We start from the raw sequence: 43,836 nt of genomic DNA on the forward strand, positions 1-43,836 counted from the left end.
GCACCCGTCTGAGCCGTCACCTCGAGGGGCAAGCGATATGCCTGCGAGCCACCCTGATTGGCGGGTTGAGTCCGATCGACCTCATCGTTCCAGTGCCGCAAGCCCGCGGAGCCCACTTCGCCGGTGGACAGGTTGCGCCAGTTGACCGTCAGGTGCCGGTAGTTGAATTGGTAGTAGTACGGCCGGATGTCTGCTGCCGAGAAACGCACCTCACCCGGATTCTCACCGACCACAGCTCGAATCGGAATGGTCTGGATGAGTCCACCAGGAACGCCTACCGGGCCGAATTCCGGCCCGGTGACGACGGGCACCTGAAGTACCGACTCCTGCGGAGCAGCGGTTGCAGTTCCAGCACCCATGCCGAAGACCAGGGGGGCGGTCAGCGCCAGGGCGGCGACACCGCCGCGGATCGATTTCCGCATCGAGTTTCCTTTCGGTTGGACGATCAGGGCACGTAGATCAAGCCTTTGCCCGGGACCAGCGTGTCGGCGTAGGGCTCGCCGTAGTGGTAGTCGCGGTAGTGGGTCACGGTGATCTCGACCCAGCCACTTCCGGTGGGCAGAGCTACTTCGCGCGGGTACTGCTCACTGTGCAGCGGCGGCAGGTCGTTGGGCGGGCCCGGGTTCGGGTTGTCCCGCCAATGCCGCAGTCCCGCGCTTCCACGGAAGCCGATGTCCCAGTTTCGCCAGCTCACACCGAGACTTCGGTACGGGTATTGGTCTGCGTACGGTGCGATATTCGCTGCGGACAGCAATAGAACACCCGGCTCGGTACCCACCGTGGCCTTCATCGGAATGGTCTGGAACAACCCTCCGGGCACGGCGCCAGGTGCGATCTGGAAACCGGTGACCACCGGAATCTGGAGCAGCGTGGTCTGCGGCGCTGCCACGGCCGTTCCCGCGCCGATGCCCAGAACCAGGGGAATCGTCAGTGCGATCGATACGACCACTCGCCGCAATGTTTTTCGCATACAGCACGCCTTTCGCTCATGTCGCACAACGAGATACCGGATCGCACGTGACACGGACCAAGAACCCCAGGTTGAACCTGAAACATCAAGTGGTTCTTGAGTCTTTACCCGAACCACCCTCGCAGCTAATCCGACAAAAGGACCGCTCGGATGCCGATTCGTGACTGGGTCGTGACACGAAAGACGTTAACAGACCACTTGGCCCGTTCGATTAATTGATCAAAGGTGATGCACTCCGCAGCCACCGGTGAGGACCATCGAATGAGGCAAGTCCGCACAATCGTGGCCACATGGGCACTGATCGCCGCTACCGCTCTCGCAGCCTCGGCCTGCGGCTCCGACGAGCCGGTGAGCAACCCAAACACCCCGGCCACCAGCGCAGCGGCTGCTCCATCGGCGAACGGGTACTCCGACTCCGACGGTGGTAGCGGTTCAGGCGGAATCGGACAGGCTCCCGACGTAGTCACCCCAGTACAAGCAATACCCACCGCCGCGGGCACATCGGCCGTACCGCCCGCCCCGAACCGCGACGATGTCAACGTCGATGCACGAGACTTCGAGCAAACCGGAGGACAGTACTTCTTCCAGTCCCCCAGCGGGAACGTGTTCTGCGGATTCAACTCCTCCAATGCGCCCGGCACCATCGTGGGCTGCCAGGTCCGCTACTCGGTGCCGGGCAACACCGGCCGCGAGTGCCTCAACACCGAGAACAACACCTACGGGGTGAAGATCAACCAAGACGGCACCGTCGAACAGATCTGCACCAACCAGGGCATCTTCGTCGGCGGACCTGAACGCCCTCGAGTCTTGGAATACGGCCAGGTCATCGGAGTGACGGGCACTTTCTGCCGCTCCACCGAGGCCGGCATCACCTGCTACGACGACGACCGTGGCTTCATGATCTCCCGCGACGTCAACCTCGCATTCTGATGAAGGAGTTCACGATGATCCGCAGATTCGCGCTCGCCGCAGTACTTGCGACGGCTGTACTGACGGCATGCGGAAATCAGGATGCCCCGGCCGCCACTCCCGCTCCCCCGACCAGCGTTGCCGCGCAGATACCCGCGCCTCCGCAGGTGACCATTGCCGCGCCGACCGACTCCAACCGTGACGACGCGGGTGGTGCGACACAAGCGCCACAGGCGACCGAATCGAACCCGACCGCTGCCGATCCCGCGAACAACACCGCACCCATCACCCCCGTCGACCCTGCCCGATACAGCGCGTACGGCAATCAAGTGGGCTGGAAGTCGCCCTCGGGCAACATCTATTGCAAGATCGGCGACAGTGAATTCTCGTCCGGTTGCCAGGCAGCAGACGCCCCGATCCCGGATGGCGCGAACTGCGTCACCCCGTCGTTCACCATCGACCAACTCGGCAAGGGCTTCTACATGACCCCGGGAAAGGTGACTCCGACGTGCTTCAACCAAGGCGAATTCGGCGTCGAGAACGCACAACCGTTGGAATACAACACATCCATCACGTTCAACGGCTTCACGTGCTTCTCCCGCGTCGAAGCGATGATCTGCGACGCGGGCGGCGGACACGGATTCGTGTTGTCGATGCAACAGGCGACGTCCAACTGATCAGCGAGCCTCATTTAGTCGAGCCTCCATGACGAGGTCTCGGCCCGCCTCGCCATAGCCCGGTAGTCGATCTACCCGACCGCGGTGCCCTCGAGTTCGACCAGCAAACTGGGAATCGCGAGCCGGGTGACCCCGAGCAGGGTGCTGGTCGGCTTGACGCCCGCCGCGCCCAGTCGCGCTGCCAAGTCTCCGTAGTGCGGCAGCAACGCGTCGACATCGGTGGTGTACACGTTGAGCCGAACGAGGTTCGCCAATGACATATTCGCCTCGGCGAGAACGGCTTCCATGTTGTCGAGGCACAGGGACAACTGCGCGCCCATGTCGTCGGGGTGTTGAGGTGATCCGTCATCGCCCGTCGCTGTCTGGCCGGAGAGGTAAAGCGTCCGAGCCTGCCCCGAGACGATCTCCCCCTGGTTGAATCCCATGTCCACCGACCACCGCACCGGGTTGACTGCCGTTCGTTCCATCGCCGCGCGCTCCATTCGATCGTTCGGGTGTGTGTGCACCGTCGAGCCTTGCATGGAATCCGGACATCTTCGGCGGTATGGGTCCACACGGTCTCGGGTACCAACGGCTTTCAGGGGGGCGTCGCGCTGATCAGCGGGCGCCCTCCCGCCTGCCCTCGGTCACGAAGTCGTTCAGATCGGCCCGCCTGGTCATCTCCCAGTAGTCGACAATGCGCCATGGCAGTGTCGAGACCACGCGTCCGGCGTCGTTGCGGTACCAGTTGTCCATGCCGCCGTGCGACCAGATCATCTTCGCGTGGGCCTCGTCGTGCTTGCGGACGTACTCCGCCTCCACGTCGGCCTTGCACTCGATGGCCCCGATTCGCTTGTCCACCATGTCGATCAACACATCGATGATGTAGCGCACCTGACATTCGGCGATGGTGATGTAGCTGCCGCCGTGACCCAATACCGTTCCGGGGCCGCAGGTGATGAAGAAGTTAGGGAAGTCCGGAACGGTGATGCCGAGGTACGCGTGCGCATCCTCCGGGCCCCAGATATCGCGGATGGACTCCCCCGATCGTCCACGCACATCGATCGGCGTCAGCAGCTTGTGGGTCTCGAACCCCGTTGCGAGGATCACCACGTCGACCTCGGTCTCCGAACCACTATGCGCAACAACCGAGTTGGCGGTGATGGACGAGACGGCGTCCGCGACGAGAGTGACGTTGTCGCGCTTGAGCGCGGCGTACCAGCCATTGTCGAGCAGCATCCGCTTGCCGAAGGGCGGGTAATCGGGCAGCGACTTCTCGATCAGGTCGGGTCGGCCGTCGAGTTCGGCTTCGATGTAGCGGGTAAACACCCGTCGATGGGCGTCGTTCATCGGGTTGATCGAACGCTGCGGATGCTCCCACTCGGGATCGACCTGCAGCGAGCTGTGCACGCGGTCGTTGAAGTTCCAGGCCAGCCTCGTCCGGTACCAGAGCCGATACAGCGGAACGACATCCATGAGGTAATTGGCGTCGTCGCCCATCTCGGCGAAGTACACGTCGCTCGACGACACCCACTGCGGCGAACGCTGGAAGACCGTCGCGTGCCCCACCGTCGACGCGATGGCCGGCAGCACCTGCATGGCACTGGCCCCGGTTCCGACGATGGCGACGCGCTTGCCGGTCAGATCCAGATCTGCCGGCCAGTTCGCCGTGTGGAAGATCGGCCCCTCGAACGCGTCGAGCCCGGGAATCTTCGGCACCTTCGGCCGATTGAGCTGACCGGTCGCGGTGATCACCACGTCGGAGGTCAGTGTCTCGCCGTCTACCGTCGTGACGGTCCAGCCCTGTCGCTGCGCGTCGTACTCGGCCGTCACCACCTCGGTGTCGAAGCGAATGCGTTGCCGCAGATCGTGTTCGGAGGCGACATCGCTGAGGTACTGCCACACCTCGTCGCGCTTGCCGAAGTGCGTCCTCCAGGACCGCGGCGCGAAGGAGTAGGAGTAGAGGTGGCTCGGGGTGTCGACGCCCGCACCGGGGTAGGTGTTCTCGAACCAGCCTCCGCCCACGTCGGAGTTCTTCTCGAGCACCGTGTGGCTGATACCCGCCTCGTGCAGCTTGATCGCGGCGAGCATTCCGGAGACGCCGGCACCGATCACGATGACCGACAGATCGTTCGGTGCGGCCACCGGAGTATCCGAGGCGGTGAAGCCCATGTCCTCGGCGACCATGACGCCGAACTCTGGAGGAACCTGCTCACCGACGGCCACACTGATCATCTCGACGAGGTGCTCCGGGTCGGGTGACGGCACCGCCATGGGCTCACGCGCATCGAACGCACAGATCGCGTCGAGCGCCGCGGACCGGATGCGGGCGGCAACCGCGTCGTCGAATCCGCCCGTGTCGTTGTTGTCCATCCCCCGGCTCCGAGTGGGGCGGTAAGGATCGGCGAGCCACATGGGATCGCCGGTCAACTGATAGAGCACCGCCACCAGCGTGGGCAGGTTGGCTGCGGTCAGAGCCCGCGAGAGCCGGCCCCGATCGACCCCACCCACGGTCTCCGCTGCCGTTGCTGCGTCTGTGGACACCGGTACCTCCTGTTGCGCGCTGCTCCATCCGACTCCGACAGCTCAACTAACCACGGTTAGGTAAATCTGCGCAAGGGATTCGCGATCTCGAGATTCACAGCATTTTGACTCTTGACAATGTGGCTCATGCCACACAATGCTTCATGACAATACCTAACAGCGGACAGGCGAAGGGACACACCCATGGAACTCACCGAGGCGATGCGCACCACCGGCACCTGCAGGCGGTACCTCAGCGATCCCGTTCCCGACGAGGTGTTCAAGGCCGCGTTCGACGTCGCCCGCTTCGGACCGCAGGGCGGCAACCGTCAGCCCGTGCGGTGGATCGTCGTGCGCGACGCCGCCCGCAAACAGGCCCTCGCCGATCTCTACCTGCCGATGTGGGACGCCTACTTCGCCGGCATCACCGGCGGAACCGTCGCCGTCGGGGCACTGCCCAAAACCGTGCAGGACGCCGACTACTTCGCCCGCCACCTCCACGAGGTGCCCGCCATCGTCGTGGTCTGTGCCGCTCTGGACGGACTGCACCCCACCGACCACGAACTCGGCCGACTCTCCGTCGTCGGCGGCGCATCCATCTACCCGACCGTGCAGAACCTGTGCCTGAGCCTGCGCGATCAGGGCGTCGCGACCGCGGTGACGACGCTGCTGTGCCACGAGGAACCCGCCATTCGCGAACTGCTCGGCATCCCGGACGACTACATCACCGCGGCGCACATCGCCGTCGGCTATCCGGAGAAGTCGTTCCCCCGCAAGCTCACTCGTGATCCGGTGGAGCAGATCGTTGCGGCAGAGACGTTCTCGCAGCCGATGTTCGACTCCGCTGCTCTCTCGCCTGCTCTGTAAAACCACTGCATCTGAAGGAGTCCGCCGTGCCCGGTACAGCCATCCACCACCGCTCCCCCATCGGCCGCGCCACCATCGGCGATCAGCTGCGTCGCCATGCGCGGACTCAGCCGAACAAGGTCGCGTTCATCAGCTACGCGGCGGACGGCACCCGCGAGGTCACCACCTACGGCGAACTCGATTCTCGGGCAAACCAGTTCGCCAACCTGCTGGTTGATCTCGGGGTGACCTCGGGTGACCGCGTCGCATCGATGGCTCGTAACAGCGTCGACGTGGTGGTGGCGTACTACGGCACCCTCAAAGCGGGTGCGGCATTCACCGGCATCAACGTGATGTACCGCGCGCCCGAGGTGAAGCACCAACTCGAACACGCGGAACCGACTGTGGTGGTGGCCGATCCGGCCTACGCCGAGATCATCTCCTCGGTGAAGCCGGAGACCACCACCCTGGTGACCTTCGGTACCGAGTACGCCGCACTGACCGCGAACACCCCGTCCACCGAGCCGCACGTCGAGATGGACGAGAACGACGTCGCGATGGTCATTTACACCTCCGGTACCGAAGCGGCTCCCAAGGGCGTGATGATTCCGCACCGCAACTTCCTCATCTCCACCGCGCCCGCGTGGAGCTGGGGCCTGCGCACCGGACCGGAGGACACCTGGCTGTTCGTCATGCCGTTCCACACCATCGCCGGACTCGGCTCCATGACGACCCTCACGCTGATGGGTGCCACCCTCGTGCTGCCTGCGACGGTCGACCCAGCACAGTCGCTGCGCATCATCGCCGCCGAGAAGATCTCCGTCATCGCGCAGACGCCGACGTTCTACCTGGCCCTGGCCCGTGACCCGCAGTTCGGACCTGAGACGGTGAGCCAGGTTCGACGCTGCCTCACCTACGGTGGCCAGGTGTCACCGCACACGATCAGCGCCTGGGCGGCCGCGGCACCCGAGGCCATCTGGGGCACCTACTGGGGGCAGTCGGAACTGTCGCAGCTCGGCTCGGTCGGCTGGTTCTCGAGCCTCGACGACATTCCCGACGGCGACGCATCGTGGATCGGCAAGCCCGTCACCCACCTCGAGATCAAGGTGGTCGACCCCGCGGGCAACGAGAGCGAGATCGGTGAATTGCTCTGCCGCACTCCGTCGGTGATGCTTGGCTACTTCAAGGACCCCGAGCGCACCGCCGAGGTATTCAGGGACGGCTGGGTACATACCGGCGACATGGTACGAATCGACGCCGACGGCAACCTGTTCTTCTACGATCGGATGAAGGACATGATCAAGTCGGGAGGGATGAACGTGTCGTCGCAGGAAGTGGAACGCACCATCCACACGCACCCGGACGTGCTGCGTGCCGCCGTCGTCGGAGTACCCGACCCGTACTGGTCCGAGGCCGTGACCGCCTTCGTCATCGCGCGCGACGGGGTGACTGCCGATCCGGCCGCGATCATCGAATACTGCCGCACCGAGTTGGCGTCGTACAAGGCACCGAAATCGGTACACATCGTGGCCGAGCTGCCCGTCGACCCGCAGGGCAAGATCCTCAAGCGTGAACTGCGGATGCTGGCGGCGGTGGAGGAGACCGTATGACGCAGCCATCCCAGGTCACCGCTCTCCCCCGACAGCAACGCACCCGCCAACGGAGAGACGACATCGTCGCCCACGCCGCGAATATCTTTGCGCGTGAGGGCTACTCGAACGTGGGGATGCGCGATATCGCCGACGCCGTCGGAATCAAGGGTGCCAGTCTCTACCACCACTTCCCGTCCAAGGAAGACATCCTCTTCGCGATCTGTCTGACGGTGACGCAGGAACCGGCCGAGGAGAACCTGCCACTGCTCGACGCGGCCGGAACCCCCACCGAGCGCCTCTCGTCTCTGGTGCGGGCCCACCTGGTGCATCTGAACAGGCGACGGGTGGAATACATAGTCGGCCTGCACGAGCTCGCCTCGCTGACACCCGAACACCGCACTGTCATCGAGGATTACCGCCGTCAGTACCAGCGACGCGTGCGCGACGTGATCACCGCCGGAATGCGGAGCGGTGAATTCACCGTCCCGGATGCGCGGCTGGCGTCGTTCGCGCTGACCGACATGCTCAACGGCATCAGCAACTGGTTCCACGACGGCGGCGAGCTGAGCATCGACGACGTCGCCGACGCGTACGTGGAACTGGCCGTCCACCGCATTCTGGGGGCCTCACATGGCAATTGACGGTCACTGCGACCCCCGTTTCGTGGGCGTGCGCGACGCGTTGGCGGCCAACCTCGACAGCGGAGAAGAGCTCGGCGCGTCCATCGTGGTCGACATCGACGGCCATTCCGCGGTCGACCTCTGGGGCGGCTATCGCGACACAGAGCGCCGCCTGCCGTGGGAGTCGGACACGATCACCAACGTGTGGTCGACGACGAAGATGGTGACGTGCCTGGCGGCGTTGATGCTCATCGACCGTAGAGTGCTCGATCCCGATGCACCGGTGGCGACCTACTGGCCCGAGTTCGCCGCCGCAGGCAAGGAGGACATCGCCGTCCGGCATCTGTTGTCGCACACCTCCGGGGTATCGGGGTGGGATCGACCGTTCAGCGAGGAGGACCTGTACGACTGGGAACTCTCGACCTCGCGTCTAGCTGCACAAGCTCCGTGGTGGGATTCGCGCACCACGTCGGGGTATCACGCAGCCAGTCAAGGGCACCTGATCGGAGAAGTCGTCCGCCGCGTCACAGGAAAATCGTTGCGGCAGTTTGTCGCCGAGGAGATTGCCGGTCCGCTCGGAGCCGACTTCCAGGTCGGTGCCGCCGAGACCGACCGGTCCCGGATCGCGGATGTGGTTCCGCCGCCCCCGCCGACCGCTGACGCTGTGCCCGATCCGACGATGGTCCGTCGCAGGACGTTTCTCGGACCGGCGGTGAACGCCGCGTCGGCGAACACCGCAGCCTGGCGTGCCGCGGACATGGGCGCGTTGAACGGTCACGGCAATGCGCGATCGGTCGCGAGAATCCTGTCGGCCATTTCCCGCGGCGGCACCGTCGACGGAGTGCGACTGCTGAGCCCCGGCACGATCGACTCGATCTTCGAGGAGCAATCCAACGGAGTCGATCTGGCACTGGGCATTCCGTTGCGCTTCGGCCTGGGTTTCGCTCTGCCACAGCAAGAATCGATGCCCTACATCCCTGACGGGAAGATCTGCTTCTGGGGCGGCTGGGGCGGATCACTGACAATTCTGCACCCGGAATCGCAGCTGACCATCTCCTACGTGATGAACCGAATGGGGCCGGGAATCATCGGTTCGGAGCGAGCCGAGCACTACGTGCGGGCGGTATACGACGCCCTCGCATGACGGCGGTCTGGTTGATCGTGGACGACTATCATCCATTTTTTACACGATCTACTGGACAGATTTCCCATCTCCGGCACACCCGGCGGGTTGGATCCCACCTGCCCTAGCGTGCGGGAACCGTGATTCCTCTCGCGTCGAGGATGGGTCGAACACCTTCAGCGAAGTGATACGCCTCCTCGAGGTGCGGGTAGCCCGAGAGGATGAATTCGTCGAACCCGGCGTCGTGGTATTCGCCGATCAGGTTCGCAACCTCCTCGTGCGAGCCGACCAGTGCGGTCCCCGCACCGCCGCGAACCAGGCCGACCCCGGCCCACAGGTTCGGGTAGCTCTCGAGCGAATCCTTGCTGCCACCGTGCAATGCGGCCATTCGACGCTGTCCCTCGGACTGCGACGACGAGTGCAGCGCGTGTGCCGCAGATACCTGATCCTCGGGAAGTTCGTCGAGGAGCTTCTGCGCGACGCCCCAGGCCTCTTCGGACGTGTCGCGACTGATGGTGTGCAGGCGGATGCCGTAGGTCAGCTTGCGGCCCTCGGCATCTGCCAACGCCTGTACTTTCTCGATCTTCGCACGGGCGTCGGCCGGCGGCTCACCCCACGTCAGGTACGTCTGCACCCGCTTGGCTGCGACGGCCAGAGCAGGCTCGGAGGAGCCACCGAACCAGAACTCCGGCAATGGGTCCGGAGCCTCGGACACCCGCGCATCGGCAACCTTGAAGAACTCACCCTCGTAGTCCACCGAGGTCTCGGTCCAAATGCGTTGTACGAGTTCGAGAAACTCCTCGGTGCGAGCGTATCGCCGGTCATGGTCGATCCAATCCCCGAAACGGCGCTGCTCGACGTCGTCGCCGCCTGTGACGATATTGAACAACACTCGCCCCTCCGAGAACCGCTGCAACGTCGCGGCCTGCTGCGCCGCCAACGTGGGCGGCGTGAGGCCGGGACGGAAGGCAACGAGGAACTTCAGCCGTCGGGTGCTCTGCAACAACGCGGCTGTGGTCAACCAGGCGTCCTCGCACCACGTTCCCGTCGGAGTCAGCACGCCCTCGAAATCGAGTCGGTCCGCGGCCTGGGCAACCTCGGTGAGATAGCGAAGCGACGGGCGACGAAAGCCGGCGGGTTCGCGGAGATTGCCGGATGCGTGGGACGCGCCGACGATGGAGCGGCCGTCGCCTGCAGTGGGAAGAAACCAGAAGATGCGTGCGGTCACGAGTGAAACTCCTAGAACGTGGTGGGTGATCAGTTGGTGGCGGCGGATGCGTCTGCGATGGCGTCGTTGTAACGCGTGTCGACGAAGTCCGCGAACGTGTTGCCGCCGGGGATACTTCCGCTCTCGACGAACGCATCGAAGAGAGCCTGCTCGGACTCGATCACAGTGTCGTCCAGAGCAATTGCGGGTCGCTGGCTTCGTCCCTGCGCCAATTCGCCTGCAGCCGGGTCGATCCCGACGGCCGTGGAGTACGCGGACGCCCACTCGGCCGGATTCTTCTCAGCCCAGGCCGAGGCTTTGGCCAGACGAACCACGAAGTCCTGCAACGCCGTGTTCTTCGCCGGATCGTCCAGAGCCTGCTGTGAGGCGATGCCGAACCCGTAACCGTTGGCAACGCCCTCGGCGGTGGTCAGTGTCTTCGAGCCGTTCTGGACCTGCGCGATCGCGGTGAAGGGATCCCAGATCGCCCAGGCGTCGACCTCACCCGAGGTGAATGCCGTCAGCGCATCCGCCGGCTGGAGGAAGATGATCTGGACGTCGTCCTCGGTCAACCCGGCCTTCTGCAACTCCAGCAGCACGTGGCCGTGCGCTGAACTTCCCTTGCCCACCGCGATCTTCTTGCCGCGCAGATCGGAGAACGACGTGAGCGTCGAATCGGACGGCACGAGGATCTGATCGCCGCTGGCGTCGTTGCTGTAGGCGGAGACGACCTTGATGCGCGCATTGGCTGCAACCCCGAACACCGGAGGTGTATTGCCCGTGACCGCGAAGTCGATCTGGCCGGCTGTTGCGGCCTCCACCTGAGGCGGGCCGGAAGTGAAGGTGGAGAACGCAACATCGTATGGGGCCGAATCGAGCTCACCCGACGCACGAAGCAGCGCCTCGGTGCCGCCCTTCTGGTCGCCGACGTCGAGCGTGACCGTGGTGAGCTGGTCGTCGGAGACGAGTTCGGGCGCTTCGGTGGTAGTGGTGTCGCTGCCGCGGGAGACGCAGCCGGTGAGTCCGACGACCGTCAGAGACAGCGCAGCGAGCACACCGATGGCGCGCAGGGACCTGGAACGAGCGTGTGACGACATGCGTGAAAGATCCTTCTGATGAGAGGAATTGATCGGTCAGTGGACGCCGAGGGCCCCGAGCAAATGGGTACGAATGCGAGAGAATCCGGCTGTTCCCCGGTCGCGGGGACGAGGCAGATCGACGGTGACGGTCTCGGCCACAGCACCCCCGTCGACCACCACCACCCTGTCCCCCAACGCGATTGCCTCGTCGACGTCGTGGGTGACCAGAAGGATGCCGAAGTGGTGCCGCCCCCACAGGTCGAGCAGGAGTGACTGCATGGTCAGTCGAGTGAGTGCATCGAGCGCCCCGAACGGTTCGTCCAGGAGCAGCAGTTCCGGCTCCCCCACCAACGCCCGCGCCAGGGCTGCGCGCTGAGCTTGCCCACCGGACAACGTGAGAGGCCACGCGTCTCGCTTGTCTGCAAGCCCGACTTCGTCGAGCGTTGCATCCGCCGCGGTCAGCGCGTCGTTGCCGTTGACGCCTGCGGTGTTCAGGCCGTAGGACACGTTCTGGCGGACCGATCGCCACGGAAACAGCCGTGGTTCCTGGAACGCCACCGCGGGATTCCCGGCGACGTGCCGCTCACCCGTGTGGTCGGTCGACAGCCCGGCCAGAACGCGCAGGATCGTCGACTTGCCGGACCCGGATCGTCCGACGAGAGAGACGATCTCGCCGCGTTCGATGGACAGATCGACGCCCTTCAGCACGTGACTGGATCCGTAGAACTTCTCGATCCCGTGCAGGGTGGCAACGGACGTTGTCGTCGCAGTCATGAGTCAGACATCCAATCGGTAACGAAGAGCGCGTTTTTCGAGGATGCGCACGATGCCGTCGGTGGCGATTCCCATCAGCGCGTAGACGACGAGCCCGAAGATGATGGTGTCCACACGCAGGAAATCTCGCGCATTGTTGATGATGTAGCCGAGCCCGGATTCGGCATTGATCTGCTCGGCCACGATCAGCGACAACCACGCAATAGCCAGCGATTGCCTCAATCCCACCAATAGTTGTGGGGCGATGCTGGGCAGGATGATGGTGGTGAGCCGCTGACGCCACGAGAAGCCGAGTACAACGGCCGTGTCGAGGAAGTCGCGATCGATCTGGCGGATCGCCGAGAACGTGTTGAGGTACAGCGGAAATGCGACTCCGAGAGCCACGAGCAGAATCTTGGGAGTCTCGCCGATCCCGAACCACAGGATGAAGAGCGGGATCAGCCCGAGGTGCGGAAGTGCCCGCAGCATCTGCAGCGGCGGATCGACGGTTGCCTCGGCGAGCTTGGACAGTCCGACGAGCGCACCGAGCGCCACCCCGATCACACCTCCGAGCACGAGTCCCTGCACCACACGGGTTCCGGAGACGGTGAGGGCATCGGCCAACTCTCCGTTGCGTAGCAACTCTAGGCCCGCGTCGAAGATCAGCGATGGTGCCGGCAGTACTCGTTCGGAGAGAACTCCGGCAGCACTGGCAATCTGCCACAGGACTAGGAGTGCGACGGGTGAGAGAACGCGCACGACGGTCCATCGGTACCGCTGCCACACCGACTGTTTCGGCGAAACATGCGCGGGGCCGCCGTTGGGAACGTCGCTGACACGCGTGTCCACGGGTGCCGCGGGAACGGCGTACGACGTCACGACCATGGGTATAGGCCTTCCGGTTGAGTGCGAGCAGGTTCGACTACTCACCTTCGGTCAGACCGGGGCCTACGACCAGGGTTCGAATCAGCGTGAATTTAGGTCGGGCAGAATTGCTCTCATGAACGTCGAGCCCATCCATACCGAGCGCCTGACGCTGCGCCTGTACGAGCCCACCGACGTGGACGGGATTCTCGCGTACTACAGCGATCCCGAAGTCTGCCGCTACCTACTGCACGAAGCGTGGTCGCACGCCGATGCCGTTGCTGCGGTGGGCAAGCGGATGAAGCGAACCGGATTGAACACTCAGGCACTCGCGATGGTCGTCGAACACGAGGGGACGGTGGTGGGCAACGTCGAGGCATGGTTGATCGACGGGTCACCGGCTCTCGTCGAACTCGGGTGGACGTTCTCCCCTGCGGTGTCCGGTCGTGGTTACGCCACCGAGGCGGTACGAGCCTTGATCGAGCACGTGTTCTCGCTAGCCCAGATTCACCGTGTCAGCGCGCAGCTGGACGGACGCAACGACGCGTCGGCCCGCCTGGCCGCGAGGGTCGGGATGCGTCAGGAAGCGCACTTCCGCCAGAACTGGTGGTGCAAGGGTGAATGGACCGACACCCTTGTCTACGCGATGTTGCGCGAGGATCGCTGACGTCCATCATGCGACGTTCACCTCTGCGTTGGTTCCGCGACATCGGCCGGTGACCGGACTGGGGCACTCTCGGAAACTTCACTTCTCAAACTCATGGGAGTTTCACCGATGGCCTCGCTTCGTAGAGCTGCACTGTTGGGCACGCTCGCACTGATCTCTATCGCATCCACGTCGCTGGCCGGTGTTGCCACTGCTGCGCCGGCACGGACGGCATCGCCGCTGTGCCAGGTCGCAGACCTCATCCCCACCGGATCGTCTTCGGGCCTCGGTTACCAATGTGCCGAAGCGGGTGAGCTTCTCGATCTCCCGATCGGTGAGGTGCGCGCGACACAACCGTCGCTCGGTTACGACGAGGTGTACTACAAGCTCGGTCGGTACACGCTCGGCAAGGACGAGATCAACAAGAAGTTCGACGACTGGTGCGAGGCCAACGGTCAGGAAAAGGTCGCGTCGGCGATGCCCGATGCGCGACTGGACAATCCGTCGTCGTTCACCTGCACTGTGCCCGTCGGCCAGGAAACGCCCGACACCATCGCGCCGATGAAGACTGTTGTCATCGGCCCGGGCGGCGTCCCGTACCTGACCGACGGACACCACACGCTCACCTCGTTCTACGAAACGGCCGACGGTGGACCGAATCTGCATCTCCGACTGCGGGTGGTCGCGAACCTCAGTGATCTGAGCACCACCGATTTCTGGGCGCGGATGAAAGCCGAGAAGTGGGTGTGGAACTACGACGTCGACGGCAACGAGGTTCCGGTGGAACAGCTGCCCTCGGGAGTGGGACTCGCCAAGTTCCAGGACGACAAGTACCGCAGCCTGACCTATTTCGCCCGCGACATCGGCTTCACCCCCGGAACCATCCCGTTCCAGGAATTCTATTGGGGTGCATGGGTTCGCGACTCCGGCGCAGCCGACATCAGCGGCTGGGACAGCAACAACCTCACGAGCTACCTGAGCACCGTCGAATCGGTCTCGCGCGCCCAGGTCGCGGCCCCGAAGGACGCGGTGATCGACAGTGGCCGCACCGCAGCGGAACTCGGTGCACTGGACGCATGGAATGACGGCAAGGCAGCCACGAAAGGCGAATTCGGAAAGCTCTCGGCACCGTACTCGAACGACAAGCCCGGCAAACTGGCCTACGCCCTGCAGTACAAGATGGGACTGCCCAGGTAGTGCTTTTTCGACCCGAACATGAATCGGACGGGCTGCGCGCGAATCACCAGCGGTCGACGTGCAGCACCGTCTCGATCGGATCCCGCGGAGCGACCTTGAAGGTCTCCCCTGTGTAGTACGCCGTGGGAATAAGCGCACCCTGATGGAAGTCCTCGGGAATGCCGAGCAGTTCGGAGATTTCGGCTTCCTTCGCGAGATGAATTGTGGTCCATGCCGTTCCGAGACCACGCGCCCTTGCGGCCAGGGCGTAGTTCCACACTGCGGGCAGCAGCGAGCCCCACAGACCGGCTTGATTGCCGGCCGGGAGCGTCTTGCCGGCCTGGATGCACGGAATCAGCAACACCGGAACCTCACCCATGTGCTCGCCGAGCCAGCTCGCACTGTCTCCGACGCGTTTCTGGACCGAGGCACGTTCCGGGTCGTCGGTGAACAGGGCAGCTGCAGAATGCTTGGACGCCTGATACGCGGTGAACAGTTCGCCGTAGATCGCACCGATACGAGCGCGAAGATCAGGATCGGTGACGACGATCCACTGCCACCCCTGCTTGTTCGAGCCGGACGGTGCCTGCAGAGCGATCTCGAGACATTCCTTGATCAGCTCCATTGGAACCGGTCGCGTCAGATCGAGCCGCTTGCGGACCGTGCGCGTGGTGGTCAGCAGCTCGTCGGGAGTGAGGTCGATGATCGGGAAAGAAGTCACTCCTCGATCATGCACCATTCGGTCGCCTCTGGGCCCGATCGACCAGTTCCTCGTTCGCTGCGTCCCAACGCGCGGCCATGGACTTGCCACCGTGCCCGTCACCCTCGTCGACGAGAAGTGTCGATCCGGGCCACTCCCGGTGCAGACGCCACGCGGTGACGGCGGGTCCGGACACGTCGCGTCTGCCATGGATCAGGACGCCCGGGATATCGCGCAGACCTGCGGCGCGATCGAGCAGAGGCGGATCGCAGAACCCGTCGTGCGACCAGTAATGCGTGGCCAGCCGTACGAAGGCCAGTCGGAACCGGTCATCCTCCCACCTGGGATCGCGTCTGAGACCGCCGGTGCCGATCGAGATGTGGACGTCCTCCCACAATGCCCATTCTCGGGATGCACTGTCACGCAACGCGAGATCAGGCGAATCCAACAGACGGTCGTACGCGTCGACCAGTCGACCGTGCCCGCGCCGATAGCCAACGCCGGCCTGCTCGGCGAAGGTAGCGAAACGATCCCACGCTTCGGGGAAGACCGCGCCGACGCCCTCGGTGATCCAATCGACTTCCTCACGACAGGTCGTGGTGACGGCGAACAATACGACGCCGAGGACACGGGTGGGGTGTGCGAGGGCATAGGCCACGGCGAGGGTGGATCCCCAAGACACGCCGTTGACGATCCACGCCTCCACGCCGAGGTGCTCGCGCAACGCTTCGATGTCGGCAATCAGATGGGCAGTGGTGTTGGTGGACAACGACGTCGAGGGATCGGACGCGTGCGGGGTGGACCGTCCGCACCCGCGCTGCTCGAATCCGATTGCGCGAACTCGCGATAGGTCGAAGTGACGACGAAACTGGCTCGCGTTCAGAGTCCCACCCGGACCGCCGTGCAGACAGACCGCCGGAACGCCGTCGGACGGACCCCATTGCTCCCAGTAAATGCGCTGCCCGTCCCCCACGTCCAACATTCCGTGCAGTGTCGGCTCGTCCTCCAGTGTCATACCGCCATCACATCATTCGGGAGGCAGCATCTGCCTGATCACTGCCCACGCGGACACGTCGATCCAGGACGGATTCGATTGCTGCGGTGATCGAAACACCTCGAGCATCGACAATTCCGCGATGCACTGAATGTCCGACGCAAGAATCGGCTCGTCGAACAGCGTGATGTCCGTCGAGATTTTCCACTGGGGACCCGGTACTGAGGTGCCGGTCAGGGTGCCGGCACCCCAGATTCCGCGTCGGGCATGGGTACTGACCCAGAACAACACCGGCTGTCCGGGTGCCATCAGACGAGTTCGATAGTTGTCGGCGACGCACCAGTGGTCGTGCGCACGTCCGGCGTCGACCATCGGCGCGAGATCGGTCTTGTGCGGATCGCACTTGATCACCCACGCACCGAATGTCTCGTCGGTAATTGCCCGTGCCGTCACCGCATCCAGCGTACCGAGCGTCAGGCCACCGCGTCGTTGCCCTGAGCTGCCGAGACCACCAGATTGTTTGCGGTCAGATCGTTTCCGTTCTTGACGGCGTCGACCCACTGGTCGGTGGAAGCCACTGCCGCGAAGTTCGACTGCAGCAGCACCATCAACGCCTTGTGCAGTTGCTCCGCCGAGACGGTGCCTGCCTCATTCGAGAGATTGATCGCGCCGGTGGCGTCGGACAGAATTTCGACGGTCAGATCCAGCACCTCGGCGTCGGCGCTGGATGCGAGGTCGCAGTTGTTGGTCATGTATCCGACGATCGTGACGGTATCGATATTGTTGCCCTGCAACCACTTCGCGACACCGGTACCGGCGAACACGCTGCTGTACTTCTTCTCGACTCGCTCGAACGAGGGTTGTACGAGCGCCTGAATGTCGGGGTGCAGCTCGTACGTCGGGGTGCCCTTCACGAACGCCGGAGCGCCGTCGGGCATCTCGTGCTGCACGATCGCCACGGGAAGATCCTGCGCCACTGCGGCTTCGATCGCCCGGACGATGTTGGCCAACGACTGGTCACGAGGCGGGTACTGAATCTGCAGCACACCTTCGAAGTACTCCTGCTGGACGTCGACGACGATCAATGCTCTGCGTGGTGCGGTCATGGTGTTCTCCTTCGACTGGCGATCTCGGTCGCTTCTCATCCTGCGGTGGCGGCCTTGCTTCCACGAGTGGCACGGATGCATACTTTCGATTGATTCGGGCCAACGGTGGAGATCGGAGACAGCCATGCGAATCGCGCTCTATGCGTTCGACGGCATCACGATGTTTCACCTCGCCGCGCCGTTGATGGTGTTCGGCGAGGTGACTCGACTCGGACTCGCACCGGACTGGGAGACTCGGGTGTGGTCCGACCGAGCCGGGTCGATCCGCACCGAGGAGGGCTTCCCGGTCGGCGACATCGCCGGCCCCGATACCGTCGACTGGGCCGACATCGTCATCGTCACGTCGTGGCCGGAGTCGTTGCCGCACATCGGCAAAGACCTGTCGGCGGCGCTCAGCGACGCCCATTCGCGTGGAGCGGAAATCGCAGGATTGTGCCTCGGCTCGTTCGCCGTCGCAGATACCGGGCTGCTAGCCGGCCGCCCGGCCGTCACTCATTGGACCAAGATGACCGAACTGCGGGAGCGAAATTCACACGCCGGCGTCGACGAGTCGGTGCTCTACATCGATCACGGCGACGTGATGACGTCTGCGGGCACCGCGTCGTCGATCGATTCCTGCCTGCACATCGTGCGCAAACACCTCGGTTCGGCGGCGGCGACCCGGGTGGCGCGCAGTCTGGTGGTCGCACCTCATCGCGACGGTGGCCAGGCCCAGTACATCGAGCGTCCGGTCACGGAGGCATCCGGAGGTACCGCGATTGCCGACGTGCTGAGCTGGGCACTCGAAAGACTGGACGAGCCCTTGCCCATCGAGCGACTGGCCGAACATGCGTGCATGAGCCGACGCAGCTTCATTCGGCAATTTCAGCTCGAGACCGGCGCCACCCCGGCTCGATGGGTCCTCGACAAGAGGCTGAACGAGGCCCGAAGCCTCCTCGAAACAACCGATCACAGCATCGACAAGATCGCCGATGCGTGCGGCTTCGGCAGCGCCGTCACCTTGCGCCAGAACTTTCGCTCGGCCTTCGCCGTGACCCCGACGGCCTACCGAAGGCAGTTCACCGTCGGTTGTGCAACCACGAGCATCGTCGACAGGCAAAGATGAGCGACGTGATCCTGTGGATAGTTGCCGGAGTAGAGCTCGCTGCCATCATCGCGCTCGGTGTGGTCTTGATCGTCTCGCGTCGAAAGCTGAAGCACACGCGTCGTGCACTGGACCGCGCTCTCGAATCGCAGCAACGCCGTAAGCGACGCGGCATCGTGCCCTTCGCGATCAGAACCGCCTTCCACACCACGGACTTACTCATCAACAAGGGCTTCGGCGCAACGGTCCGCAACTCCGTCGAGGACCTCGCCGGCTGGGCGAAGGTGGAACGCCCCGACCTGGCGCGTATGACGGCAGACGGGGACATCGTGGTGATGTTTTCCGACATCGAAGGATCCACCGCCCGCAACGAGGAACTCGGCGACCGCGGCTGGGTGAAGCTGCTCGAGAAGCACAACAAGTTGATCCGCAAACACGTCGACGATCACGGCGGTCACGTGGTGAAAAGCCAGGGCGACGGCTACATGATCGCCTTCTCCGACCCGGCCCAGGCCGTGCGCTGCGGGGTGAAAGTCCAGGAAGCACTGCTGAAGAACCCCGATCGCTGGGACCGCATTCGCGTCCGTATGGGCGTGCATGTCGGCAGCTCGGTGCGTCGAGGTGACGACCTGTTCGGACTCAACGTCGCCATGGCGGCACGAGTGGCGAACCAAGCCGACGGCGGCGAAATCCTGGTCAGCGAACCGGTACGCAATGCCATCGGCGCGGCTCATGATCTAGCTCTCGGTACGCCCCGAGACGTCGAACTCAAGGGAATGAGCGGAACATTTCAGTTGTACCCCGTGACATTGCCGGTGCTGCCGGATGCTGAGGTCAAGCAACTCGACTAGATCTGCTCGGGCACTTTCATACTCAGCAGGTGGTAGCTCAGACATTTGCCGTGACCGTCGAGCACCGGGCTACCCGTCACTCCCCCACCGAGTACGCCGGGTAGCTCGAACACCAGTCCGGAGACCAGGGGCATGTCGGTTCGGCGTACCTCTCCCGTCACCAGCGGCGCAAAATGCGCAGCGACGGCCTCGACAGTCATTGTGCGAGTCAGCACTTCGTAGCTTTCGTCGGTCCGCGGGAAGACAGCAAGAATGAGAGTGTCGCCCTTGTCCCCGGTTCGCACGTCGGCGAAATCGTCGACAGTCCTCATATCGTCACCTCCGTGATGTGCACGGAGGTCGTCACCTGTGCACGTGGAATCAGACAGGATCTGATAGCCAAGACCTCCGTGTTGCTGCTGCGCGCACCGCCACCGCCGGCGGGCCCGTTGGTGTAAAGACTCTCGACTTCCCAGCCGACGAGAGCCGCAGTTTCGGCGTCGGGCACCTTCGCCGTCACGCGCAGTCTCACTTCAGGGACATCGGTGGGGGCGACGAGTCCACGGAATGCAGCGCCCGCACCGATGTATTCGACGGCCACGTTCTCGGCGGATATACCGTGCACCTCCCACAGTCGTTGCTGCACAATCTCTCCGGCGAGCTCGGCGCGTTGCAGCGAGCGCGGACCCGCGTAGCTGATCTGCCCCTCACCGAGCCAACCGCCCCGGAACCCGAGGGTCACTTTCAGCTCCTCCGGCCGCGTGCTGCCCGTTGCCCCGGACACCGCCACCCGATCGGGTCCGACGGTCTCGAACGAGACTCCGGTGAAATCGGCGGTCACGTCCGGCGTCAGATATCTGGCGGGATCGCCGACCTCGTACAGCAATTGCTCGGCGCACGTTCGACGCGTCAGCTCCCCGCCGGTACCGTCGACCTTGCCGAATTCTGCTGTGCCGTCTGCGCGTACGTCGCCGAACGGAAAGCCCAGATTCGCCAGACCCTGCACCGGCTTGGTGACCGGATCGGCGAAGTAACCACCGGTCAGTTGGCCCGCACATTCGAGAAGATGTCCGACGGCAGTTCCTGCACCAAGTGTCTCCCAATCCTGCCCGGCCCAACCGAACTCGTGCATCAGAGGTGCGAGATACAGCGCCGGATCGGCGAGACGGCCGGTGACGACCACGTCGGCACCGACGTCGAGGGCAGGCAGTACCGCATCGGCACCGATGTAGGCGTTGGCCGATACGAGTTCCTCGGAATGCTCCGACAGCGGTCGACCGGTCTCCCACACCACCGGGTCGATCCGGCGCACCGCGTCGAGCACGTCGTCGCCGGTGACGGCAGCAATGCGCACCGAACGCGAGCACACCTGCTCGGCCACGCGCGCAACGACGGCCGCTGCCGCAACAGGATTCGCGGCTCCGGAGTTCGTGACGACGGTGATGCCCTGCTCCGTCGTCGCCCCGAGAACTGCACGCATCCGCGCTGCCAACAGCGGGTCGTAGCCCGCCGTGGGATCGAGCAATTTTCGGGCCTGCCCTGTCGCCACCGTCCGCTCTCCGAGGCACTCGAAGATCAGATAGTCGAGCTCGCCCCGCTCGGCCAAGATCTGCGCCGGGTCGATGCGATCGCCCGCAAAACCTGCGCCGGCACCCAACCGGACGGTTCCGCGGGCGCTCATGACGACCACAGCGGGATCGCGCCGGTGGCCATGGCAACGCCGAGCATGCCGAGGCTGATCAGCCACGCCCACCCCAACGTGTGGCGAATGTGCTTACCGATGTCGACTTTCGCGAGACCCACCAGAAGGTAGAACGCGCCGGTCATCGGGCTGATCGGGAATCCGACCGTTTCCTCACCGATGATCGAGGCCTGCGCCAGATCGATTGCGCTGACTCCGAATTGGTCACCTACCTCGATGAGGACCGGCAGCACACCGAAGTAGTAGGCGTCCGGCCCGAAGATCAGGCTCATCGGGACGGCGAACACGCCGACGATGAGCGGCAAGGCGGGGGCCATCGCGTCCGGAATGGCATTCGCTGCGCTGACCGCCATGGACTCGATCATGCCGCTGCCGTCGAGCACACCGAGAAGTACCCCTGCAGCCAACAACGTGCCGACCATCAGCATCGCGCCGACAGCGTGGGCCTCGATGCGGGCGGACTGGGCCTTCATTCCGCGGTAGTTGACGAGTAGCGCCACGATAGTGGCGATGATGAAGCACGTTTCCGGAGGGGCGATGGCGGCGATCAACGCAGCCAACGTCGCGATTACCAGGAAGGCGTTGACCCAGAACAACTTCGGCCGCAGCAGTGCTCGGTCACTCGACGCGGTTGCCGGACCGTCCGCATCGTCGCCACCGGTCGACGGGCTGCCGGGCTCCTCGTTCGCGTCACCGACTGCGGATCCGGTATCCCCGGATCCCACGGACATTCGTTCGGCGATTCGCGCCGTCGACTCCTCCACGACGGCCGACGCATCGCCCGCGGCGACCTTGGCCAGACGGGTCCGCTCACGCCGACCCAGGTAGTAGGCGACGCCCAGTGCGAACACGACTCCGGCGATCTGAGCAGGAATCAACGGAACCCACAGTTCGTTGGCGTCGACGCCCAGAGTTGCTGCAGCGCGAGCCGTCGGACCACCCCAGGGGACCATGTTCATCACTCCGGCACCGAGTCCGACGCAGGTGGCCAGGACGAGCCGGCTCATACCGAGGCGTTCGTAGATCGGGAGCATGGCGGGGACGGCGATCAGGAACGTGGTTGCGCCGGCGCCGTCGAGGTGAGCCACCACGGCAAGGGCAGTGGTCGCGACTGCCACGGTCGGCGGGGCACTACCTGCCCAGCGCACGATGCGGGCGATGATGGGATCGAACAGTCCCGCGTCGCGCATGATCCCGAAGAACACGATCGCGAAGAGGAACATCGCCGCGACGCCCACCACGCCGCCGAGTCCGTCCTTGACGAACCCGGCCACCTCGGATGGCGAGTTGCCGGCCAGGAACGCCGCAGCCAGCGGGACACCTGCAAGCGCGACGATCGCCGCAACGCGTTGGGTGAACAACAGCAGCAGGATGATGGCAATCGTCCCGAAGCCAAGCAGTGAGAGCATGTGATCTCCTTCATCGAATACGACGAGTGTTGTGCAGATCACTTACTCCGTCCAACATCAGTTGGGTATAGATTCATGCACCGTGGGCATAAACCTGGGCATCGCCCATCTACGCGCTGTCGTCGCACTCGCCGATCATGCGAGCTTCACTGCAGCGGCGAACTGGCTTCAGGTCTCCCAACCCAATCTGAGCCGTACCGTCGCCGAGGCCGAGCGACGCCTGGGCGTCCGACTGTTCGTGCGCACCACCCGCAGCGTCGACCTCACCGGAGACGGACACGAAGTCACGGCCTACGCCCGTCGGGTATTGCTCGAGTTCGACGACGGCCTGGAGCAGATCGGGCGCTTCGTATCCGGCGACCGCGGAACCGTCACCATCGCGTGCCTGCCCTCGATCGCGGCGACGTTTCTCCCGCCGTACATCGTGGACTTCCGCAGCAGTCACCCCGACGTCTCGGTGCACATCAGAGACGGGTTGCGCGACGATGTTGTGGCCTCGGTTCGCGACGGTTCCGTGGACTTCGCAGTCGTCGCCGCGTCGGGACGAGCGAACGATCTAATGCGCACGACGGTCAGCACCGACGCATTCGTCTGCGCGCTACCGCCGAATCATGCTCTTGCACAACGGACAAGCCTGCTGTGGACCGACCTCGCCGACCAGCCGTTCGTCGCGTTCGGTCCCGAATCGAGCATCGCCTCACACGTGCAACTGGGGCTCGAAAGCGCGGGAGTCGACGTCGGGCCATCGGTTCAGGCGCACAACGTGGCCGCCGTGGCGGGCATGACCGCTGCCGGACTCGGCATCACCGTGATCCCGGAACTGGTGGTGCCGATGATGTCGTTCGCGAACCTGGTCTACCTGCCTATCGAGCCGACCATCCATCGCACCATCTCTGTTGTCCAGTTGCCGGGGCGACGCCAAAGTGCGAGCTGTACGGCGTTTCTGGATATTTTGGTGCCCGCCTTGAACGAATGAATGGTCCATTCACGACGTCTGAGCGCGTGCAAGTCACATTGATCCGAACGGGGTGGGCGGTAAACCCCAATGCTGTTGCACCCCAATACGAATGAATGGTCCATTCAACACGTCGGAGCGCATGAATGGACCATTCATTCCATGGGGTGGAGCAGAGAAAACTACTTCTTCGCCGACTCCAGAGCCTCGTTGAAGGTCTTGGACGGGCGCATCACTGCAGCGGTGGCTTCGGGGTCCGGGTAGTAGTAGCCGCCGATGTCGACTGCGGTGCCCTGAACCTCGTTGAGCTCGGAGACGATTTTCTCCTCGTTCTCCGCCAGCGTCTTCGCCAGTGCAGCGAAGTGCTTGGCCAGTTCGGCGTCCTCGGTTTGCTCGGCAAGTTCCTGTGCCCAGTACAGAGCGAGGTAGAACTGGCTGCCACGGTTGTCGAGTTCACCGGTCGAGCGCGACGGGCCCTTGCTGTTCTCGAGCAGCTTGCCGGTGGCGGAGTCGAGTGCCTTGGCGAGGATGGTCGCCTTGACGTCGCCGGTTTTGGTGCCCAGATCTTCGAGGCTCACGGCCAGAGCCAGGAACTCGCCGAGCGAATCCCAGCGCAGGTGGTTCTCCTCGATGAGCTGCTTGACGTGCTTGGGAGCCGAGCCACCTGCACCCGTCTCGTACAGTCCGCCGCCTGCCATCAGGGGAACGATGGAGAGCATCTTGGCGCTGGTGCCGAGTTCGAGGATCGGGAACAGGTCGGTGAGGTAGTCACGCAGGATGTTGCCCGTCGCGGAGATGGTGTCGAGCCCGCGGACCAGACGCTCCATCGTGTACCGAATGGCACGCACCTGGGACATGATCTGGATGTCGAGGCCCTCGGTGTCGTGATCCTTCAGGTACTTGCGCACCTTGCCGATGAGCTCGTTCTCGTGCGGGCGGTACGGGTCGAGCCAGAAGACGACCGGCATTCCGGATTCACGCGCACGCGTGACGGCGAGCTTGACCCAGTCCTGGATCGGGGCATCCTTCACGATGCACAGACGCCAGATGTCGCCCTCTTCGACGGTCTGCGTCAGCAGCACCTCGCCGGTGGCCTTGTCGGTGATGTTCGCGACGCCTGCCTTCGGTACCTCGAAGGTCTTGTCGTGCGAGCCGTACTCCTCGGCCTTCTGCGCCATCAAACCGACGTTGGGAACGGTGCCCATCGTCGTCGGATCGAACTGGCCGTTGGTCTTGCAGAAGTTCACCATCTCCTGGTAAATCCGGGAGAACGTCGACTCGGGGTTGACGGCCTTGGTGTCCTTGGGACGTCCGTCCGCTCCCCACATCTTGCCGCCGGCGCGAATCATCGCGGGCATGGATGCGTCGACGATGACGTCGCTGGGCGAGTGGAAGTTCGAGATGCCGCGGGCGGAGTCGACCATCGCGAGCTCCGGACGGGTCTCGTGACACTTGTGCAGGTCTTCGATGATCTCGTCGCGCTTGGACGCCGGGAGGGTCTCGATCTTGGTGTACAGGTCCGAGAGGCCGTTGTTGACGTTGACGCCCAGCTCCTCGAAGAGCTCGTTGTGCTTGGCGAACGCGTCCTTGTAGAACACACGCACAGCGTGGCCGAACACGATGGGGTGCGAGACCCGCATCATGGTCGCCTTGACGTGCAGGGAGAACATGACGCCGGTGTCGTAGGCGTCCTGCATCTCGTGCTCGTAGAAATCGAGGAGTGCCTTCTTGCTCATGAACATCGAGTCGATGACGTCACCGTCGGTGAGCGAGACCGTCTCCTTGAGCACGATCGGCTCGCCGTCGGCGGGCAGCAGCTCCATCTTGATCTCACGGTCACCGTCGACGACCGTCGACTTCTCGCCGTGGTAGAAATCGCCCTCGCGCATGTGCGCGACATGGGTGCGCGACGCCATCGACCACTCGGTCATGCTGTGCGGGTGCTTCCGGGCGAATTCCTTGACGGCCTTCGGCGCGCGACGGTCCGAGTTGCCTTCACGCAGAACGGGATTGACCGCGCTACCGAGGCACTTGGTGTAACGCTCGCGGATCTCGCGCTCTTCGTCGGTCTTCGGATTGCCGGGGAAGTCGGGGATCGCGTAGCCCTTGTCCTGCAGTTCCTTGACGGCAGCGAGCAGCTGCGGAACCGAGGCGCTGATGTTGGGCAGCTTGATGATGTTGGTCTCGGGCAGCTGCGTCAGCTTGCCGAGCTCGGCGAGGTTGTCGGTCACTCGCTGGTCTTCGTTGAGGTAGTCGGGGAACTCGGCGAGGATGCGGTTGGCAACGGAGATGTCACTCGACTCGACGTTGATCTCGGCCGCGCTGGCGAAAGAACGTATGACCGGCAGAAACGCGTGAGTCGCCAGCATGGGCGCCTCGTCGGTCAGGGTGTAGATGATGGTCGGCTTCTTCGCAGTCATGTTTCGCCTTTGCCTCAGTTTCAACGTCGTCTTTTGGATGCGTCCACCGTCGACTTTAATCTTTGAACCCGCCGCTGTGCGTGCCAGTGGGGTATCACTCCATCGGCGGTTCCAAGTTACCGACCGGTAGGGCGCTCAAAGGTTTTCGCCACCTACCCCTGCCCCGCCTCTGACCACCGTCGGAGCATCCGATTTGCCCGGATCGGAACAACGGACCCCTCCCCGACCGTTGAACCGAATATGACGACCTACAAAACTGTCAATCCTGCCGACGGCACAACTGTCAAGGAATTCGAAACTCTCGATGCGGCCGGCGTCGAGCGCGCATTGGCCGACGCACACGCCGGCTTCCAGACGTGGCGCAAGACCTCACCGAAGCACCGCGCCGAAATTCTGCACAAGGTCGCCGATCTCTACACCGAACGTTCGGACGAACTGGCGCGGGCCATCTCGCTCGAAATGGGTAAGCCGCTCACCGAATCCCAGGGTGAGGTGGAGCTGTCGTCGAACATCTACCACTACTACGCCGACAACGGTCCCGCGCTGCTCGAGGACGAGAAGCTCGACGTCCCCGGCGCGGAAGACACTGTGCTGCAGCGCAAGCCGGTGGGCGCGCTCGTCGGCGTCATGCCGTGGAACTTCCCGTACTACCAGGTGGCCCGGTTCGCAGGCCCGAACCTGATGGTGGGCAACACGATTCTGCTCAAGCACGCACCGAACTGCCCGCAGTCGGCTCTGCTGATGGAGGAGATCTTCCAACAGGCCGGACTCCCCCAGGACGCGTACATCAACATCTTCGCGACCAACGATCAGATCGCCGAGATGATCGCCGACCCACGCGTGCAGGGTGTCTCGCTCACCGGTAGCGAGCGGGCCGGAACCTCGGTCGCCGAAACCGCCGGACGCAACCTCAAGAAGGTCGTTCTCGAACTCGGGGGCTCGGACGTGTTCATCATGCTCGACTCCGACGACATGGACGCCACCGTCGAGTCCGCAACCCGGGCGCGACTGTCCAACGCAGGCCAGGCCTGCAACGCAGCCAAGCGCATCCTCGTCGCCGAGGAGTTCTACGACGACTTCGTCACCAAGCTGACCGCATCGTTCGAGGCAGTGCAGACGGGCGATCCGTTGGACGCGAACACCACCCTCGGCCCGCTGTCGTCGCAGACCGCAGCCGACACGTTGATCGAGCAGATCGACGACGCCGTCGCCAAGGGCGCAACGCTGCTGACCGGCGGCAAGAAGATCGACGGGCCGGGTGCATTCGTGCAGCCGACGTTGCTGACCGACGTCACCCCGGACATGCGTGCGTACAGCGAGGAGCTGTTCGGACCGGCAGCGGTGATCTACAAGGTCGAAAGCCCGCAGCAGGCAATCGAATTGGCGAACTCCTCGGCATACGGACTGAGCGGCTCGGTGTGGAGCGCCGACCTGGACAAGGCTCGCGACGTGGCCGAGCAGCTCGAGGTCGGCATGGCTTTCGTCAACGAGCACGGCACCACCCTGCCCGGCCTGCCGTTCGGCGGAGTCAAGCGCTCCGGCGTCGGCCGCGAACTGGGACCGTGGGGCATGGACGAGTTCGTGAACAAGAAACTCGTGCGCGTCTCCGCGAAGTAAGACCACCTCGACCGACGCTGCTCCCCGGCCCTGCGGCCGGGGAGCAGCTTGTCCGTGTGGGTTCGTCCGCCCGATCAGGTCTGCCGAATTCGGCTGTAGTTGACAACCTGATCGGCCACGACCAGTGCCGATGCGAGGAACACCGTGCCGAGCAGAATCCAGAACGCCAGGGTGACGTCGGGAGCCCACAGCGCCATGACCGACAGTGACGCACCGACGATAGACGGCACCCCGATGTAGGCACCGATCAGCACCGACCCGCCCAACACCGTGGTGATCGCGATCCGAAGCACTGCACCGCCGAGCGAACGCTGTCGAACCTGCCCGGTGAACAGTCGAACGGTGACCCAGACGACGATGGCGAGCAGGACCGCCACGGCCGCGAAGATGGCACCCAACACCATCGGAGCCGACGACGACGGTAGGCCGGTGGTCGACCCGTCGATGACCAGCGTGGTGAGACTTCTTCCCACCGCGGCAATGTGTTCAACTTCGATCTCGACGTATCGATTGGTGGCCAACACCATTGACCTGTCCAGGGCGGGCACGAATGCCACGTAGGTGTAGTAGCCGGGGACGGCTCCGGAATGCCACCACACGTCCTGGCCGGCGATCTTCTCGTGAAACAATCCGTCGCCGTACTCGGTGCCCTCGCCGGTGTCGACCTCGGGAGCTGTGTCCTCCCCGCCCTGCAGTTGGCTCAGTCGCCAGGATGCGTAGCGTCCGAGATCGCCCGTGGAGCCCGCGAGGTAGCCGTAGCCCAGACCAGCCGAATCTACACCGACGTCGATGGGTCGGGCCGAGCCGAAGAACGGCACATGACCCGGTGGAACATCTTCGGTGAACTGCTCCGGATCGGTGATGGCGGACGTGTCGGCAGGCGCGAGGACCTCGGCGTCGAGCGCATCGGCGAACGACTCCCCCGTCACCGACTCTACGACTGCCTGCAGGAGCAGATAGTTCAGGCTCGAATACCGGAACGATCCACGTTCGGTCGTCCCCGCCGGTTGCGAGATGGTCGCGACTGCGTCGACGGCCGAGCCGCGGCGGGACCAGTCGTCGGTGACCGTGATGTCGTGCGGCAAGCCGCTGGTGTGGTGCACCAGGTCGTCGACTGTCGCTGCAGGATCGCCCAGCATGTCCCGCGCTCGCGGAACGATGTCCACGACGGGCGTGGACTCGTCGAGTGCACCCTGCCGTTCCAACCCGACGACGGTGGCCGCCGTGAACTGCTTGGACACCGAGCCCCACACGAACGGTGTCGAGGCATCGACGGGCTCGCCGTTACCGTCGACACCGATCGATGCTTCCGCCACCACCGCGTCCGAGTCGAGAACCTGGACCGACATTCCCGGGGCTCCGATCTCGGCCGCCCATCCGTCCACTGCATTCTGCAGCTCCGTGTTCGACAACGACAATGCCGCAGCAGGACCGGGCGCGAGCCCGAGAAGGAAGGTTAGAGTCACCACCACTCCCACGACGAGTCGTCGGGTACCTGCCGCTATGGTCGCCATCCTTCTCGAGCTCCTGTCCGTAATGTGATCGGCCGGCGTCGTGGTCAGTGATGCCCCGCGCCGTCGAGCGAGCGCTTCCACACGCCGGCCCCCAGCAGTCGCAATGCGGCAGGGACCAGAATGCCGCGAACGACAGTCGCGTCCAAAGCAATTGCCGCGGCGAGCCCGACACCGAGCTGCTTCATCTCCGGCGTCGGCAACAGCGTGAACATCGCGAAGATCACCACCATCACGGCCGCAGCCGCAGTGACGGGCGGTGCGGACCGGACCACACCCTGCCGGACTGCATCCTCGAGACCGAGGCCACGACCGAATGCTTCGCGCACCCGAGTGAGGATGAAGACGTGGTAGTCCATCGACAGGCCGATGAGGATGACCAGCATCATCACCGGCAGCAAAGTCACCACCGGGCCGACGTACTCCGATCCGAACACCGTTGCACCCCAGCCGTACTGGAACAACAGCACCAGGATTCCGTAGGACGCGAGCACCGACAGCAGATTCAGGCCCACACTCAGAGCGGCCAGCCCGACACTACGGAAGGCGAGGTAGATCAGCGCGAAAGCGACCAGCAGGACGATCGGGATGACGATCAACAGATCACGCGACGTCGATTCCGAGACATCGACGCTGACCGCGGTCTCACCACCGACGAGAATCTCACGATCACCCGCGAACTCCGGAACGAGCTTGCCTCGCAACTCGTTCAGGGAATCCCTCGCCGATTGCGCGTCGATACCGTCTGCGTCGGTGCCGATCTCGATGCGCGCCACCGACTCGTCCGTGGAGATCTGAACCTCTCGTACCTGCCCGTCGAATCCGGGCAGCCCGGCCGCGTCCTCGGCGATGTCGGTGAGGACCGCCGAGGTACCGGCTACGTCACCGCCGGTCTCGGTGACCACGGTATGGCTGACGCCGTACAGCGGGAACTGCTCGGAGACGTCGTCCAGCGTGCGCAGCGTCTCGAATGTGCGCGGCATGCTGTCGGTTCCCGGAAACTGCAACTTCATGGTCGCGACCGGTGCTGCCAACAAGACCATCACGGCCAGTCCGGCGAGCAGCGCAGGCATCGGGCGCCGAACGACCGTGCCCGACAGGCGACCCCAAAAACCTGTCTCCTCCGTCGCGTCGTTCGGGGTCTTGCCGAACAACTGCTTGACGACTCGTCGACGCCCCAACGCCAACAGCGCCGGGAGCAAGGTGATCGAGGCAAGCATCGCGGCGACGACGACGAGAATGATGCCGAGTGTGAGCGAGTGGAAAATTGGCGATTCGGTCAGGAAGGCTGCGATCACCGAGACACCGGTCACCAGACCTGCCACCAGAACCGAGCGCACCGTCATCGACACCGCAATCGTGGCGGCCGCGTCGGCGTCACCGGACCGGGCGAACTCCTCGCGGGCGCGTCTGACGAAGAACAACGAGTAGTCCACGCCCAGAGCGAGACCCATCAGCAAGATGACACTCATCTGGTTGCTCTCCATGGGCACCAACAACGACGTCGGCCCGCTCCAGAGGATGGCCAGTGCCACCACGGCGAGACCGGTGACAAGCGGGATCAACGTGGCAATCAGACCGGCGAACACGAGGAACAACACGACGGCCGTGACGGGGAGGCTGAGCATCTCCAGCAAGACCAGTCGCTCACCGTAACTGGTGGTGACGTCGGCCTGCACCGAGATGGGCCCGGTAGCCGATATGGCAGCACCCGGGTTGGCCTCGCGGGCGCTCTCGATCGCAGACTCGATCCCCTGCGCGCGCTCGGACGGCGATGCCTGCTCATCGGGTAGCAGCACCTGCAGAACCCGTTGGTCCCCGGCAGCGGCCGTCAACTTCTCCGGAGGCTCCTGCGCCGTCCCCGCAAGCGCCGCGGCCAACTCGTCCGCGATTCGATCGGAGTCTTCCGCCGAGTTGCCCTGGACCAGAATGGTTTCGGTGCGCGAGGACAGGAAGTCCGAGCCCGTTTCCAATTGCTCCGCCGCGCCGGACTCGCCGACGAACCCTTCCGCAGGAGACAACTCGGACATACCGAGTCCGACGTATGCGCCGGCCGACAACACCAGCGCTACAAGCCATCCCGCAAGCACTGCGAGACGATGACGGTAGCTCCACCTGGCCACTCCCGCGAATCGCTCCAGGATGGAGCCATCCCTCTTCGCGCCCTCGATCGGGGGCCTCTCCCTCGTGGTCACCATGACATCTCCTCCTGTCCACGGCTCGACGCCGATGCGCCGACCGACAGACGATTCGTTTCTCTGTCCACGACCGACGCGATCTCGCGCACGGTCAGTCCCTCCACTACATCCGCCAACTGCAACCGCACCCCGAACTCACGGGCGATGCCGTTGACCAAGCGCGCGACCAACAGGGAGTGGCCGCCCAGCGCGAAGAAATGGTGATCGGTACCGATCTCCTCGATTCCCAGCAGACGTCGCCACAGCGTCAGCAACCGCTCCTCGGTTTCGGTCTCCGCCGCCCGGCCCGCGGTGGTACCGGCAACGAAATCGGTGATCACCGGTGCGGGCAACTTCGCGACATCCAACTTCTGGCCGACGGTCACTGGGACCTCGACCACGTTCACCAGAGCGGCAGGCACTGCGTGGCGCGGCAGCGTGCGATAGAGCTGCGACCACAACTCCGCACGATCGACATCGACATCGTCGAAGGTGGCGAAATATGCGACGAGAACATCGAGGTCCGTGCCGCCGACCGTGGCATGGGACCACCGGATCCCCGGGTGCGACGCGATCGCTCGTTCCACCTCGCCGAGCTCGAGCCGGTACCCCCGCAACTGCACCTGGTCGTCGGCGCGGCCGTGATAGACGAAGCGGTCGCCCGCGTCGGTACCGACGATGTCCCCGGTGAGATACAACCGATCACCGTGACCTTCCGGGTCCGGGACGAACGCTGCTGCGGTCGCGCGCGAGTTTCCGAGGTATCCGTGCGCGAGCTGGTCGCCGCCCACCGCAAGCTGTCCGAGGCCGTCGACCGAACCGGCACCGTCCGCGACCGGCATTACCGCCGTTCGCACACCCGACAGAGCGGGCCCGATGGACGTTCTCGGCTGGGCGAGATCCTGTTCGACGAGTTCGCCGCCGGTGCAGGACACCGTGGCCTCGGTCGGGCCGTACCAATTGACGAGTCGGCACCGGCCGAAAGACGGTGCTGCCATGACGTCGGCGAGCCTGCCGCCGTCGGAGGCCTCACCGCCCACCAGCAACGATCGCAGCGCCAGCCCGCCCCCGATTGCCTGGTCGTGAGCACCGAGTTGATAAGCCGCGGACGGCGTGGTCGCGAGCACGGACGCACCTGTCTGCGCGAGCAGTTCGTGCAGCCGAGCAGTATCGGCCGCAACACCCTCCACGACGAGGACTGCGGTGGTGCCTGCCTCCACCGATGCGAACAGTTCCCACACCGACAGATCGAAGGCAGCGGACGAACGCGCAGCCACGACATCGGATGTCGAGAGGGCGACGACTCCGCGGGCCGCGTCGAGAAAGGCCAGCACGGCTCGGTGCGGCACCAGAACGGCTTTCGGCGTACCCGATGTCCCGGATGTGGTGATGATGTACGCGGGGTCGTCGATGCTGCGCGGCGAGGGCGACACCGGCTCGAACGAACCGAACAGGAAGACGACGGCGTCGCCGAGTGCCATGGACGGGCGTCCGCGCCAGGACGCCGGATGCAGGTCCTCCCACACCACCATGGCGGCCGGCTGGACGGTCTCGAGCAGCTGCGCCTCGACCGCCTGCGGACTGTTGTACGGGATGACCGCATAGGCGGCACCGGCACCGAGAATGCCGAGCAACGTCGGTAGCAACCAGGAGTCGCGGCGGCCTTTCACGGCCACGACGTGCCCGCGGCCGACGCCGGCACGCAACAGGGCCTCGCGGACCTGTGTGCTCCGATGTACGAGTGCGGTGACGCTCAATTCACCGTCCACGCAGAGCTGCACGGGCCGGACACCGAAACGCTCCGAGAGCCCGGTGAGCACAAGTTCGTCGACGGAGGCTGTCACGAGCGACCCACCGCCGTCAGTGACCGAGTCACTGCATCGAACGAGAGCGCCAGCTCCTGCTCGGTGACCAACAGGGACGGACGCCAACGAATCGACCTCGTCCCGCACGGCAGGAGCACAGTGTCGTATTCGTCCAGTGCCGTGCCGAGCACTGCGTCGCGCAGCTCGCGCGAGGACAGTGAGACGGCTCCCCACAAGCCCCGTGAGCGGGCCGCAGTGACACGACCGCCCGAGGAACTCACCATCGCGTCGAGTCCGGCGCGCACGAAGGGGCCCATCGCCGCCGCTCGCGCGATCACGTTCTCTCGCGCGATGTATTCGTAGAGCAGTGCGAAGCGAACCAGATCCACCAAAGAACCGCCCCAGGTCGAGCTGATCCGACCTGGTACAGCGAACGCATTGGTGTCGAGATCGTCGACGCGACGGCCACCGATGACCCCGCACACCTGCAACCGCTTACCGAATGCCACCAAGTCCGGATGCAGTCCCAATGCCTCGTGCGCCCACCGCGCCCCGACTGTGCCGCCACCGGTCTGGACCTCGTCCGCGACGGTGAGGACGTCGTGCTCGACGCACAACGACTGCACGGCCCTGAGGAATGCAGCACCCAGGTGTCGGTCCCCGCCTTCCCCTTGAATCGGCTCGTAGACGAAGCACGCGATTCTGTCACCGTCGGCGACGAGGGTCGCTTCGATCTCGGCGAGTGTCCGACGTTCGGCCTCACTGAGCTCGGCTCGGTCGGCTTCGTCACCGCCGTCCTCACCGCGAGCCGGGGCTTCGATTCTGGGCCAGTCGAATTTGGGGAACCGCGCCGTCTTGGCCGGATCGGTATTGGTCAGAGACATGGTGTAACCGCTGCGACCGTGGAAAGCCCAACGAAGATGCAGCGCTTGCAGTTTCGTTTCGTCGGTGCCTGCACGCTGGGATTTCCAGTCGAAGGCGACTTTCAGTGCGTTCTCGACGGCAGCCGCACCACCGTCTATGAGGAACAGATGCGGCATGTCCTCCGGCATGAGCAGGCGACGAAAGGTCGAGACCGAATCGGCCAGAACCCGGGAGGCGAAATCCGGGTTCGAGGGCTTCATCTTGGCTGCTGCCAACAGCTTTCGCTCGGCCTCGATATGCGCGAGCGGTGTGGGATTGTGGCCGAGCGGGGACGACGAGAAGAACATCCCCATGTCCAGGACCGGTCGCCCGGCTGCTTCGTCCCAGAGGTAGGAACCGGACGAACGCTCGATGTCGATGGTCATCGGCAGGAAATCGCCCACGAGAGTCCTGGCCAGCGACGCGGGGACTCCCGACGCAGTATCGAGGACGGTCATCACGCCACCCCCAGCGCGCGGCGTAGCGACAAAGGGCGGATGTCGGTCCACACCAGTTCGATGTGGTCCAGGCACGCCTCACGGTCGCCGGTGAATCCAACCTCGTACCACCCCAGCGGCAGTGGTCGCTTCGCCGGCCAGATCGAATGCTGTTCCTCGTCGTTCCGTACGACGGTCCATTCGGAAATGTTGTCCTGCACTGTGATCCCCTGTTCCTTCGACTGGTTGCGTGATGGCTTGCGTCAGTTGTGTACGGGCTGGTCGACGAACACCTGCGCGCCCCGCTCGAGTTTGACGAGGTGATCGCACAGGTCGAAGTAGCGATCGTCGTGGGTCACGACGATCACGATGCGGCCTTCGTCGCGAATGCGCGGAAGGATGTCGGTGTAGAAGCGGTGGCGGTTCTCCGGATCCTGTTCTGCGGCCCACTCGTCGAGCACCACGACATCGCGCGGGTCGGCCAGCGTTTCCACCAGGGCCAGCCGCTTGCGCTGTCCGCTCGAGAGCCCCTCGAAAATCAGCCGTTCCCCGTCGAGTTCGACGACCGCGTCGAGACCGAGCTCGTGCAGCCAGTAGCGGGCACGCGCGGCGACCTCGGGATCGGCCGACCGCAACCGTCCGAACACGTACGAGTCGGCGAAGCAAGCCGAGACGTTCTCCCGATAGGCGACGATCTCATTCTGTGAGAGTGCACTGCCGTCGACCTCGAGCGCTCCACCGTCCGGGGTGTACAACCCGGCCAGGACGCGGCCCAATGTGCTTTTGCCGCTCCCGTTTCCGCCCACGAGGAAGGTGATGGTGCCGCGGGCGAAGCGCTGTGTCACCGGTCCGATCGCGAAGGCCTCACCTGGCGAGGCAGCGTCGTACGCGAATGTCATACCCTCGACGCCGATCTCGTCGACCACGGCGGGCCGCTCGACGGCGACGACAGTTTCGCTGTCCTCGCGCAGTGTCGCGACCTCGCCGATTCGGCGCAGTGCCACGACGGCACGCGACAGAACCGGTCCGATGTTGAGCACGGTGACTAGCGGGGTGTTGAGGTACAGAACCGCCAGTGCGACACCGACCCGATCCTGCGCCGGAATACCGAGGGCGTCCCCGCCGAAGGCGACGGCACCGACGCACGCCAGGAAGAGCATCTGCCCCCAGTACCCCGTGACGAGGCTGACGGTGGAACCTCTGACGACACTGCGCGCGTAGTCGGCCGATTGCCGACGCAGGTCCTGCTCCACCAGGGATGCCCTCAGCCGGGAGCTGAGCTTCACGTCCTTGAAGCCGTGCGTGATGGCCTGGTAGGTCTCGTGCAGTCCGTCCTGAGCTTCTCGAGCTCGGTACATGTGAGCTCCGGCTTTGCCGTTCGCGAACGCGTACACACTGCCGCCAATGACGATGACCAGTACCAACACTCCCAGCGCAATGGGCGAGAGTATGCCTACGTACCCCAGTGCACAGATGACGATCACCGAGTTGATGAGCAGCAACGGCAAGGACTGGACGGCCTGCCCCACGGCGGCGAGGTCCTCGGTGAGCACCGCCATCGCGCGGGCCGTGCGGAACGACTCGAATCCGCGCAGCGGCACCGACAGAAGGTCGTCGACAAGCTTCGTGCGCAGTCGGTCGACCGACTTCTGTGTCACCCGCACCAACGCGTTCGAGGCCAACGCACCGGACAGCAGTACCGCCACGGCCGCCGCGACGAACGGTGCCAGTGCGTCGAGTCCGGTGTCGGAGGTCACCGCGCTGGTGATGGTTGCAACCATGACGATGGTGGCAACACCGGTGACGATTCCCGCAATCACGGCCAGGGCCGAGATTCCGCGACCGCCTCGAAGTAGAACTGCGAGCAATGTTTTCATGACGAGGTGTCTCCTTCGGTGGCGTCGACCGCTGTCGCCGCGTCGGCCAGTGCTGCGCGGTACGCCTGGATGATCCGTCGGTGCCGCGGCGGTGACACACGGGCGGTGTCGACGACGAGCATCAACGCGAGCCGATGCTCGGGTGGGTGTATCGAGAACGTCGCCATCAGGGCGAAGTCGGTGTCCTCCTGCGAGAAGTGGGAATCGTCGTCTTTCGATCCGAAGGTGTGCGTCTTCTCGATGTCCGAAAGACGATGGAAACGAACGAAATTGAATCCGTAGTCGAACAACGGTCCCTTGCCGACGGCCGTCGTGATGTCCACGTTCGGCAGGCGTCGGTGCGGCATCAAGGCTGCCTCGGTACGGGCGCATTCCTCCGCTGTCGCGATCGGATCGGCCAGGGCACGCAGTTGCAGCGGCAGCATGTTCAGGAACATCCCGCGGGCGTCGATACCGCCCTCGCGCTCGAGCCGGCCGTTCGCGGTTGTACCGGTGACCAGTTCACGATCGCCGAAGACGTCGGCCAGCGCGTGAACGTGCACGGCCATCGCGAGGTGACGAACCGAAATACCTGCTGCTGCCGCACGTTCACGCAGAGCGTCGGCATCGATCTCTGTGCGCCGGACGTCTCTGTCACCGATGCTGCGAACATCGGCCACCCGGCGCGGCCGGACGCCGCGCAGGTGCTCGGACCAGGCCTGAGATGTCGCAGCGGACGACTGCGCACGTCGTTCTGCTGCAACGTAGTCGACGAACTTGACGGGTACGGGTGGGTAGAGGGTGTCGTACGCCTGATCTCGTCGGATCAGAGCGTTGTGCCGGTCGACGACCTCGGCCAATGTCGAGGTCCAACTCCACCCGTCGAGCACGAGGTGGCTGTCGCTGATGATCAGCTGGTCCTCCCCCGGCGCGACGCGAACCAGCGTGAGGCGGAACAGCGGTGCCCGGTCGAGGCCGAACGGGCGCACCCGTTCCGCGGAGACGATCTCGTCGATCACCGCATCGGCGTCCGAACCGGCAGGCACCGAAACCACCGACAGGGGTGTGGCCACGTGCCGATGCACCAATTGCAGGGGCTCCGCTGCACTCCACTCGTCAACGGAGGTGCGCAGCACCTCGTGCCTGCGCACGGTATCGGCGACTGCCACTCGAAACGCCAACGGATCGAGCCCACCGCGAATGCGCACGCTGACCGTGTTGTGGTAGACCCCAACGGCCGAATCGGAGCGAATATGGAACAACATGCCCTCCTGCGCTGCCGACAACGGGTACGCATCGGCCACGTCGTAGGGCAGGCCATCACGAACCTCGGCGTCGATCAGCGAGAACGGCAGCAGCTCTTCGTCTTCGGGCTCGGTCCTGGGCCCACGGTCTGCAACAAGTGCGGCAAGTTCTCTCAGACTCGATGCGCCGAGTACATCGCCGATTCCGAGTTCTGTTCCACGCGAGCGGGCATCGCTGACGAGGCGGACTGCGAGAATCGAATCACCGCCGTTGGCCAAGAACGAACGGTCTTCGTCGTGCGACCGAACTCCCAGCGCATCGGTGAGCGCGCGCTCGAACCACCCTCGGGCAGAATCCGATTCGTCACGCCGCCTCACCTCCGGCGGGAGCGCCACAGCAGTCAGCGACTCCACTCGCCGATCGAGCTTGCCGTTGACCGTCACCGGGAACGCGCGCACGCGATGGAATCGGTCGGGTACCTCGTAGGCAGCCAGGCCATCCGCTGCACCGGCGTACAGATCGGCGCAGTCGTCGGCGGCGTCGACGAACGCGAGCAGGCGGTTCTCGTGGGCGACGACGCAGGCCCGCCGAACGCCGGGGAGCTGCTCGAGCACGGCCTCGACACCGGCCGTTTCGATCCGGTGTCCGCGAACCTTCACCTGAGAGTCGATGCGACCGTCGACGTGCAGTTCCCGTGGTGCGAGCCACCGGCCCTTGTCGCCGGTGAGGTAGAGCCTCGAACCGGGCGGAGCATCGGGAAACGGATCGGGAACGAAGGCCGACGCTGTCAATCGACCGCGGCCGAGATAGCCGAGAGCCAGACCTGCACCACGAACGGTGATCTGGCCTTCGAGGCCCCTCGGCAGTGCCCGCCCGGCCGCGTCGATCACGACGACGTCGAGATGTGCGAGCGGTTCCCCCACCTGGACGGCGGAGGCCTCGAGATCGGTCCGGGTGACCACCCGCCGAGTGGTGTGCACCGTGGTCTCGGTGGCACCGAGCATGTTGATGACTTCGACGCGCCCCGCGGGGTGTTCGACTGCGTCGAGCCACTGCTGCACGTAGCCGGACGAGACCTGTTCCCCGCCGAGCACCACGCGTCGCAGCGACGGCAGAACCGGCCGCGCCGCAATGAGCGACCCGAACGCCGAGTTCGTCAGCGACACAACGCTCACACTGTCCGCGCTCAGCCGCACGGCCAATTCGAAGGGGTCGCGAGCGACGTCCTCCCCGTAGATCACGACGCGCGCCCCACGGGAGAGCGCCGTCCATATCTCCCAGACACTGAAGTCGAAGGTGAACGCGTGCACTGCGGAGACGATGTCGCTCGGCTCGATGATCGACGCGGTGGCATCGCGCAATGCCAACAGATTGGCGTGAGTGACCGGGACACCCTTGGGAGTGCCGGTGGTGCCCGAGGTGAAGATGACGTACGCGGGGAGACCTGACACGACAGTCGGCAACTCGACCGCATCGACCTCGGGAACCACCGGTTCGCGGTCGATCGCGTCGAGACCGGGCGGAGCATCGGCGGCGTCCGAGAACACACCGGACTTCGCATTCGACTGTGCCGCAATGGAAGCGATGCGGGCTGCGCCGTGCCGAGTGTCCACCGGAACATAGGCTGCTCCGAGCGCCATGATCGCCGCAGCCCATGCCACGAACTCGTGGTCACGTTCGACCGACAACAGGACTGCGTCTCCGCAGACCACGCCGTGCTGCGTCAGAACTCCTGCACGCACTCGAATTTCCCGAACCAGCTCCGCACGCGTGAGGGTGCGATCGGGTGCCACCAGCGCTACTCGGGAATCGTCTGTCGCGGACAGCAGCGGCGCGAGAATCGAGGTGTCGAGCGTCGATCGACACGCCGTCCTACCCGTGAGTCCGACCGAGAGTTCCCCGACGGACACGGACGAATCTGCGTGGAGAACGGTGAGCAGGACGTCTCGAATGCCGTCGTGTGTCACCGCCGACCAACCCGGCAGCGCCGACTCGATCTGCACCTCCGGCGATTCGGTCGCCGAGATACTCACCGTCAGTGCGCCTTTCATCTCACCTGTGTGCACTGCGACAGGCCGAGCTGTCGCGTCGCCCAGCGCGATGTCGGATCGATCGACGCTCTGGACGTTGACGAACACCTCGGTCGGCAGAAAGAACTCGGGGTCATCGCGGCGGAGGTTGGCGACCACGCCTGCCAGATCCACATCGGCATGCCCGCTCGCATCCTCGACCAGTGCCTCGATGCGGCTACGAACCGTGCCGAGACTGTCGGACTCGCACACCTCGACGACCAGAGGCACGGTGCTCACGAGTGGGCCGACCACGTCGAATTCCTCGACCTCTCGACGGTTGGCCAGTGGCACCGACAGGCACAGAACCTCCGAGCCCAGAAGCCGCGACAGCGTGACGGCCACTGCAGTGAACCAGCTCGTGGCATCCCGGCGACCGGCCTTCACCGGGCCACGGCTGACGACGGGTTCGCCGGGCTCGGACGGCCGCCAGGCTCGGTGATACGGCACCGTGGACAGGTGGTCTGTCCACCACGACCTCGACGAACGCCGTACGCGGGCAACATCGCGGTACCGGGGACGAGTCCGCATCGAGGACGCACCCGGTTCGGCGAGCTCCCGGGCGATGTCGGTGATCAGGAGCGACACCGAATGGCCGTCGATCACGGCATGGTGGAACACCATGGCGATGCGGTCCGAGCGTCCCTCTCGGCGAAACAGGGCGACTCGCACCAACGGTCCGCTCGACCACCCACGCGCCAGCAGTTCCTCGGTCGCGGCGTCCATGTCGGCCACGACAGCGATCTCGGGAACGATCGGACCGACGGGTTCGAGCGCGAAGCCGGGGCCGTCCGCGTCGACGATGCGCGTGGCGAACACGTCGTGCGCTGCCAGGACCTCGAGGATCGCCGCGAGCACGCGTGCGCTGTCTCCGCCGTCCAGATCGAACACACACGGCACCGAATATGCGGTCGACGGTGCAGCGCAGTGCGCTCTCCAGAGCCGTTCCTGGTACGGGCTCGGTGCCCGCAGATCTGCGGCCTCCTTCGCGTCGACCCCCATGTCTGCGACAGCGAGGAGGAGGTCGATGTCGCTCACCGTTTCGCACCGTTCAAGGATGCGGCCATTCGGTCGAGGTGAGCAATGTCCACGCGCTCGAGGAGCAGGTCCTCGTGTTCACCCAGGGTGTCGCGTTGCTTGAAATCCTGAAGCGAGACATCCACTTTGAGGATGCGCCGGTAGAGCGCGACGATCTTGAGCTGCTTCATCGAATCGCCGCCGAGTGCAACGATGGACGACGACCGAGTCGGCTCGGATCCGAGCACGGACGTCCAGATCGTCTCGAGCACGCGGTGCGGCGGCGCGGGCGATGCCGCTGCCGCCGTCGGTTCGAGGCCTTCCGACACAGCCGGCTGGTCCGCGTGCCGGGAGAGGGCCGCGACGTCGACCTTGCCCACCTCGGTACGAGGAATCTCGGCCACCCAACGCACCCGGCTGGTGCGCAATTCGCGTCGCCAGGTGGTGTCGATTCGTTCTCGCACCGATCCGACCACATCGTCCCGCTGTTGCGGTGCGCATTCGACGACGACTTCGATCCCGCCGTCCACCACGACCACGGCGGCTCTCGTCACCCCCGGGACGACGGCGATGTCGTTGCGCAGAGCCTCGAGGTCGGTGCGGACTCCGTTGACCTTCACTTCGGCATCGATACGGCCGAGATAGACCAGCCCGTCGGACGTGGCTCGCACCCGGTCGCCGGTCGCGTACATCCTGGTACCCGATCCGGTTCCGCAGTCCACTGCCATGGGCAGGAACGAGGCCGCGGTGCGACGCGTGTCGGCGTGGTAGCCCCGCGCAACGCTGTCGCCCGCGATGTGCAGGGTCCCGACAGCGCCTACTGGTACTGGGGTGAGGCGGTCATCGAGTACCACTGCGACCGAACCACGGATCGCTGCGCCGATGGGGGTGCGATCGCGCCTGCGGGTGACCGCGCGCAACCACGTTGCGTTGGAGGTGCATTCGGACGGTCCGTACAGGTTGACGATACGTACGCCCGGCCACAGAGCCCGGGTGCGGTCGACCAGAACCGGATCGAGCGCCTCACCACCGAGCAGTAGCGTTCCTTGCGTCGGGATCGGACGGTACGTCGCCACGTCCAGGAATTGATTCCACACGGCCGGCACCGTGTTGATCGAGACGTTGTTCATCGCAGTTGCGCGGTCGATCTCCCGTAGTACGTCGCCCGACTCGGGCAGCACCACCGTGCCCCCGGCGGTGAGCTGCCCCCAGATCTGCTTGACGATGGCGTCGAATTCGGGAGCGCTGAGGACCGGCATGGTCACCCCTGAGCCGCAGAGGTTTTCGGCCTCGAGAAAAGCGCAGTAGGCCGACAACTGAGCGCGTTCGACGACGATCGCCTTCGGCTTCCCCGACGTTCCCGACGTGAACTGCACGTACGCGGCGGCGGAGGCCGACGTTCTATCGAACCCGCCGGAGGCCGATTCCTGATCCGAGGCGATGGTCGATGCGATGCGGGCATAGCCGGATTCGTCGTCGGAGGACAACAACAGATAGGCGCGCCCCGAGATCAGGGCTCCGAGCAGTTCCACCACCGAGCCGATCGAACGATCGAATCGCACCGCAACTACCTGACCGGCTCGTGATGCATCGAGTTCGTCGGCACGCAGCTCGGCGGCGCGGACCAGCTCCGCATAGTCGAGAGTCGCGGTAGCGGAACGAATTGCAGTGCGGTCGGGTGTGATTCGGGCATGTCTGCGGATGCGCTCGACGACATCGACGTTCTCGAACTTTTCCGCCGCGGGCACGGGCACGTGACCGGCGATACCCGCGTCGAGTCGGCCTACCGTTTCGGTCGCGATGGAGTGCGCGACCAACGAATCGAGTGTCCACCCGTCCACCTGCCCCGAGACCTCCACCCGTTCGGATGTGGCCGTGATGGTGATGTCACCGGCGTCCACGACCCAACCGGCACCGGTACGCGTCGTCCGTAGCGAACCGATAGGGCCTTCCCCCACCAGAAACGGTGTCAGCGCAGCATGGACGGCGGACTCGACAGCATCGACGGAGGTGTCGGCCACGTGCGCCGTCACCCCGTTCGGTTCGTGGCCCGTACTGTCGTCGACCGCGACCCAGGCCCCGGCCAAACGAGCGAACAACGTGTCGGCGGTCATACCCAACTCCCCTCTCCGGTCATGCACACCCGCACCTCCCGGGAGCCGGTGTACGGCTGCCGTCCGTGTGCGAAGCGGCGATTGTCGACGATGGTCAGATCTCCTGCCGCCCAGGGCACAGCGGTCGATGTCGCGTCGACCGCATCGCGTACCGCGCTGATGTCGGATTCGACGAACGGCGTGCCGTCACCGAGCAGACTGTTCTTGGGAATTCCGTCTTCACCCACGACGTCGAGCAAGTCCTCTCGCACCCCTGACGGCAGCGTGCGCACGTTGAAAGCGACCATCTGGTTGAACCACGACTCGACGCCGCCCTCGCTGTCTCGGTACGCAGGCAGGGTCCACGACGACGTGACGACGTCACCGTCGATCCGCACGTCCTCTCCGCGTCGGGCGGCAGCGTCGAGAAGCTCGGCCTCGTCGTTCACGCCATATGCGCTGCGCCAGTCGGTGCCGAGCAGCGGGTGAAAGGCGCGCCGGTACCGGATGCCGAGGAGACGGAGTCGCTCGGCAAGTGCGCTCGGAATTCGCTCGGCGATCGCCACCGTCGATGCAAGCGGAGTGGCCCCGCCGGAACCTGGAGGTTGCGCACAGCAGAATGCGAGGTAGAGCGGCCAGGTACGCGAGTACGCCATCTCCGAGTGCAGATCGATCGCATACTCGGACGGGAAATCCGTGGACGAGTACACGTTTCGATCGATTCGAGTACGCGGCGTTGCGCCGCCGTGGTACTTGAGTGGCGCAGCGCCCGTCACGGTTTCGGTGATCGCGTCGAACTCGCGAACTGCCTCTCCGAGACCGCGCAGCCGCACTACGCCCTCGGTCGTGAGAATCTCGCGCAGTTCGATCAGATGAGAATCGATCCACGCGGTCGCGTCGGCCCCGACGTCGATCGCCGTGCTGGTGGTGGTCAACGTGTGC

General features: G+C 64.7%; 37 protein-coding genes. 12 read left to right on the forward strand and 25 right to left on the reverse strand.

Annotated elements, in window-relative coordinates:
* Both A2J02_RS04120 and A2J02_RS04125 read right to left on the reverse strand, forming a co-directional pair.
* On the reverse strand, positions 1-422 hold a 422-nt coding region (locus A2J02_RS04120), incomplete at its 3' end, for a hypothetical protein (protein ID WP_068047165.1).
* A gap of 23 nt (positions 423-445) precedes the next feature.
* Positions 446-949 (reverse strand): hypothetical protein, encoded by a 504-nt coding sequence (locus A2J02_RS04125; protein ID WP_231893665.1) that lies wholly within the window; start codon positions 947-949, stop codon positions 446-448.
* Between the two features lie 282 nt (positions 950-1,231).
* Here A2J02_RS04125 and A2J02_RS04130 point away from each other — a divergent pair, with 282 nt between their 5' ends.
* Together A2J02_RS04130 and A2J02_RS04135 are read left to right on the forward strand one after the other, a co-directional pair.
* Positions 1,232-1,900 carry a hypothetical protein gene (locus A2J02_RS04130; protein WP_068047242.1) on the forward strand — a complete coding sequence of 223 codons (669 nt, stop codon included), beginning with the start codon at positions 1,232-1,234 and terminating at the stop codon, positions 1,898-1,900.
* Positions 1,901-1,914: 14 nt separating this feature from the next.
* A complete protein-coding gene (locus tag A2J02_RS04135) occupies positions 1,915-2,556 on the forward strand; it encodes a hypothetical protein (RefSeq protein ID WP_156516079.1) in 642 nt (213 codons plus the stop codon).
* A 71-nt stretch (positions 2,557-2,627) separates the two neighbouring features.
* On the opposite strand, the gene A2J02_RS04140 is transcribed toward A2J02_RS04135, so the two are convergent.
* Both A2J02_RS04140 and A2J02_RS04145 read right to left on the reverse strand, forming a co-directional pair.
* The gene (locus A2J02_RS04140) at positions 2,628-3,023 is read right to left on the reverse strand and encodes a RidA family protein (RefSeq protein ID WP_037191120.1); all 396 of its coding nucleotides are present in this window, start codon (positions 3,021-3,023) and stop codon (positions 2,628-2,630) included.
* A gap of 130 nt (positions 3,024-3,153) precedes the next feature.
* Positions 3,154-5,079, reverse strand: a complete 1,926-nt coding sequence (locus tag A2J02_RS04145) for a flavin-containing monooxygenase (RefSeq protein WP_231893664.1) — start codon at positions 5,077-5,079, stop codon at positions 3,154-3,156.
* 183 nt (positions 5,080-5,262) lie between these two features.
* Here A2J02_RS04145 and A2J02_RS04150 point away from each other — a divergent pair, with 183 nt between their 5' ends.
* The 4 genes from A2J02_RS04150 to A2J02_RS04165 are packed head-to-tail and all read left to right on the forward strand — an operon-like array spanning position 5,263 to position 9,260.
* Complete coding sequence (locus tag A2J02_RS04150; RefSeq protein ID WP_027497814.1) at positions 5,263-5,925, forward strand: nitroreductase family protein; 663 nt, start codon at positions 5,263-5,265, stop codon at positions 5,923-5,925.
* A 26-nt stretch (positions 5,926-5,951) separates the two neighbouring features.
* On the forward strand, positions 5,952-7,514 hold the full coding sequence (locus A2J02_RS04155; RefSeq protein WP_068047174.1) for a class I adenylate-forming enzyme family protein: 1,563 nt from the start codon (positions 5,952-5,954) through the stop codon (positions 7,512-7,514).
* Positions 7,511-8,137, forward strand: a complete 627-nt coding sequence (locus tag A2J02_RS04160; protein WP_068047177.1) for a TetR/AcrR family transcriptional regulator — start codon at positions 7,511-7,513, stop codon at positions 8,135-8,137. Before A2J02_RS04155 ends, A2J02_RS04160 begins: the two co-directional genes overlap by 4 nt.
* Positions 8,127-9,260 (forward strand): serine hydrolase domain-containing protein, encoded by a 1,134-nt coding sequence (locus A2J02_RS04165; RefSeq protein WP_068047180.1) that lies wholly within the window; start codon positions 8,127-8,129, stop codon positions 9,258-9,260. Before A2J02_RS04160 ends, A2J02_RS04165 begins: the two co-directional genes overlap by 11 nt.
* Before the next feature lie 103 nt (positions 9,261-9,363).
* On the opposite strand, the gene A2J02_RS04170 is transcribed toward A2J02_RS04165, so the two are convergent.
* From A2J02_RS04170 to A2J02_RS04185, 4 genes are read right to left on the reverse strand one after another with little or no spacing between them, the layout of a single operon-like run.
* On the reverse strand, positions 9,364-10,467 hold the full coding sequence (locus A2J02_RS04170) for an LLM class flavin-dependent oxidoreductase (RefSeq protein WP_068047182.1): 1,104 nt from the start codon (positions 10,465-10,467) through the stop codon (positions 9,364-9,366).
* 29 nt (positions 10,468-10,496) lie between these two features.
* Positions 10,497-11,543, reverse strand: a complete 1,047-nt coding sequence (locus A2J02_RS04175; RefSeq protein WP_068047185.1) for an ABC transporter substrate-binding protein — start codon at positions 11,541-11,543, stop codon at positions 10,497-10,499.
* A 36-nt stretch (positions 11,544-11,579) separates the two neighbouring features.
* Complete coding sequence (locus tag A2J02_RS04180) at positions 11,580-12,299, reverse strand: ABC transporter ATP-binding protein (protein WP_068047188.1); 720 nt, start codon at positions 12,297-12,299, stop codon at positions 11,580-11,582.
* 3 nt (positions 12,300-12,302) lie between these two features.
* Positions 12,303-13,163: an ABC transporter permease gene (locus A2J02_RS04185; RefSeq protein ID WP_082898554.1), complete on the reverse strand. Its 861-nt coding sequence runs from the start codon at positions 13,161-13,163 to the stop codon at positions 12,303-12,305.
* Between the two features lie 115 nt (positions 13,164-13,278).
* Between A2J02_RS04185 and A2J02_RS04190 the strand changes: the two genes are divergently transcribed.
* Both A2J02_RS04190 and A2J02_RS04195 read left to right on the forward strand, forming a co-directional pair.
* Positions 13,279-13,809 (forward strand): GNAT family N-acetyltransferase, encoded by a 531-nt coding sequence (locus tag A2J02_RS04190; RefSeq protein WP_068047190.1) that lies wholly within the window; start codon positions 13,279-13,281, stop codon positions 13,807-13,809.
* Between the two features lie 108 nt (positions 13,810-13,917).
* Positions 13,918-14,985 (forward strand): ParB/Srx family N-terminal domain-containing protein, encoded by a 1,068-nt coding sequence (locus A2J02_RS04195; protein WP_068047192.1) that lies wholly within the window; start codon positions 13,918-13,920, stop codon positions 14,983-14,985.
* 43 nt (positions 14,986-15,028) lie between these two features.
* Here A2J02_RS04195 and A2J02_RS04200 read toward each other — a convergent pair whose 3' ends face one another.
* The 4 genes from A2J02_RS04200 to A2J02_RS04215 are packed head-to-tail and all read right to left on the reverse strand — an operon-like array spanning position 15,029 to position 17,764.
* Positions 15,029-15,685, reverse strand: a complete 657-nt coding sequence (locus A2J02_RS04200; protein ID WP_068047245.1) for a nitroreductase family protein — start codon at positions 15,683-15,685, stop codon at positions 15,029-15,031.
* Between the two features lie 7 nt (positions 15,686-15,692).
* A complete protein-coding gene (locus tag A2J02_RS04205; RefSeq protein WP_068047195.1) occupies positions 15,693-16,679 on the reverse strand; it encodes an alpha/beta fold hydrolase in 987 nt (328 codons plus the stop codon).
* Between the two features lie 12 nt (positions 16,680-16,691).
* Positions 16,692-17,111 (reverse strand): hypothetical protein, encoded by a 420-nt coding sequence (locus A2J02_RS04210; RefSeq protein WP_231893663.1) that lies wholly within the window; start codon positions 17,109-17,111, stop codon positions 16,692-16,694.
* A gap of 20 nt (positions 17,112-17,131) precedes the next feature.
* A complete protein-coding gene (locus A2J02_RS04215) occupies positions 17,132-17,764 on the reverse strand; it encodes an isochorismatase family protein (RefSeq protein ID WP_068047197.1) in 633 nt (210 codons plus the stop codon).
* A 124-nt stretch (positions 17,765-17,888) separates the two neighbouring features.
* Here A2J02_RS04215 and A2J02_RS04220 point away from each other — a divergent pair, with 124 nt between their 5' ends.
* On the forward strand, positions 17,889-18,869 hold the full coding sequence (locus tag A2J02_RS04220; RefSeq protein ID WP_068047200.1) for a GlxA family transcriptional regulator: 981 nt from the start codon (positions 17,889-17,891) through the stop codon (positions 18,867-18,869).
* The gene (locus A2J02_RS04225) at positions 18,866-19,699 is read left to right on the forward strand and encodes an adenylate/guanylate cyclase domain-containing protein (protein WP_197477928.1); all 834 of its coding nucleotides are present in this window, start codon (positions 18,866-18,868) and stop codon (positions 19,697-19,699) included. Before A2J02_RS04220 ends, A2J02_RS04225 begins: the two co-directional genes overlap by 4 nt.
* On the opposite strand, the gene A2J02_RS04230 is transcribed toward A2J02_RS04225, so the two are convergent.
* The 3 genes from A2J02_RS04230 to A2J02_RS04240 are packed head-to-tail and all read right to left on the reverse strand — an operon-like array spanning position 19,696 to position 22,789.
* Positions 19,696-20,010 (reverse strand): AtuA-related protein, encoded by a 315-nt coding sequence (locus A2J02_RS04230; protein WP_068047202.1) that lies wholly within the window; start codon positions 20,008-20,010, stop codon positions 19,696-19,698. The genes A2J02_RS04225 and A2J02_RS04230 overlap by 4 nt on opposite strands.
* A complete protein-coding gene (locus A2J02_RS04235) occupies positions 20,007-21,359 on the reverse strand; it encodes an acyclic terpene utilization AtuA family protein (RefSeq protein WP_068047248.1) in 1,353 nt (450 codons plus the stop codon). Before A2J02_RS04235 ends, A2J02_RS04230 begins: the two co-directional genes overlap by 4 nt.
* The gene (locus A2J02_RS04240) at positions 21,356-22,789 is read right to left on the reverse strand and encodes a CitMHS family transporter (RefSeq protein WP_068047205.1); all 1,434 of its coding nucleotides are present in this window, start codon (positions 22,787-22,789) and stop codon (positions 21,356-21,358) included. The genes A2J02_RS04235 and A2J02_RS04240 overlap by 4 nt, the downstream gene beginning before the upstream one ends.
* 82 nt (positions 22,790-22,871) lie before the next feature.
* On the opposite strand from A2J02_RS04240, the gene A2J02_RS04245 reads away from it, so the two are divergent.
* Positions 22,872-23,765 (forward strand): LysR family transcriptional regulator, encoded by an 894-nt coding sequence (locus tag A2J02_RS04245; RefSeq protein WP_068047249.1) that lies wholly within the window; start codon positions 22,872-22,874, stop codon positions 23,763-23,765.
* A gap of 161 nt (positions 23,766-23,926) precedes the next feature.
* Here the strand turns inward: A2J02_RS04245 and A2J02_RS04250 are convergent, their stop codons facing one another.
* On the reverse strand, positions 23,927-26,164 hold the full coding sequence (locus A2J02_RS04250) for an NADP-dependent isocitrate dehydrogenase (RefSeq protein WP_068047209.1): 2,238 nt from the start codon (positions 26,162-26,164) through the stop codon (positions 23,927-23,929).
* Between the two features lie 240 nt (positions 26,165-26,404).
* Here A2J02_RS04250 and A2J02_RS04255 point away from each other — a divergent pair, with 240 nt between their 5' ends.
* Positions 26,405-27,781, forward strand: coding sequence for an NAD-dependent succinate-semialdehyde dehydrogenase (locus tag A2J02_RS04255; RefSeq protein ID WP_068047212.1), 1,377 nt, complete (start codon positions 26,405-26,407; stop codon positions 27,779-27,781).
* A gap of 74 nt (positions 27,782-27,855) precedes the next feature.
* Here the strand turns inward: A2J02_RS04255 and A2J02_RS04260 are convergent, their stop codons facing one another.
* From A2J02_RS04260 to A2J02_RS04300, 9 genes are all read right to left on the reverse strand, one after another.
* Complete coding sequence (locus tag A2J02_RS04260) at positions 27,856-29,295, reverse strand: serine hydrolase domain-containing protein (RefSeq protein ID WP_068047220.1); 1,440 nt, start codon at positions 29,293-29,295, stop codon at positions 27,856-27,858.
* 44 nt (positions 29,296-29,339) lie between these two features.
* On the reverse strand, positions 29,340-31,490 hold the full coding sequence (locus A2J02_RS04265; RefSeq protein WP_068047224.1) for an MMPL family transporter: 2,151 nt from the start codon (positions 31,488-31,490) through the stop codon (positions 29,340-29,342).
* Positions 31,484-33,313 carry a non-ribosomal peptide synthetase gene (locus A2J02_RS04270; RefSeq protein ID WP_068047225.1) on the reverse strand — a complete coding sequence of 610 codons (1,830 nt, stop codon included), beginning with the start codon at positions 33,311-33,313 and terminating at the stop codon, positions 31,484-31,486. Before A2J02_RS04270 ends, A2J02_RS04265 begins: the two co-directional genes overlap by 7 nt.
* Positions 33,310-34,635 carry an aminotransferase class III-fold pyridoxal phosphate-dependent enzyme gene (locus A2J02_RS04275; RefSeq protein ID WP_068047226.1) on the reverse strand — a complete coding sequence of 442 codons (1,326 nt, stop codon included), beginning with the start codon at positions 34,633-34,635 and terminating at the stop codon, positions 33,310-33,312. The genes A2J02_RS04270 and A2J02_RS04275 overlap by 4 nt, the downstream gene beginning before the upstream one ends.
* On the reverse strand, positions 34,635-34,835 hold the full coding sequence (locus A2J02_RS04280) for an MbtH family protein (RefSeq protein WP_231893662.1): 201 nt from the start codon (positions 34,833-34,835) through the stop codon (positions 34,635-34,637). The genes A2J02_RS04275 and A2J02_RS04280 overlap by 1 nt, the downstream gene beginning before the upstream one ends.
* A gap of 42 nt (positions 34,836-34,877) precedes the next feature.
* A complete protein-coding gene (locus A2J02_RS04285) occupies positions 34,878-36,491 on the reverse strand; it encodes a cyclic peptide export ABC transporter (protein WP_068047238.1) in 1,614 nt (537 codons plus the stop codon).
* Positions 36,488-40,822: a condensation domain-containing protein gene (locus A2J02_RS04290; protein ID WP_068047239.1), complete on the reverse strand. Its 4,335-nt coding sequence runs from the start codon at positions 40,820-40,822 to the stop codon at positions 36,488-36,490. Before A2J02_RS04290 ends, A2J02_RS04285 begins: the two co-directional genes overlap by 4 nt.
* Positions 40,819-42,915, reverse strand: coding sequence for a non-ribosomal peptide synthetase (locus tag A2J02_RS04295; protein ID WP_068047240.1), 2,097 nt, complete (start codon positions 42,913-42,915; stop codon positions 40,819-40,821). The genes A2J02_RS04290 and A2J02_RS04295 overlap by 4 nt, the downstream gene beginning before the upstream one ends.
* On the reverse strand, positions 42,912-43,836 hold a 925-nt coding region (locus tag A2J02_RS04300; RefSeq protein ID WP_156516081.1), incomplete at its 5' end, for a TauD/TfdA family dioxygenase. The genes A2J02_RS04300 and A2J02_RS04295, both read right to left, overlap by 4 nt.

It is taken from the genome of Rhodococcus sp. EPR-147 (assembly GCF_001647185.1).
Classification (GTDB): Bacteria; Actinomycetota; Actinomycetes; order Mycobacteriales; family Mycobacteriaceae; genus Rhodococcoides.

What these genes read in the sequence shown, in the direction of transcription:
- A2J02_RS04130 (WP_068047242.1), top strand. Translation starts at nt 1,232, where the DNA reads ATGAGGCAAGTCCGCACAATCGTGGCCACATGGGCACTGATCGCCGCT.
- A2J02_RS04135 (WP_156516079.1), top strand. Translation starts at nt 1,915, where the DNA reads ATGATCCGCAGATTCGCGCTCGCCGCAGTACTTGCGACGGCTGTACTG.
- A2J02_RS04140 (WP_037191120.1), bottom strand. Translation starts at nt 3,023, where the DNA reads ATGGAACGAACGGCAGTCAACCCGGTGCGGTGGTCGGTGGACATGGGA.
- A2J02_RS04150 (WP_027497814.1), top strand. Translation starts at nt 5,263, where the DNA reads ATGGAACTCACCGAGGCGATGCGCACCACCGGCACCTGCAGGCGGTAC.
- A2J02_RS04160 (WP_068047177.1), top strand. Translation starts at nt 7,511, where the DNA reads ATGACGCAGCCATCCCAGGTCACCGCTCTCCCCCGACAGCAACGCACC.
- A2J02_RS04165 (WP_068047180.1), top strand. Translation starts at nt 8,127, where the DNA reads ATGGCAATTGACGGTCACTGCGACCCCCGTTTCGTGGGCGTGCGCGAC.
- A2J02_RS04175 (WP_068047185.1), bottom strand. Translation starts at nt 11,543, where the DNA reads ATGTCGTCACACGCTCGTTCCAGGTCCCTGCGCGCCATCGGTGTGCTC.
- A2J02_RS04180 (WP_068047188.1), bottom strand. Translation starts at nt 12,299, where the DNA reads ATGACTGCGACGACAACGTCCGTTGCCACCCTGCACGGGATCGAGAAG.
- A2J02_RS04185 (WP_082898554.1), bottom strand. Translation starts at nt 13,163, where the DNA reads ATGGTCGTGACGTCGTACGCCGTTCCCGCGGCACCCGTGGACACGCGT.
- A2J02_RS04190 (WP_068047190.1), top strand. Translation starts at nt 13,279, where the DNA reads ATGAACGTCGAGCCCATCCATACCGAGCGCCTGACGCTGCGCCTGTAC.
- A2J02_RS04195 (WP_068047192.1), top strand. Translation starts at nt 13,918, where the DNA reads ATGGCCTCGCTTCGTAGAGCTGCACTGTTGGGCACGCTCGCACTGATC.
- A2J02_RS04205 (WP_068047195.1), bottom strand. Translation starts at nt 16,679, where the DNA reads ATGACACTGGAGGACGAGCCGACACTGCACGGAATGTTGGACGTGGGG.
- A2J02_RS04215 (WP_068047197.1), bottom strand. Translation starts at nt 17,764, where the DNA reads ATGACCGCACCACGCAGAGCATTGATCGTCGTCGACGTCCAGCAGGAG.
- A2J02_RS04220 (WP_068047200.1), top strand. Translation starts at nt 17,889, where the DNA reads ATGCGAATCGCGCTCTATGCGTTCGACGGCATCACGATGTTTCACCTC.
- A2J02_RS04225 (WP_197477928.1), top strand. Translation starts at nt 18,866, where the DNA reads ATGAGCGACGTGATCCTGTGGATAGTTGCCGGAGTAGAGCTCGCTGCC.
- A2J02_RS04230 (WP_068047202.1), bottom strand. Translation starts at nt 20,010, where the DNA reads ATGAGGACTGTCGACGATTTCGCCGACGTGCGAACCGGGGACAAGGGC.
- A2J02_RS04235 (WP_068047248.1), bottom strand. Translation starts at nt 21,359, where the DNA reads ATGAGCGCCCGCGGAACCGTCCGGTTGGGTGCCGGCGCAGGTTTTGCG.
- A2J02_RS04240 (WP_068047205.1), bottom strand. Translation starts at nt 22,789, where the DNA reads ATGCTCTCACTGCTTGGCTTCGGGACGATTGCCATCATCCTGCTGCTG.
- A2J02_RS04250 (WP_068047209.1), bottom strand. Translation starts at nt 26,164, where the DNA reads ATGACTGCGAAGAAGCCGACCATCATCTACACCCTGACCGACGAGGCG.
- A2J02_RS04255 (WP_068047212.1), top strand. Translation starts at nt 26,405, where the DNA reads ATGACGACCTACAAAACTGTCAATCCTGCCGACGGCACAACTGTCAAG.
- A2J02_RS04260 (WP_068047220.1), bottom strand. Translation starts at nt 29,295, where the DNA reads ATGGCGACCATAGCGGCAGGTACCCGACGACTCGTCGTGGGAGTGGTG.
- A2J02_RS04265 (WP_068047224.1), bottom strand. Translation starts at nt 31,490, where the DNA reads ATGGTGACCACGAGGGAGAGGCCCCCGATCGAGGGCGCGAAGAGGGAT.
- A2J02_RS04275 (WP_068047226.1), bottom strand. Translation starts at nt 34,635, where the DNA reads ATGACCGTCCTCGATACTGCGTCGGGAGTCCCCGCGTCGCTGGCCAGG.
- A2J02_RS04285 (WP_068047238.1), bottom strand. Translation starts at nt 36,491, where the DNA reads ATGAAAACATTGCTCGCAGTTCTACTTCGAGGCGGTCGCGGAATCTCG.
- A2J02_RS04295 (WP_068047240.1), bottom strand. Translation starts at nt 42,915, where the DNA reads ATGACCGCCGACACGTTGTTCGCTCGTTTGGCCGGGGCCTGGGTCGCG.